This window comes from Thiospirochaeta perfilievii, assembly GCF_008329945.1.
In the GTDB taxonomy this organism is placed as follows: Bacteria; Spirochaetota; Spirochaetia; order DSM-2461; family DSM-2461; genus Thiospirochaeta; species Thiospirochaeta perfilievii.
Map to the genome: position 1 here is coordinate 2,133,841 of NZ_CP035807.1, position 57,671 is coordinate 2,191,511.

General features: G+C 33.9%; 55 protein-coding genes and 1 pseudogene (2 of these 56 only partly in view). 32 read left to right on the plus strand and 24 right to left on the minus strand.

Annotation, left to right across the window (positions count from 1 at the left end):
• Positions 1-156, plus strand: the 3' end of a protein-coding gene (locus tag EW093_RS09735) for a radical SAM protein (protein ID WP_149568217.1). The gene continues 534 nt to the left of window position 1, outside the view; only the last 156 of its 690 coding nucleotides appear in the window; its start codon lies beyond the left edge, outside the window; the stop codon is at positions 154-156.
• Positions 157-183: 27 nt separating this feature from the next.
• On the opposite strand, the gene EW093_RS09740 is transcribed toward EW093_RS09735, so the two are convergent.
• Complete coding sequence (locus EW093_RS09740; RefSeq protein ID WP_149568218.1) at positions 184-918, minus strand: TerB family tellurite resistance protein; 735 nt, start codon at positions 916-918, stop codon at positions 184-186.
• 138 nt (positions 919-1,056) lie between these two features.
• On the opposite strand from EW093_RS09740, the gene EW093_RS09745 reads away from it, so the two are divergent.
• Positions 1,057-6,945, plus strand: a complete 5,889-nt coding sequence (locus EW093_RS09745) for an alpha-2-macroglobulin family protein (protein ID WP_149568219.1) — start codon at positions 1,057-1,059, stop codon at positions 6,943-6,945.
• Positions 6,932-9,121 carry a penicillin-binding protein 1C gene (gene pbpC / locus EW093_RS09750; protein WP_187759664.1) on the plus strand — a complete coding sequence of 730 codons (2,190 nt, stop codon included), beginning with the start codon at positions 6,932-6,934 and terminating at the stop codon, positions 9,119-9,121. The genes EW093_RS09745 and pbpC overlap by 14 nt, the downstream gene beginning before the upstream one ends.
• Here the strand turns inward: pbpC and EW093_RS09755 are convergent.
• Positions 9,116-9,625, minus strand: coding sequence for a uridine kinase family protein (locus EW093_RS09755; RefSeq protein WP_149568221.1), 510 nt, complete (start codon positions 9,623-9,625; stop codon positions 9,116-9,118). The genes pbpC and EW093_RS09755 overlap by 6 nt on opposite strands.
• 344 nt (positions 9,626-9,969) lie before the next feature.
• On the opposite strand from EW093_RS09755, the gene EW093_RS09760 reads away from it, so the two are divergent.
• The 4 genes from EW093_RS09760 (at position 9,970) to EW093_RS09775 (ending at position 14,122) form a co-directional block, all read left to right on the plus strand.
• Positions 9,970-11,052 carry an amino acid ABC transporter substrate-binding protein gene (locus tag EW093_RS09760; RefSeq protein ID WP_149568222.1) on the plus strand — a complete coding sequence of 361 codons (1,083 nt, stop codon included), beginning with the start codon at positions 9,970-9,972 and terminating at the stop codon, positions 11,050-11,052.
• 67 nt (positions 11,053-11,119) lie between these two features.
• Positions 11,120-12,289 carry an amino acid ABC transporter permease gene (locus tag EW093_RS09765; protein WP_149568223.1) on the plus strand — a complete coding sequence of 390 codons (1,170 nt, stop codon included), beginning with the start codon at positions 11,120-11,122 and terminating at the stop codon, positions 12,287-12,289.
• On the plus strand, positions 12,282-13,334 hold the full coding sequence (locus EW093_RS09770) for an amino acid ABC transporter permease (protein ID WP_149568224.1): 1,053 nt from the start codon (positions 12,282-12,284) through the stop codon (positions 13,332-13,334). Before EW093_RS09765 ends, EW093_RS09770 begins: the two co-directional genes overlap by 8 nt.
• Positions 13,331-14,122 carry an amino acid ABC transporter ATP-binding protein gene (locus EW093_RS09775; RefSeq protein WP_149568225.1) on the plus strand — a complete coding sequence of 264 codons (792 nt, stop codon included), beginning with the start codon at positions 13,331-13,333 and terminating at the stop codon, positions 14,120-14,122. Before EW093_RS09770 ends, EW093_RS09775 begins: the two co-directional genes overlap by 4 nt.
• A gap of 28 nt (positions 14,123-14,150) precedes the next feature.
• On the opposite strand, the gene EW093_RS09780 is transcribed toward EW093_RS09775, so the two are convergent.
• Genes EW093_RS09780 through EW093_RS09795 form a run of 4 tightly spaced genes read right to left on the minus strand, consistent with a single transcriptional unit; the run spans position 14,151 to position 18,494 of the window.
• Complete coding sequence (locus EW093_RS09780; protein WP_187759665.1) at positions 14,151-15,389, minus strand: BaiN/RdsA family NAD(P)/FAD-dependent oxidoreductase; 1,239 nt, start codon at positions 15,387-15,389, stop codon at positions 14,151-14,153.
• A 1-nt stretch (position 15,390) separates the two neighbouring features.
• Positions 15,391-16,644, minus strand: a complete 1,254-nt coding sequence (argA, locus tag EW093_RS09785; protein ID WP_149568227.1) for an amino-acid N-acetyltransferase — start codon at positions 16,642-16,644, stop codon at positions 15,391-15,393.
• Between the two features lie 23 nt (positions 16,645-16,667).
• Entirely contained in the window at positions 16,668-17,918 is a 1,251-nt protein-coding gene (locus tag EW093_RS09790; protein ID WP_149568228.1) for a spore photoproduct lyase family protein, read from the minus strand.
• 54 nt (positions 17,919-17,972) lie between these two features.
• The gene (locus EW093_RS09795; RefSeq protein ID WP_149568229.1) at positions 17,973-18,494 is read right to left on the minus strand and encodes a hypothetical protein; all 522 of its coding nucleotides are present in this window, start codon (positions 18,492-18,494) and stop codon (positions 17,973-17,975) included.
• Positions 18,495-18,672: 178 nt separating this feature from the next.
• Between EW093_RS09795 and EW093_RS09800 the strand changes: the two genes are divergently transcribed.
• On the plus strand, positions 18,673-19,860 hold the full coding sequence (locus EW093_RS09800; RefSeq protein WP_149568230.1) for a cation:proton antiporter: 1,188 nt from the start codon (positions 18,673-18,675) through the stop codon (positions 19,858-19,860).
• Entirely contained in the window at positions 19,857-20,453 is a 597-nt protein-coding gene (locus EW093_RS09805) for a flavodoxin family protein (RefSeq protein ID WP_149568231.1), read from the plus strand. The genes EW093_RS09800 and EW093_RS09805 overlap by 4 nt, the downstream gene beginning before the upstream one ends.
• 5 nt (positions 20,454-20,458) lie before the next feature.
• Here EW093_RS09805 and EW093_RS09810 read toward each other — a convergent pair whose 3' ends face one another.
• From EW093_RS09810 to EW093_RS09830, 5 genes are read right to left on the minus strand one after another with little or no spacing between them, the layout of a single operon-like run.
• Positions 20,459-20,836, minus strand: coding sequence for a hypothetical protein (locus EW093_RS09810; RefSeq protein WP_149568232.1), 378 nt, complete (start codon positions 20,834-20,836; stop codon positions 20,459-20,461).
• Entirely contained in the window at positions 20,833-22,110 is a 1,278-nt protein-coding gene (locus EW093_RS09815; protein ID WP_149568233.1) for a DUF1576 domain-containing protein, read from the minus strand. Before EW093_RS09815 ends, EW093_RS09810 begins: the two co-directional genes overlap by 4 nt.
• A 20-nt stretch (positions 22,111-22,130) precedes the next feature.
• Complete coding sequence (locus EW093_RS09820) at positions 22,131-22,772, minus strand: hydroxyacylglutathione hydrolase family protein (protein ID WP_149568234.1); 642 nt, start codon at positions 22,770-22,772, stop codon at positions 22,131-22,133.
• Complete coding sequence (locus EW093_RS09825) at positions 22,773-23,702, minus strand: cytochrome c biogenesis CcdA family protein (RefSeq protein WP_149568235.1); 930 nt, start codon at positions 23,700-23,702, stop codon at positions 22,773-22,775. It abuts the gene before it with no gap.
• Positions 23,702-24,322 carry a TlpA disulfide reductase family protein gene (locus EW093_RS09830; protein ID WP_149568236.1) on the minus strand — a complete coding sequence of 207 codons (621 nt, stop codon included), beginning with the start codon at positions 24,320-24,322 and terminating at the stop codon, positions 23,702-23,704. Before EW093_RS09830 ends, EW093_RS09825 begins: the two co-directional genes overlap by 1 nt.
• A gap of 116 nt (positions 24,323-24,438) precedes the next feature.
• On the opposite strand from EW093_RS09830, the gene EW093_RS09835 reads away from it, so the two are divergent.
• Positions 24,439-24,666: a hypothetical protein gene (locus EW093_RS09835; RefSeq protein WP_149568237.1), complete on the plus strand. Its 228-nt coding sequence runs from the start codon at positions 24,439-24,441 to the stop codon at positions 24,664-24,666.
• On the opposite strand, the gene EW093_RS09840 is transcribed toward EW093_RS09835, so the two are convergent.
• Positions 24,663-25,241 carry a septal ring lytic transglycosylase RlpA family protein gene (locus EW093_RS09840; RefSeq protein WP_149568238.1) on the minus strand — a complete coding sequence of 193 codons (579 nt, stop codon included), beginning with the start codon at positions 25,239-25,241 and terminating at the stop codon, positions 24,663-24,665. The genes EW093_RS09835 and EW093_RS09840 overlap by 4 nt on opposite strands.
• Positions 25,242-25,302: 61 nt before the next feature.
• On the opposite strand from EW093_RS09840, the gene lysS reads away from it, so the two are divergent.
• The 3 genes from lysS (at position 25,303) to EW093_RS09855 (ending at position 30,420) form a co-directional block, all read left to right on the plus strand.
• Positions 25,303-26,886: a lysine--tRNA ligase gene (gene lysS, locus EW093_RS09845; RefSeq protein ID WP_149568239.1), complete on the plus strand. Its 1,584-nt coding sequence runs from the start codon at positions 25,303-25,305 to the stop codon at positions 26,884-26,886.
• A gap of 50 nt (positions 26,887-26,936) precedes the next feature.
• Entirely contained in the window at positions 26,937-27,692 is a 756-nt protein-coding gene (locus tag EW093_RS09850) for a hypothetical protein (RefSeq protein WP_149568240.1), read from the plus strand.
• Positions 27,693-27,885: 193 nt separating this feature from the next.
• The gene (locus tag EW093_RS09855) at positions 27,886-30,420 is read left to right on the plus strand and encodes an alpha-amylase family glycosyl hydrolase (protein WP_149568241.1); all 2,535 of its coding nucleotides are present in this window, start codon (positions 27,886-27,888) and stop codon (positions 30,418-30,420) included.
• A gap of 60 nt (positions 30,421-30,480) precedes the next feature.
• Here the strand turns inward: EW093_RS09855 and EW093_RS09860 are convergent, their stop codons facing one another.
• Positions 30,481-31,218 (minus strand): lysophospholipid acyltransferase family protein, encoded by a 738-nt coding sequence (locus tag EW093_RS09860; RefSeq protein ID WP_149568242.1) that lies wholly within the window; start codon positions 31,216-31,218, stop codon positions 30,481-30,483.
• A complete protein-coding gene (gene era, locus EW093_RS09865; RefSeq protein WP_149568243.1) occupies positions 31,215-32,093 on the minus strand; it encodes a GTPase Era in 879 nt (292 codons plus the stop codon). The genes EW093_RS09860 and era overlap by 4 nt, the downstream gene beginning before the upstream one ends.
• 114 nt (positions 32,094-32,207) lie before the next feature.
• On the opposite strand from era, the gene EW093_RS09870 reads away from it, so the two are divergent.
• From EW093_RS09870 to EW093_RS09880, 3 genes are read left to right on the plus strand one after another with little or no spacing between them, the layout of a single operon-like run.
• Positions 32,208-32,807 carry an ATP-dependent Clp protease proteolytic subunit gene (locus EW093_RS09870; protein WP_149568244.1) on the plus strand — a complete coding sequence of 200 codons (600 nt, stop codon included), beginning with the start codon at positions 32,208-32,210 and terminating at the stop codon, positions 32,805-32,807.
• A complete protein-coding gene (locus EW093_RS09875; protein ID WP_149568245.1) occupies positions 32,807-33,739 on the plus strand; it encodes a phosphoribosylaminoimidazolesuccinocarboxamide synthase in 933 nt (310 codons plus the stop codon). The genes EW093_RS09870 and EW093_RS09875 overlap by 1 nt, the downstream gene beginning before the upstream one ends.
• Before the next feature lie 59 nt (positions 33,740-33,798).
• On the plus strand, positions 33,799-34,773 hold the full coding sequence (locus EW093_RS09880; RefSeq protein ID WP_149568246.1) for an endonuclease/exonuclease/phosphatase family protein: 975 nt from the start codon (positions 33,799-33,801) through the stop codon (positions 34,771-34,773).
• Here the strand turns inward: EW093_RS09880 and rmuC are convergent.
• The gene (gene rmuC, locus EW093_RS09885; RefSeq protein ID WP_149568247.1) at positions 34,760-35,551 is read right to left on the minus strand and encodes a DNA recombination protein RmuC; all 792 of its coding nucleotides are present in this window, start codon (positions 35,549-35,551) and stop codon (positions 34,760-34,762) included. The two genes, EW093_RS09880 and rmuC, sit on opposite strands and share 14 nt — an antisense overlap.
• A 60-nt stretch (positions 35,552-35,611) precedes the next feature.
• Between rmuC and EW093_RS09890 the strand changes: the two genes are divergently transcribed.
• The 9 genes and pseudogenes from EW093_RS09890 (at position 35,612) to EW093_RS09930 (ending at position 44,608) form a co-directional block, all read left to right on the plus strand.
• Entirely contained in the window at positions 35,612-36,892 is a 1,281-nt protein-coding gene (locus EW093_RS09890; RefSeq protein WP_187759666.1) for a bifunctional ornithine acetyltransferase/N-acetylglutamate synthase, read from the plus strand.
• A gap of 19 nt (positions 36,893-36,911) precedes the next feature.
• Positions 36,912-37,888, plus strand: a pseudogene (locus tag EW093_RS09895) (AAA family ATPase).
• Entirely contained in the window at positions 37,888-38,760 is an 873-nt protein-coding gene (locus tag EW093_RS09900; RefSeq protein ID WP_149568249.1) for a DUF58 domain-containing protein, read from the plus strand. The pseudogene EW093_RS09895 and the gene EW093_RS09900 overlap by 1 nt, the downstream one beginning before the upstream one ends.
• Positions 38,757-39,629 (plus strand): hypothetical protein, encoded by an 873-nt coding sequence (locus EW093_RS09905; RefSeq protein ID WP_149568250.1) that lies wholly within the window; start codon positions 38,757-38,759, stop codon positions 39,627-39,629. The genes EW093_RS09900 and EW093_RS09905 overlap by 4 nt, the downstream gene beginning before the upstream one ends.
• Positions 39,616-40,620 (plus strand): VWA domain-containing protein, encoded by a 1,005-nt coding sequence (locus tag EW093_RS09910; protein ID WP_149568251.1) that lies wholly within the window; start codon positions 39,616-39,618, stop codon positions 40,618-40,620. The genes EW093_RS09905 and EW093_RS09910 overlap by 14 nt, the downstream gene beginning before the upstream one ends.
• On the plus strand, positions 40,617-41,603 hold the full coding sequence (locus EW093_RS09915; RefSeq protein ID WP_149568252.1) for a vWA domain-containing protein: 987 nt from the start codon (positions 40,617-40,619) through the stop codon (positions 41,601-41,603). Before EW093_RS09910 ends, EW093_RS09915 begins: the two co-directional genes overlap by 4 nt.
• Positions 41,585-42,169 carry a tetratricopeptide repeat protein gene (locus EW093_RS09920; protein ID WP_149568253.1) on the plus strand — a complete coding sequence of 195 codons (585 nt, stop codon included), beginning with the start codon at positions 41,585-41,587 and terminating at the stop codon, positions 42,167-42,169. The genes EW093_RS09915 and EW093_RS09920 overlap by 19 nt, the downstream gene beginning before the upstream one ends.
• Positions 42,124-44,142 (plus strand): BatD family protein, encoded by a 2,019-nt coding sequence (locus tag EW093_RS09925; protein WP_149568254.1) that lies wholly within the window; start codon positions 42,124-42,126, stop codon positions 44,140-44,142. The genes EW093_RS09920 and EW093_RS09925 overlap by 46 nt, the downstream gene beginning before the upstream one ends.
• A gap of 1 nt (position 44,143) precedes the next feature.
• Entirely contained in the window at positions 44,144-44,608 is a 465-nt protein-coding gene (locus EW093_RS09930) for a Smr/MutS family protein (protein WP_149568255.1), read from the plus strand.
• Here the strand turns inward: EW093_RS09930 and infA are convergent.
• The gene (infA, locus tag EW093_RS09935; protein ID WP_149568256.1) at positions 44,605-44,823 is read right to left on the minus strand and encodes a translation initiation factor IF-1; all 219 of its coding nucleotides are present in this window, start codon (positions 44,821-44,823) and stop codon (positions 44,605-44,607) included. The genes EW093_RS09930 and infA overlap by 4 nt on opposite strands.
• Positions 44,824-44,948: 125 nt before the next feature.
• Here infA and EW093_RS09940 point away from each other — a divergent pair, with 125 nt between their 5' ends.
• Complete coding sequence (locus EW093_RS09940) at positions 44,949-45,305, plus strand: TraR/DksA family transcriptional regulator (protein ID WP_187759667.1); 357 nt, start codon at positions 44,949-44,951, stop codon at positions 45,303-45,305.
• Positions 45,306-45,360: 55 nt separating this feature from the next.
• Positions 45,361-45,729, plus strand: a complete 369-nt coding sequence (locus tag EW093_RS09945) for a hypothetical protein (protein ID WP_149568258.1) — start codon at positions 45,361-45,363, stop codon at positions 45,727-45,729.
• Here the strand turns inward: EW093_RS09945 and EW093_RS09950 are convergent.
• Entirely contained in the window at positions 45,726-46,355 is a 630-nt protein-coding gene (locus EW093_RS09950; RefSeq protein WP_149568259.1) for an MBL fold metallo-hydrolase, read from the minus strand. The two genes, EW093_RS09945 and EW093_RS09950, sit on opposite strands and share 4 nt — an antisense overlap.
• Positions 46,356-46,398: 43 nt before the next feature.
• Between EW093_RS09950 and EW093_RS09955 the strand changes: the two genes are divergently transcribed.
• Positions 46,399-47,277: a hypothetical protein gene (locus EW093_RS09955; protein WP_149568260.1), complete on the plus strand. Its 879-nt coding sequence runs from the start codon at positions 46,399-46,401 to the stop codon at positions 47,275-47,277.
• Here EW093_RS09955 and EW093_RS09960 read toward each other — a convergent pair.
• Complete coding sequence (locus EW093_RS09960; RefSeq protein ID WP_149568261.1) at positions 47,274-47,738, minus strand: DbpA RNA binding domain-containing protein; 465 nt, start codon at positions 47,736-47,738, stop codon at positions 47,274-47,276. The two genes, EW093_RS09955 and EW093_RS09960, sit on opposite strands and share 4 nt — an antisense overlap.
• Before the next feature lie 157 nt (positions 47,739-47,895).
• Here EW093_RS09960 and EW093_RS09965 point away from each other — a divergent pair, with 157 nt between their 5' ends.
• Positions 47,896-49,011 (plus strand): coiled-coil domain-containing protein, encoded by a 1,116-nt coding sequence (locus tag EW093_RS09965; RefSeq protein WP_149568262.1) that lies wholly within the window; start codon positions 47,896-47,898, stop codon positions 49,009-49,011.
• Here EW093_RS09965 and EW093_RS09970 read toward each other — a convergent pair.
• Together EW093_RS09970 and EW093_RS09975 are read right to left on the minus strand one after the other, a co-directional pair.
• Complete coding sequence (locus EW093_RS09970) at positions 48,991-49,668, minus strand: DUF6320 domain-containing protein (protein WP_149568263.1); 678 nt, start codon at positions 49,666-49,668, stop codon at positions 48,991-48,993. The two genes, EW093_RS09965 and EW093_RS09970, sit on opposite strands and share 21 nt — an antisense overlap.
• Positions 49,669-49,670: 2 nt before the next feature.
• Positions 49,671-50,927, minus strand: coding sequence for a condensation domain-containing protein (locus EW093_RS09975; RefSeq protein ID WP_149568264.1), 1,257 nt, complete (start codon positions 50,925-50,927; stop codon positions 49,671-49,673).
• Between the two features lie 63 nt (positions 50,928-50,990).
• Between EW093_RS09975 and EW093_RS09980 the strand changes: the two genes are divergently transcribed.
• Positions 50,991-51,677 carry an IspD/TarI family cytidylyltransferase gene (locus EW093_RS09980; RefSeq protein ID WP_149568265.1) on the plus strand — a complete coding sequence of 229 codons (687 nt, stop codon included), beginning with the start codon at positions 50,991-50,993 and terminating at the stop codon, positions 51,675-51,677.
• Positions 51,677-52,468, plus strand: a complete 792-nt coding sequence (locus EW093_RS09985) for a hypothetical protein (RefSeq protein WP_149568266.1) — start codon at positions 51,677-51,679, stop codon at positions 52,466-52,468. The genes EW093_RS09980 and EW093_RS09985 overlap by 1 nt, the downstream gene beginning before the upstream one ends.
• Here EW093_RS09985 and EW093_RS09990 read toward each other — a convergent pair.
• Genes EW093_RS09990 through EW093_RS10005 form a run of 4 tightly spaced genes read right to left on the minus strand, consistent with a single transcriptional unit; the run spans position 52,465 to position 56,639 of the window.
• Entirely contained in the window at positions 52,465-53,271 is an 807-nt protein-coding gene (locus tag EW093_RS09990; RefSeq protein WP_149568267.1) for an ABC transporter permease, read from the minus strand. The two genes, EW093_RS09985 and EW093_RS09990, sit on opposite strands and share 4 nt — an antisense overlap.
• A complete protein-coding gene (locus EW093_RS09995; RefSeq protein WP_149568268.1) occupies positions 53,271-54,293 on the minus strand; it encodes an ABC transporter permease in 1,023 nt (340 codons plus the stop codon). Before EW093_RS09995 ends, EW093_RS09990 begins: the two co-directional genes overlap by 1 nt.
• Complete coding sequence (locus tag EW093_RS10000) at positions 54,286-55,656, minus strand: ATP-binding cassette domain-containing protein (RefSeq protein ID WP_149568269.1); 1,371 nt, start codon at positions 55,654-55,656, stop codon at positions 54,286-54,288. Before EW093_RS10000 ends, EW093_RS09995 begins: the two co-directional genes overlap by 8 nt.
• The gene (locus EW093_RS10005; RefSeq protein ID WP_149568270.1) at positions 55,656-56,639 is read right to left on the minus strand and encodes a BMP family ABC transporter substrate-binding protein; all 984 of its coding nucleotides are present in this window, start codon (positions 56,637-56,639) and stop codon (positions 55,656-55,658) included. The genes EW093_RS10000 and EW093_RS10005 overlap by 1 nt, the downstream gene beginning before the upstream one ends.
• A gap of 86 nt (positions 56,640-56,725) precedes the next feature.
• Here EW093_RS10005 and EW093_RS10010 point away from each other — a divergent pair, with 86 nt between their 5' ends.
• A protein-coding gene (locus EW093_RS10010; protein WP_149568271.1) for an FGGY family carbohydrate kinase crosses the window boundary here: on the plus strand, positions 56,726-57,671 show its 5' portion. 182 nt of this gene lie beyond the right edge of the window; only the first 946 of its 1,128 coding nucleotides appear in the window; it begins with the start codon at positions 56,726-56,728; its stop codon lies beyond the right edge, outside the window.

The window sequence follows — 57,671 nt, forward strand, 5'->3', positions numbered from 1 at the left end:
AATCATTTTACTATAAATATCTTTGTTGAAAACTCTACAAATATTAAACCCGATAATAAGCTTATAAGTTGGTTTCAGAGTGAGTATAAGTGGTTAGACAGTGAACAAAAATGTGATGTCCTCTGGGTCAATACTGATTTTGGAGTTGGAGATTAATCCTGTCAAAATATGGCAGGATAAACATTAAAAGTTTCGCTCCTTTCTAATATAGTCGTAGGCATCCTGAATCTCTTGGAATTTAACCTTGGCATACTGACTAAACTCCTCAGGCAGTCCCTTGTTTTGAATTTTATCTGGGTGAAAATCCTGTACTAACTTTCTGTAACTAGACTTTATTGTTTGATCACTATCTTTAGGTGTACAATTTAGTGTTGCATAATGTTTTTCCGACTCTAATCTTGGAAAGTGTTGGGTTTTTAAATTGTTGTAGTCATGATCTGATATTTTAAAAATACTCTTTGCTAATTTTAATAGTTCCTCTTCCTTTTCATGAAGTTGTCCATCTGCTTTTGCCACTTCAAAAAGAGTATTTAACATAAAAAATAGTAGATTAGGTTGATTAGAGTTAATTTTGTAGAAATTATTTGCAAAATTCTCAAATGAATAACTACTGTCTTTTGCCTCATTAAATACTTTTATAGCAAAACTTCTCTGTTCACTATTAAGTCGCAACCTATTGGATATTACATATTCTACCGCTCTTACCTCATCAGATGTTACTATTCCATCTGCCTTAGCCATTTTACCTAACATTGAGAATAGGGCAACAAAATAATTCGCCTGAACCTCTTCATGGTGGGATAAGTTATTATCATTATCTAATAACTTATGCCCTATAAAAGCACCTCCCGCAGCACCTAGGGGCCCTCCAATAATAAAACCTATTGTAGCCCCTGCTATTTTTCCATACCAACCCATAAAAACTCCTTAAGTTTAATTTAAAAATATTTTGTGGATTTGGCAAGTTTTCCTTATAACTATTTGATTATTAAGGTTTATTTAAATTTAGTTGACACTATATAGATCAATTACATATTCTAATATTACGGAGATATCATGAAAAAAATAATTAAGTTATCTATATTTCTACTAATTCTAATGTTTTCATGTAGTAAAGATAGTAGTGATACTGTTGTAAAACAGGAAGAAGTGGTTAAAAATGTTGTGGAAAGTAGCTCCAATTTAGTGGAGCCAGTAAAAGAGCAAGAGAGTGAAGTAGTTCCCCTTGTTCCTGTTGATATGGAAGTTTTTAATCAGAATATTATTAAAACAGAGGCTTCAGAAGGTGCTCTTTTAGAGGATAGTATTGATTATAGTTCTACAACTGTTAATTATTATAACCCTGGAGAACATGATAATTCATCCTTCCAGATTGCAGATGATGGGAAACCTTTGGAAATTGTAGATTTTGGTCCTACAGGTAAACTCCCTGAAGAGATGCAAAAACCATCTGTATATGTTCTCTTCTCCAAACCAATGGTCCCTCTTTCTAAACTAGGAGAGCCTATAACCTCCTTTGATAATTTTGTTATAGAGCCAGCACTAGAGGGTGTATATCGCTGGTATGGGACTAACCTTCTATCCTTTGAAGCTTCAAAACCAATATTAGCAGATTCTGATGGCTACTCTAAGGAGTATAGAGTTGTAGTAAAAAAGGATATAAAATCTTTAACAGGGCAGACTCTTGGAAAGGATTTTGAGTATAGTTTCTATCCTAAAGAAGTAGAAATGGTAAACCTAATAATACCGGTAAACGATACTGATGTTTTAGGTAGGTTGTCAAATGTTCCCTATGACCTAGCCCATAAAGCTATTGTTCGTTTTAACATGCCTGTTGATTTAGACTATATAAAAAATGGATTGGACGTTAAGGTAAAGGGAAACAGTGTTGATTTCTCGATTAGTAGAACACTTGATAAGGGAAATAGGGGAGATCGATCAATTGTTATAGAAATTCCTAATAGCGTTAAATTTACTAATAACAATCCTGTAATGATAACACTAAAAGAGGGGGCTGTTCCTAGGAAGGGAACTCCCCAAAAAACAGAGAGTCAAAGCAAGGTTTATGAGACTTTAGATAAATTTACTTTCTATGGCAGTTCGACATATAGTTATGCCACTCCATCTCTACCTAAGGGAAATAGATACCCACTATATATTTCATTTAATCAAATTATTGATAAAGAACAGGATATAAAGAGTCTTATTAAAACTTCGTTAGATGTGGACTTAGATGAGAAAGTATTTATATATGGTTCAACTATCCATATTACTAATTTACCCCTAGAGTCTGGTGATAGTTACAGTGTTACAATAAAAGAGGGTCTAAAGGATATATATGGGCAAGAGTTAACTGGAGGAGAGAGGGTTCTTAACGAGGTTGTTCCTGAAGCGACATCCTATATTAGATTTCCAGATAAATCCTATGGTTCATCTGACCCTGCAAGGGTTGGGTATTTAGAGTCACAGTTTGATCCAGGAATTATAATACAGCATCAAAACCTTGACAGTTTAAGTTATGGGGTGGAAGCTGTTGATTCAATTATTAATAGTAAGACAACTACAAACATGAGTGCTGTAGATCTATCTGTTTCTAAAAAGAACTACTCTAATTTTGAATATATCGACTTAAAGAGTTTTGTAAACGGAATGGGGAATGGATCAGTTCTCTTTAATGGAGAGGGAACTTATCACTGGTATAATGATAGGGAAATTACAAGGAAGGATCAGCTTTTAGTTCAAATGACTGATATAGGTATAACTGTTAGATTTGGTTATAATATGATTCTTGTATGGGCAAACTCATTATCCAACGGTGCTCCAATTATTGGAGCAGATGTTACACTTTATAATAGAAATAAGACTATTACAAAAACAGCTAAAAGTGATAAAAATGGATTAACAGTATTCAATCTAGGACCAAATGAGTACGCAAAGTCATACTATAACTACAGAGATGTTAGTTTTTGGGTTAATGTTGATAGTGGGGAGGACAAGGCCTCGTTAGAAGTTTTTGATAATTTAACCCCTTGGCGTCATGGTGTAAGTGGGCGAGACCCAGAGAATGCAGAAGAGTCTCTAGATAGAATGTTACTTTTTTCTGATAGGCAGTTATATAAACCAGGAGAAGAGTTAAGTTTTAGAGGGATCCATTGGAGACAGAGATTAGGGGAGTTTACGCCCTACGAAGGGGAGTACTCTATATACCTAACTTCCCGGGGATATAAGTCCCAGGTGATCTATAAAACAACTGGTAAAACAACTAAGAGTGGAGGTTCATTTGGTTCATTTAAACTTCCCGAGGATATAAAACCTGGAAAATACTCCCTTATCTATAGGGTCGGTAATAACCGGGGGTCAGCTGAGATTCAAATAGCCAATTTTAGAAGATTAAACTTCTTTGTAACTTCCCAAATACCAGATAGAACATTCTATTATGGTGATACTATAAGTATCCCTGTAAAAGCAGGATATCTTGCAGGGGGAGTTATGCCTGGAGCAAGTTATTCCTACTACTGGACTAGAAAGATGATAAACTTTACCCCTCCAGGGAAGAGATGGGATTCCTATATTTTTGGTATAAATAGTTATAGTGGGGAGAAAAACCTAGAACAGGGTGAAGGAAGACTTTCAGGTAGTGGTGAAGCCCAGATAAAGGAGGAAGCTTTAGGGCATGAGAGCCAGGTTGGAACTTATAGATATGTATTGGAGACTACTGTAACTGATATTGATAATCAACAGGTATCAAATACTGCCTCTGTTGTTGTTCATCCATCTTCCTTTTATATAGGAGCTAAGTTAGGGGATGATAGTAGCTCCTATTGGTCATCTTTTATTAAAGCTAAAGAGGATACCCCATTAAGAATTGTCCTTGTTACACCAGAGGGTGAAATATATAAAAAGAGCAGTGATATTGATATTGAACTTTATAAGATCTCGTGGAAGTCATCCTATCAGCAGGGTGTTTACGATAGAGTTAATGTTTCATATAGAAAGAGCGAAGAGCTTGTGGGAACATATAAAACAAAGTCAGACTCTAAAGGGTTAGCTAGTATAGATATTAATCCTGAAACATCTGGTAGTTATATAGCGAAAATAAAAAGCGCTGATGATAATGGTAGAGCTGTCCAGAGTGATCTTCGATTCTACTCCTACGGTGGAGGATGGTACTACTGGGGTGGAGATAGTGACACTATTAGTCTTGTTCCAGATAAGGATCTCTATTTTGTTAATGATAGTGCAAAAATAATGGTTCAGTCCCCATTAAAAGAGGGTAAATATCTTTTAACAGTAGAGAGAGAAGGTATAATTGAGAAATCTATAATTAACCTTGATGAAGATACTACTATGGTTGAAATTCCAATAGAAGAGAGCTATGTCCCAAGGGTTTATGTAGCCTTAACTAGTTTTACCAATAGGGAAGAGGCTCCGGAGAACTACTTTGCTCCAGATTTAGGAAAACCAAAAAATCTATTTGGAGTAACAAGTTTAGATGTATCCCCTATTACAAGGACATTAGATATAGATGTTGCTGCATCTAAGGCTAGTTATAGACCTGGAGAGGATGCAGAAGTATATATTAAAGTCTCTAAGGATGGGAAACCTGTTGCAAATACAGAACTTGTCTATTTAGCAGTAGATAGAGGGGTCGTAGATCTTGTTAACTATCATGTTCCAAACCCATTAAAATACTTTTATAATCCATACAACTTTCCTCTGTATACTTCAGGTGATGACTTAAGAAATTATTTAATGGACCCTGTTAGTTATGATATTTCCAACCTACAAGGTGGAGATGGATCAACTAAAATGGAGAAAAGGGAAGATTTTAATCCTTTAGCAGCCTTTGAGCCTTATATTAAGACAGATGCTAACGGTATTGCAAAAGTTAATTTTAAACTTCCAGATACTCTTACTACATATAGAACTACAGTTATTGCATTAGAAGGGAATAGGGTAGGGTATTCAGAAAACGAAATATTGGTAAAAAACCCAATAAATGTAAGATCCGCTTTCCCAAGACGACTGAGACTTAGGGACACAGGAGTTGGATATGTTATATTGCAAAATAATACAGATAGTGATCAAAGTGTTACAGTCTCTTTAGACTCAGAGAGTATTACATTTCCAGGGGAGAGTTTAAAGAGTGTTGTCGTCCCTGCATTTTCATTATATAAAGTTCCATTTTTAATGGTACCACAGGATGAAGGTAAGCATAAAATTAATACAACTATTAAGTCTGATGTTCTAAATGAGGTTATCATTGAGCCTATAAATGTTGAAAAGCCCCTTATAAAAGAGACTTTTGCAACTACAGGAAAAGTTGAAGATGGAGCCTCGGAAGAGGGTATTCTTATTCCGGAAGATATTGCTGATAACTATGGGGCCTATGATATCTCTATGTACGCTTCAAGGTTTGGTATGATTAAGGGGCCTATAAATAGTCTTAAAACTTTTAATAGAACTCTATTTGAAAGGTTGTACTACTATATGCCAGATGCAGTTTTAGGAAAAAAACTTAGTCAACTTGATATAACCTATGATCCTAGTAGTGTTGATAGTGTTTTATCTACATTAAAGAGAATCCAGACGCCATCAGGGTGGTTAAAATATTATACAAGGCAGACTGAGCAGGATATCTACTTAGATATAATCTCACTTATGTTTATAATAAATGCCCAAGATACAAAACGTTCAATTCCAAATGGCTTAAAAGATGGGTTAGCAAATGCTCTGCTTAATAGCTTAAATAAGGATAGGGTAAATAGTTCAACTGTCTCCTTTGCTTCTTATATATTAAATCAAGCAGGTGTAAATGTTACAACTTTAGTTGATAAGTTATTAAAAGAAGAGGAGAGTATAGGTTTAACAGCCCTAGGTTATCTATCTTCCACATTAAAAGATATGGGAAGGGATGAGGATTCTCTTACTACGTGGAAACTGGCTAAAAAGTTTGTTAGGCCTGGGACTAGAACCATCGATATAAATGAACCCTATGAAACAAGATGGTATTTTGATAGTGAAATTAGACAGATAAGTTCCCTTATTCTAGCTGGTCTAAAGTTAGATGAAAATTCAGATATGATGCAGAGATATGTTACAACTCTTAGGGATAGATTAAATGCAAGGATGTGGAAGAGTAATACAGACTACCTGTGGTCTTTAATTGCAATAAAGGCTATAGCAGAAAATGATCAAATTGATAGTTTAGATATGAACGTAGCCCTTACGTTAGATGGGAACATTGTAGAGCAGAAGGGAATCAACAACTTAGCTGACTCAACTTTAGATGTAACTCTACCACTATTTGAATCACCACTAAAAGAGATGGAGAGGGGAAAACTCTTCCCAATTAGGATTGAGAAGAGTGGAACTGGTAATATCTACTACTCTGCTCAAATTAATTACGCCCTACCTTCCGAGGTAACACTGCCTAGAGATGAGGGTATTGGTCTCTTTTTACACTATGAAAATTTAGATGGTGAAGTTGTAAAACCTAAGGATGTTATTGTTGGAACTACATATAGGGTAAGAACTGTAATATCTAGTAGTAAAAGACGGGAGTATCTAACTCTCGATATCCCTGTCCCTTCAGGTATTGAAATTATTGACCCAAGTTTTGCAACAACCTCGGCATATAAACCTGAGGGTGGTGTAGATTCTGAAGTCTGGACTAGAGAGACATCATATGGTGATGAAACCCAGTTTAAATCAGAGGGTTACTGGGGTTATTGGTGGTATTGGAAAAATGAACCAGATCAAGAGATCTATGATAACCACTTAACATATACATGGGACACATTTTATGAAGGGAAGAGGGAGATTACATTCCTAGTAAGGGCTACTAATCCTGGAATATTCCCAACACCATCAGCCCAGGCCTCTCTACTGTTTGAGCCTGAGGTCTTTGGTCGAACAGGAGGCTCCCTCTTTGTTATTAAGTAGGGTATGGAAAGGGTTTTTAATACTCCTTGGATCTTTAATACTCCTTGGACTTTTCCTATTTTTATTACCTTATAAAGGCCTAGAAGATGTACAAAAAGCCCACTACTCTCTATCTATTAAAGATGTTAAAGGTAGAGAGTTATACAGTACTCCCCTGGATAATGGTCTAATTCGGTATAGGGTTAGGGAATACTCTATACCGAAAGAAGTAAAGAGTATTGTACTACTTAACGAGGATAGGTATTTTTATTACCATCTAGGTGTAAACCCAATATCCATATTTAAAACTCTGTTCTTAAATAAAAAAGAGGGCAGAGTTGTCTCTGGAGCATCTACTATAAGTATGCAGTTAGCAAGAATTATAACTCCTAGGAGTAAATCCTTAAAATCAAAGGCTCTAGAGATGTTTGATGCTCTGCGGCTAGAGCTTAAACTCTCTAAAAGTGAGATTTTGTCCTTATACCTGTCTTATATACCATTTGGTAAGAATATTGAGGGATATGGGGCTGCCTCAAAATACTACTACGGAAAGGAATTTAGTGATTTAACTATTTACGAGGCTTCAATTCTTGCAGTTATCCCTAGAAGTCCAAGTTTTTACGATCCTATTAAAAATAGATCTAACTTAAAAGAAGCTTTAATTAGAAATAGTGATATCCCTATTGAAAAATTTGATAAAGCTCTAGATTTAATTGATTCTAGAAGTAGACTACCTAAAAACCCTATTAAAGCACCACACTTTGTTAACTTTGTAATGGACCGTATAACAGAAGATGCTTATATCGAAGGTGTAGATATAGTTACAACCCTTGATTTAGATATTCAGATGGACGCCCAGTATATATTAAATCAGCATATTGAGAACTCCCTAGAACATAGACTCTCTAATGGAGCAGTTTTGTTAATTTATAAGGGGGATATTGTCGCCTATATTGGTTCTAAAGATTTTTTTGATAATGAGACCCAAGGACAGATAGATGGAGTACAGATAAGGCGTCAGCCAGGTTCTACTCTTAAACCCTTTTTATATGAACTTGCATTTGAAAGTGGATTTACTCCAGCAACAATTATACCAGATATCCCCACAGTCTTTGGTCGAGAGGAGGTGTACCGTCCAGAAAATTTTAGTCAAACATATAACGGACCTGTTAGAGTTAGAACTGCATTAGCCTCTTCCTTAAATATTCCTGCTGTATATCTGTTGGAGAGATTAGGTGTAGATCCATTTATTAAAAGACTTAAAGAGTTAGGTTTTAACTCCCTTAATGGACAGGAGGATATATTAGGTCTAGGTCTTGCAGTAGGTAATGCAGAAGTAACACTATATGAATTAATAAGAGCATTTAGGAGCTTTAAAAACAGTGGTAATTATCAAGATTTAAACTGGATTAAGGGGGATGTTAAGGAGAATTATCCTGTTATGGATCCAATATATGCATCTTTAACTCGTGATATTCTTTCTGATAAAAGAGCACGAGTTTTAGGCTTTGGACGTAATACTCTGTTGAATACAGCCTATCCATCATATTTTAAAACCGGTACATCAAACCAATTTACCAATATATGGGCCCTAGGAGGCACTCCCGACTTAGCATGTGGAGTATGGATGGGTAATTTTTCTGGTAATAGTGTTATTGGTACTCCTGGAAGTTCTATACCAGCAAGGATCATAATAGATCTTTTTGATGAGTTAAGTTCAAAAGAGGAGTTTCAGCCATTGTATGGTTTGGAAAAGGCTAAAATTTGTTCTCTTTCCGGAGGACTAGCAACAGTTAATTGTCCTGATACTACCTATGAGTATTTTAAAGATATATCTAACTTAAAAAAATGTGACTATCACAAAGATGGAGGTGGTGTTGTCCTTCCAGGAGAGTACTTACAGTGGTCATCAATCTATAATTACGACAATGTTTCAACGATATCAGATATAGAGGTTTCAATTCTTTCCCCCCAGGATGGTGCTGAATTTTATTACTCTCCAGAGATTCCAGAGGGGTCTCAAGGTGTTGAGTTTCAGATTAATGGTAAGGGTAAATTTAATATAATTGGAAAGGGAGAGGAAATTATTAGTGGGACTCTTCCCTATCAGGGAATAATATATTTAGATAAGGGGGAATGGGAGTTAGAGTTTAGGTTTGAAAATAAAATAGTATTAAGGTATATTAAAGTATCATAACTGTATAATTTCATCTGCTATATCCAGGGGTTTATATTTCTTAAAACACTCTAAGTCATTTTGTTTCCAGATATTATTCCACTCTGGGTTTGGTTCTAAACCGTACTCTTCTTCATCCCTCTTTTGTCCCCGTTTTATAGACTCCTCTAAATTTGTATCTATCCATATTTTTTTTGTAAAATATTTTAATAACTCTGGCCTAAATAGCCCAACCCCTTCTACAATTATAGAGTCCTTAAAAGAGACTGTTGTTTTATTTATTATTCTATTTTCGTTCCAGCTAAAAACTCCATAGGTTAGAATTTTAAAGCCGTTGGAATAAGGCTTCAAAATCTCTTTCTCAAGTCTTTTGTAATCCATTATATTCCATAAATTATAATTAGTTAATTTTGTATCCTTACAAAAGCTATCCACACCAATTATTGGTGCCCCTAACTCTATTGATAGCTTTTGGGCATAAGTTGATTTCCCTGATCCACCAAAGCCTGAAATTGCTATAAGCATTTTAAATCCCTCTATCTCATTTATTAAATTAGTTTAAAAATAACTTTTGTTTATAATGTTAAGCAGAATATTTTGAATAGAAAGAGTTTATCATATTTAGAAGTCAGTCTCTATAAAACAATTATTACTTTTTTATTATTATCAGTCAAAATAGTGAAAATTACTATCAATATTTTTTGTTTTTTACAATTAAAGGTACAAATTTGTAGGACAACTAACTCCTTCATACATTTTTGTTATGTAATATTATTCAAATCTAGATCTAATGCTAATAATCCCTAGGAAGAGATGTTGGTATAGTTTTTGCAATAGTTTATGTATAAAACAATTTGATGGAGTAAAATATGATTAAAAAAAAATTATTAGGGAGACTTTTAGCTATTTCTGCTATAAGTCTATTGTTATTAATGTCCTGTGGTTCTAATGAAGAGCAAAAAAGTGCTGGGGAAACACAAACTCCAACAACTACTAAAAAAACAACCCTTGAATTAGTGAAAGAGAGGGGAAAGGTTGTTGTCGGTGTAACTGCAGGAGTTCCTGGTTATTCTGCACCTGATAGTGATGGAAAGTGGCAAGGGTTCGATGTAGACCTTGGTAAGGCTATTGCTGCAGCAGTTTTAGGAGATGCTGAAGCTATTGAGTGCAGACCTCTAAGTGCTAAAGAGAGATTTACAGCCCTTCAATCGGGTGAGATAGATGTTCTAAGTCGGGTAACTACATGGACAGCATCTAGGGATACAGGTTTAGGTTTAAACTTTGCCGGTGTAAACTACTATGATGGCCAGGGATTTATGGTAGCTAAGGATTCTGGTATTACTTCTTTAGCAGATCTGGATGGAGCAACAATAGCTGTCCAAGCTGGAACAACAACAGAACTAAACCTCTCTGACTATTTTAGAAAAAATGGTATGGACTTTGAACTTATTACATTTGAAAAAAATGATCAGGCTACAGCTGCATTGGAAGCTGGAAGGGCTGATGCTGTTACTAGTGACCAGTCCCAATTATACGCTTTAAGAACTAAATTTAAAAATCCAGAGAACTTTATTATGTTATCTGATGTTATTTCTAAGGAACCTTTAGGTCCTGTTGTAAGACAGGGAGATGACGAGTGGTTTAATATTGTAAAGTGGACTCTTCTAGCCATGGTTAATGCCGAGGAGTATGGAATAACATCTGAAAATGTAGATGAGATGAAAGCTTCAAGTAGTAATCCTAGTGTTAAGAGGATTCTAAGTGTTGAAGGTGAAATATATAAAGGATTAAACCTAGAAGCAGACTGGGCATATAATATTATCAAGCAAGTAGGTAACTATGGAGAGAGTTTTGATAGAACACTAGGTAGTGGATCTCCATTAAAAATTGATAGAGGATTAAATGCTCTATGGAATGATGGTGGGTTACAGTACGGTATCCCTATTAGATAACTCTACCACAGGTTAACACCTCTAGTAGATAGAGGTGTTTTTTTATTTTTATACAGGAGTTTCACTTATGAAGAAAATTAATTTAAGGAATCTTACACTTCAAAGCAGTATTATTGCAGTTCTTTTGGGGCTCTTTATTTTCTTTGGATTTACATATGTAAAAAATATTAATGAGAGAAATATCGGTATTGGATTTGGATTCCTAGATGATACTGCAGGTTTTTCTATTAGCCAGACTTTAATAGATTATGAGGAGTCTGATAGTTTTGCAAGGACCTTTGTTGTTGGTCTTTTAAATACTTTGTTGGCATCATTTATAGGGATTATATTGGCTACAATTTTAGGTTTTTTTGTTGGTCTTCTAAGAATGTCAAAAAATAAACTTTTAAGTGGTGTTGCTAAGACCTATGTAGAGTTTTTAAGAAATATACCACCTCTTCTACATGTTCTTTTTTGGTACCAAGTTGTTTTTTTAAATATTCTTCCACCATTTAAAGAGTCATTAATTATAAAAAATTGGATATATATAAATGTTAGGGGAATAACTGTGCCTGCATTTATCCCTGGAGATAATGCCCCTACTTTTAACATACTATTTTTTCTTGGACTATTCGGGATATTTTTTATTAGTAAAATTAAAAAGGATATGGTCTTAAGAGGTGTTCATAGAAGGTTGTGGCCGTGGACTTTGTTGGCTATTTTTACTCCTATTATCTATGCTTTAATAACATCTCCTTATAATATTGTTTTACCTGTTATTACAAAGTTCAAATTTTCATCTGGAATGACATTAAGACCTGAACTCTTCTCTGTAGTAGTAGCCCTTGGAACATATACTTCTACTTATATTTCGGAAATTGTTAGAAGTTCAATTGTGGCTGTTCCAAAGGGACAAATGGAGGCAGCTCAAAGTTTAGGATTTTCAGCTTGGGACAGACTAAGGCTTATTATTGTTCCTCAAGCAATGAGAACTATGATTCCGCCTGTAACAAATCAGTATCTTAATATTATTAAAAATACATCCCTGGGAATGGCTGTAGCATATCCTGATCTTACATCAGTTTTTGCTGGTACTACACTTAATCAGACAGGACGTGCATTAGAAGTTATGTCTTTAGTAATGGTTACTTATCTTGGAATCAGTTTAATTACATCTCTGTTAATGAACTGGTATAACAAATCAATTATTAATAAAAAGGGTGTAATGATTAGCAAGGAGGAGATTCCCTATGATTAAAAAAATAAAGGATGATTATTTTAACTCTCCGCTGAACTCTATTTTAACTTTATTAGCTCTATATGTGGTAGTACGGTTTGGAATATGGTTTCTAAACTGGGCAGTATTAGATGCGGTTTGGGTTGGAGATAGTAGGGATGTTGCCACTGGTGAGGGTGCTACCTGGGCTTTTATTGTAAATAAAATACGTTTTTTTATGTTTGGATTTTTTCCTAAAAAGGAGATCTGGAGAATTTTAGTTGCAGTGGTACTAATTATTTTTACAATGATCCCATATTTTATTAAAAGTATAAAACATAAGGTCTTTATATTAGTTGGACAGATGATTCTATGGCCAGTTATTATTGGATTCTTTCTCTCAGGAGGCTTATTACTAGAGAAGGTTTCAACCAATGATTGGGGAGGACTTACACTGACTCTGATATTATCCCTGTTAGGTCTTTTATACTCCTTCCCTATAGGTGTTATTTTAGCACTCTCTAGAAGAAGTGAACTCCCTGTAATTCGTGGATTATCTATAGCATACATTGAGTTCTTTAGGGGAATACCCCTAATAACTATACTTTTTATGTCATCTGTGGTTGTTCCGTTTTTTTTACCTTCAGGTGTTACTATTGATAAAATTGTAAGGGTTGTAATAGGGATGACATTTTTTCAATCCGCATATTTAGCAGAGGTAATTAGGGGAGGTTTACAAGCTATTCCTAAGGGCCAGTATGAGGCAGCTGAGTCATTAGGGTTTAGGTTTAATTTGCAATCCTACTTAATTATATTACCCCAAGTTTTTAAAATTACTATATCAAATATTGGTGGAATCTCGATTTCATTTATTAAAGATACAACCCTTGTTCTTATAATTGGGATGTTTGATCTTTTAGGAATTGTTAACCCTTTAGCTAGTGATAGTAATTGGCTTGGAATGGAACCAGAGGGGTTAATCTTTGCTGGGATTGTATACTGGGTTATCTGCTACTGGGTATCGCGAATAACAGACAAAGCAGAAGAAAAGTTAAATAGACTACCTATTTCAGGAGAAAAAAAATGATAGAAACTAAAGATAAGCCAGAACTTACTGGTTCTGAAATAAATGGAGAAGAGTGTATTATTACCATTGATAAGGTCAATAAGTGGTATGGAGACTTTCATGTCCTAAAGGATGTGGATCTTGAAGTTTTTGCAGGTGAGAAGATTGTTGTTTGTGGACCATCTGGATCTGGTAAATCCACACTTATACGATGTATAAATCACTTAGAGAAGCATCAAAAAGGTAGTATTAATGTTATGGGTCATGAGTTAACAAATGATATTAAGGATATATCAGTTATTAGACAGGAAGTTGGGATGTGTTTTCAAAGCTTTAATCTGTTTCCCCATCTCTCTATCTTAGATAATCTTACCCTTGCTCCTATTTGGGTTAGAAAGATGTCTAAAAAGGATGCGGAAAAAATTGCATGGAAATACCTTAAAAGGGTTAATATTGCTGAGCATGCTCATAAATTTCCAGCACAACTATCTGGTGGACAGCAACAACGTGCAGCTATTGCTAGAAGTCTATGTATGCAGCCTAAGATTATGTTATTTGATGAACCTACTTCTGCTCTAGACCCAGAGATGGTTAATGAAGTTTTAGATGTTATGGTATCCCTTGCAGAGGAGGGAATGACAATGATTGTTGTAACCCATGAAATGGGTTTTGCTAGAAGGGTTGCTGATCATGTAATTTTTATGGATGAAGGGCGAATAGTGGAAAGACAGGTTCCAGAGAAGTTTTTTAAAAACCCTGAGAACGAGAGAACCATAGAGTTTTTAAAACAGATCCATGCAATATCATAGGATTTATTATGGCTATAGGTTAGTAATACTAACCTATAGCTTCAACCTCTTTATTTAGTTTATCAGAAATTAACTTTGCAGTAGAAAATGCTGCTTGGATATTATATCCCCCAGTATCTCCATCAATATCTATAATCTCTCCAGCAAAATAAAGACCGGGTATTAGTTTAGATTCCATGGTTGTTCTATTAATCTCTTGAGTATCAACACCTCCAGAAGTTACCATTGCTGCATTAAAATCCATTTTAGTTTTAACTTTGAATAAGAAACTAAGTAGGGTATCTATTATTCTATTTTTCACTTTTTTATTTAGTGATTTTATTGTATGGTTCCCATCTAGGCTAAGGAACTCTATTAAAAGATCACCCATAGAAGATGTTATACCTAAGGATTTTAAAAACTTTTTAATAGTTACAGGGTTTGATTCATTTATAAGGTTTAAAATCTCACTTCTTTTTTCTTCTCTATTTTCACATGGGATAAGAGTTAACTTTAATAAATCACCATCCCTAATAACCCTTGAATTATTTAAAATCCCTGGTCCTGATAGACCCTTATGGGTAAATAGAACATCTCCATTGGCTGTATGGTATCTTTTATTCTCTCCATCTCTGTAGAATTCAATAAATGAGTTTTTAATTGAAGTACCACTTATAGTTTTGAATTTATAATTCTCAATATATAAGCCTGTAAGAGCTGGTTCTGGCTTAATAATCCTATGACCTAATAATTTAATTATGTTATATGATGAACCATCAGATCCTGTTTTAGGGAATGATTTACCCCCAGTAGTAAAAACCAATTTTTTGCAGTAGATTGGTTCGTTATCTGTATATATTTTAAAACCACTATCCAACTTCTCAACACTATTTACTTTTAAATTGTATCGGATTTTACATCCATTTTCTGTGAGTTTTTTATATAGGATATCTATTACAGATTGGGCTCTTAAGCTTTTAGGAAAGACCTTTCCATCTTCCCTGATGACTATATCTAATCCTGCCTTTTCTAACCACTGCCTTGTATTCTCTGTAGATAAGTTTAATATTGCAGGTTTTAGGAAGTTACACTTCTTTTTATCTCCAAACCTTTTAATAAACTCCTGTGTATCATCCATATTAGTAATGTTACACATTCCTCCACCGGTTATTAGGATTTTTTGTCCTAATTTTTTTGTTCCTTCAATTAGGAGGTTATTATCTCCTTTAAGGTTTGCCGCTAAAAAAAGTCCTGCAGCACCACCACCTATTATTACTGTATTGTTCAAATTAAACCTTTTTAATATATATTCTAGAATTTCTTTCTAGGTTATATTTCTCTTTTTTCCAAATAGGGAGATCATCGATATTTCCTTTCTTAAAACCTATAGATTCAAACCAATCTGATGTTTTTGTAGTTAATACAAATATCATTTTTGCGTTCCTCTCTTCTCCTCTACTAAGAAGGTAGTCCACTATAGCCTTACCTGAACCATTTGTTTTAGAGGATAAATCTGTCGCAAGAGCTGCGATCTCTCCAAATCCATCCTCTTTAAGATGTAGTGCTCCACAGGCATGTATCTTATTATCTATTTCATATACTACAAAGTCATGTAAACACTCTTCCATCTGTTCTTTGGTTCTACTTAATAAAATACCATCTTCAATATATGGCTTCATTATTTTTAAAACATCAGGGATATCATCATTAATCATTGGTCTTATCTGTTCGTATGCATTAGAGTGGATCATTGTTCCCTCTCCAGTATTGGAGAAGATCTCTTTTAATATAATACCTTCAACCCTTCCATCTATTATATGTACTCTTGTAACTCCGTTCTCACAGGCATTTACACCCAGTTCAACTAATCCCTGGGCATATCCTCTATATTGTTTGGCCTCTTTTAGGGACATTTGGCTAACACCACCTAATTTATCATGTTCTCCAATAAAGAAAAGTTTACTTGAACCAAGGGTTATACTTATTGAGGATGCTAGATCTCTGCTACTTATATTGTATGGCTTTCCTAAACTATTCCATCCTATACATGGAAATATTGGAACTAAATCATCATTAATAACTTTGAAGAGGGGATCTCTGTATATTTTATCTACAACACCAGTCTCCTGGTAGTCTATACCCTTAATTACTCCCTTTCCTCTTGCGTGGACCCAATTCCCTATTACTGCAGGGATTTTTGACCGACTAAGGGATGTCATTATACTATTTGCTACATCAAAGGCTGCCATTTTTATAAATGGGATAGTCTCAGAAGTTGAGATCCTAATTCCGTCTATAGAGTTTGTTTGTACATTGTACTGCTTTAGAATTCTATCAATATGGTCATGGGCTCCAGGTACAATTACAATATTAATCCCTGACTCTTTAAGCATTGCAAGATCTTTAATAAGACTGTGGAAATTTTCTCCTTCTATAATACTATTTTCAATCTGAAATACAAATGTTTGGTTTTTAAACCTTCTTGTATAGAAAAAAACTTCCCGTATTAGGTCTACGCTCTCTCTTAATTTATCTCTTTTCATATTTTCCTCAAAGAAATTATCTTTTAATACTGGATTTTAGTAAAGTAACTATTTATCATATCATCTTCAAACTCTTTGTTGTCTTTATACTCTCTATTAAAAACATCCATCCATAGGTTTTTATCCTCCATGCACATGTAGAAAAATACTTCTTTATGCCAGGGTTTAAAAGATTTATACAGGGTGGAAAACATTTTCTTTTTTATATCATAGGTATAAGATTGTTTCCCTTCTGCATCCTCTAAAGGGATCTGTAGTATTTTTGTCCTAAAGTCCCTCTCTCTTATCTGTTTTATCACGGGTTTTATAAAAGTTAATGTCCCAATTGATATAAGTGCTGTTCTTTTAGGATCAAACATCTCTATTATATTGTTTGCCAACTCTTTATATTCATCTTCCCATCCTTTGTAGTAGACCATGGGGTGGAAGTGGAAACCAATTAATACACCTTTTTCTTGTACTTCTTTTGCAGAAATTAACCTCTCCTCTAACGTTGCGGTTAAATGTTCTTCATTTTGAATAATAGTTGTTGTATTTAGGGACCAGGTACATATTATATTGGGAGGTACATCATTTTCTAATATATAATCAATATTTGAAGATTTAGTTTTTAACTCAAGTATTACATTTTTATTTTTTTTAGCAAAATCAAAGAGTAGTTTTAAGTTGTTTTCCCTGTTTCCCCACATTAATGAGTCGGATGATTGACCTGTTCCTATATGATATCTTTTTTTAGGGTCTAACTCTATTTTTTCTAGCTTCTCTTCTAATTTTTTCTCAAAAAGAACTTTACCTCCCTTATAAAATGATTGGATAGTACAGTAACTACAATCAAAACCACAATTAATTACAGAGTCTAGTGTTTTTAAGTTACAACAACGGGTTTTCTCTGATGCTACAGGACAATCTCCAAGGATTGTTCTATCCTCATTTATATCCTCAAACTTTATATCATCTTTTTTAAAGTCTGATTTTGGTTTAAAACCTTTATAATCTGTTGGTTCTAGTTTTAGTCTGTTCCAAGACTTTTTAATCTGCCCCATAATGTAGGTTTTAAGTTCCTTATTTTTTAGTTTAGAATCTGATACATCTGGCCATATAGTTTTTAGATTTCCCTCATCCCATGCCTCTAAGTCCAGTGTAATATCAATTAACTGTTTAATATCTTGATAAGAGAGTAGGTAGTCTGTAGAAACTCTCTCTATAAATTTTTTCTCTTCTGGTAAAACTCTCTGCCAGCTTTTGTTACTCTCAAATTGCCCAATCTTGCTCATAAGTAAATTATAGATTTATTTAGTATTCTTTTCTATCAGTTCAACACTTAGCAATCAATTATATAATGTTAACAACTTTTTAAGCTTGGGTTTTATTATTAAGATTCCTAGTATTGAAGTACCCCATAAAAGATAAAATGGTGTAAGGGTCTGTGTTGTAAGAGCTAATACTAGGCCAAAGAGTGCGGGGATATGAACCAAACCAATAGATACTGTATATATTGAGAAAATTGTAGAGAGATTAATACTTATATTTGTCTCACTATTTGTTATTATTATATCTTCTCTCTTATTTAGGCTATTAAATAGTTTAGAAATTTTAGTATTTGAGAAGTGAACATCATTAAAAATTTTATTATGTAGAATACAGCCAAAAACCAAGGATATTCCGCTTATAGTTGCGTAGATAATAAATATTTCACTACTTAATATCTCTCTATCTATTTCTAGGGATAGTCCTATAGATTGATTTACCATATGTAGATATATAATGTAAGGAATAATTGTTCCTCCCCAAATAATAAAAAATAATAGTTCGAACTTTTTAATCTCTCTTTTATCTTTATCGTTAAACATTATACTCTACTCCTCTTGAATATATTTTGAAAGATGCTACCCGTTTACCTCATTTATAGATATAATTTAGTCATCTTTCAAACTTTTTTTTATTTATTTACAGAAGTCCTTGGTAAAGGGGGGATGTTTCTAAATAATATACCTGTAAAGAATTTTTAAATTTTGATATGATATTAATATGACTTTTAATATAACTATATTATTGATACTAGGAGGGGGGTGGTTATCTGGAAGACTCTTTACCAGAATAAAATTACCGTCTGTTTTAGGTATGACACTTTTAGGTGTTTTTATCTCTATCTTCTTAAAGGAGCAGATTCCTCCAGTCTTATGGGATATTGCACCTTTCTTAAAATCGTTAGCATTAATCGTAATTTTGTTAAGAGCAGGACTTGGAATTAAAAAATCAGTTTTAAAAAAAGTAGGTAGAGCTGCCCTTTTTATGGCTTTTGTTCCCTGTCTATTTGAGGGATTATCTCTAACATTTCTTTTTTACTATTTATCACCCTTTGATTTTTTAACATCAGCCCTAACAGCATCACTGTTATCCGCCGTTTCACCAGCGGTAGTTGTACCTTCTATGCTTAATTTAAAAGATGCTGGATTTGGAAAAAAAAGAGAAGTGCCAACACTTGTTCTAGCAGGTGCATCCCTAGACGATGTTTTTGCTATAACACTATTTACCCTATTCCTTGGTCTATTAACAGGTGAGGGTTCTGGACTTGGTTCTACACTTCTTTCAATCCCAATTTCTATAATTGGAGGAATTATAAGTGGTTTAGTAATTGGTCTACTTCTAAGTTTCTATTTTAAAAAATATCATGATAGGTTAAAGGGTACAGAAAAAGCCCTAGTCCTATTAACTATTTCACTCTTTCTATTCCAAGTAGGAGAGTGGTTACATATTGCGGCACTTTTAGGTGTTATGACAGCAGGGTTTGTTGTCCTAGAGAAGGCAGAACATGCAGCCCATGAAACAGCACGACAGTTAAATGGCGCATGGGTTTTTGCAGAGATAATTTTATTTGTAATAATTGGAAGCTCTGTTGATGTAGAGGTGGCAATGGAAGCTGGCTTTATGGGGGTTTTTATTATTCTAGGTGGGCTTGTTTTTAGATCTTTAGGTGTTTATGTTGCAACTATTGGTTCTGGTTTATCATTTAAAGAGAGACTATTTTGCATAATCTCTTATCTTCCTAAGGCTACTGTACAGGCCGCTCTTGGTGCTGTAGCCCTTGAGAGGGGATTACCATATGGGAAGGAGATCCTGGCCTATGCAGTAATGGCTATTATCTTAACTGCGCCTTTAGGTCTAATAGGGATAAATATTTTGGGTCCAAAATTACTTAAAAAGGAGTTTTTATGAAGATAATTGGAATAAATGGAAGTCCTAAAAAAATTGGGAGTACAACACTAATAGGTCTTACTAAAGCTATGGAACAAGTTAAAACCCATGGTTTTGATACAGATATTATAGAGCTAAGTAGTTATTCTTTTACTGGGTGTGATGCCTGTGGTGATTGCAAAAAAACAGGATACTGTTCAATTAATGATGAATTTTCAAGCAAACTTTTTAATATTTTTAATGACCCGGAAGTTAAAGGTTTTATATTTGCCTCTCCAGTTTATTTTGGTGGTGTTACATCCTTAATGAAGAGCTTTATTGATAGGTGTGTTGTCTTTAGGAGAAGAGGTTTTGACTGGGAAAACAAGGTTTCAGGTGTATTAACAGTGGGAAATTCAAGAAATGGAGGGCAGGAGTTAGCTGCGATGGATTTAGTTGCATTTTGTATGATTCATGGGATGATAGTAGTTCCTGATGCTTCTCCTACTAGTCACTTTGGAGGAATACTACACTCAGGACATGATGGTGGTATCCAGTGTGATGACCTAGGATTACAAACAGCTGCAAACCTAGGCTTTAAAGTTGGAGAAGTTACTAAAAAACTTCACACTTAATATTTTTACTCTTTTGGTATAGAAAATCTGTGGCTTTCAAACTCTTCACCACCAAGCCATAGATCTATTTTAATTCCAGAATCCGTTCTTGATACATCGGCATGTTTTACCTGCCAACCTAAAAGATCTAAACGGGATGACCCTAAAAGATCATGACCAGTCATCGCCCCATAATAGCCGGCTAACTCTGGTCTTTTTTGGCTATTTAATGCCTTTTCCATCTTTTCAATCTCTTCATCGCTATGGTGGTTGCTATCTAAGACACATAGATGTAGACCCGACTCCTCCTGATGGAGGGAGATAACCATTCTTTGGGGATCTTCTTCTAGTATGTAACTAGAGATTTCACTTAATAAATTTAGTATAATATCCTTTCTTCTCACTTCATTTTACTCCTAAATGTATCTTTAAACTCGGTTTTATTAGTTTTATACCACTGTATTACTGCAACAAAAATTGTAGCAGTTAAGCCTCCAGCAAAACCATTATTGTACAGATTTATAGCACCATGCCAACCACCTGTCTCCATAACCATAACTAGGTGTGTAAAACCAGCTAAGATTCCAACCTTCCATCCAAACTCTCCTGCAAGAGGGCCTAGTGTTGTTACAAAAATAGCTGCAAGAATAGGCCCAGGGGAGTTTAAATCCAGCTTAAAGAGTAGAGCACATAAAATTACCCCAAATACTACTGGCCAGCTATTTTTTAAGTTAGTACCAAATGCAGAGAACCCTATAATTGTAAGTAACCCACCAATAACAGGACCGTTAAAGTCTCCACCTATAATTATGGTATATAGAGTTCCTACTATACCAATTACTCCGCTATTAATAAGGGTTCCGGCTAAGGATTCTATATCCATAAAGTCTGATGGCAGTCTTCCTGGGATTTTTTGTATTTTGAAAAATGATTTAATTGAGTCTTTTTTATCAATAATTATTCCTAGAATTATTAAGAAGAGTGATAAAACAGGAATTAATAGTGTTAATAATGTGGACTTTTCTGAATACCATGCCATCTGTCCTACAAACTTGTGTCCAGAAATTTTAACAAAGGATGCTGCAAAAAGTCCTAAAAACCCACAAGTTAAACCCATATTATACAGGTTGTATCCTTGGTGTAAATGTAGCATTGCAACAGCTAGAGATGGTAGGAAAAAACCTGTTATTATCCCTAGAGAGATACCTGTTATTACCCCTAAAACTCCAGTTAAACCTATCTCAAATGCTATAAGACTAACAATAGGACCTAATGCTGTCCCAAAAAGTGCAATGATTATATACTCTTTAAACTCTTTCCCTACAAACTTACCAGACAGATATACACCTAAAATTATAGGTATTATATTTAATACAGTTTTTCCAAAAAGTCCAAATCCCATTAGGGTAAAGACCGCCGCAAATGTTGGACCAGATAGTTTTACATCTAATTTTAAGATTATAACCAAACCTACTAGTCCTACTAGTGCTGAGTTTATTAGAGCTCCACCTATTCCTGCAATAGAGATGAAGTCACTTATAAGTCTTGCTGGGGATAGTTGTATAGATACAAATTGAGTTATAGCTTGAGAAAAGCCATCATGAATTATACCAATAATAATAAAAAGGAGTATTATTGAGCTTAAAAGATTTCTAAGTATTAAGTGTTGTTTTGTCATTTTTTAATACTACAAGCTTTTTACCCTTTTAGTCTTCTATAATATGCAAATTTATCAAAATTACTTGTCATAAAAAGGTTATTATCTATTTCTAGTCCAATTGTCGAGTTGGTAGAAGGCATATTCATTAGAGAGAGTTTTTTATAATAACCTGGGTCTAGGGATAGTTTTTCCATAAAATCAATAGAATGTTGAATATATTCATGACCAGGATATAGTTTTGTTTCTCTAGGAAGAGCCTTTAATCTATTTAATGATTTAAACATCTCTTTATAACTTTTCCCATCCATAATTCTTCCGCATATACCTGTGAAAAGAGTGTCTCCAGTAAATATTCCACCCTCTTCTTTAAAATAGTAACAGCAAGAGTCTTCTGTATGCCCAGGGGTTAATAACATCTCTATTTTGAGTGTTTTTAAAATCTCTTTATTTGTATGGCTATCAATTATTACACAGTTTTTGTACTTTTCTAAAATATCTTCTAACCCACCTACATGGTCAATATGATGGTGAGTTAAAAGTATGTAGTTGGGGATTAAATTTTTACTCTTTAAGTAGGATATAATCTTATCTGATTCACCTGGGTCAATAATAAAAACACCACTTCTATTTTCTATAATATAGGAGTAATTATTTTCTAAAAGAGTAAATATCTTAATCATTTATATCCCTTGAAAGGCTAGGTAAGAAGATAGAATCCCTCCCCAATTTATTAGCCCCGCATATGTTGTAATAGATAGTATTAAGAATAGAGTTGAGAAAATTATATGTAAAACTATTTTTCTCTTCTCCCTTGCTCTTTTAATCCCTATTTTTGTTAAAAATAAAAAAAGTAAAGCAGATATAGAACCTAGAACAATATTAAAAATAGTTCCATTTATAGAATACCATATACTAAAGGAGTTTGATATTTGGTTTAAAACAATGTTTATATTGGATAATTTATTAAGAAGAATAAAAATACCAATCAATGTTATAAAGATTCCACTAAACACCTTAATTTTCCCTAGATGTTTTTTAATTACAACACTCTTTTCTCTAAACTTTGAAATAAATATACCGGCAATTAGAAAGGGAATACCAAGTCCAAGGGAGAAGAATAGCAATAATACTAAACCACTTAAAAGTGTTGTTGAGTTTCCAGCTAAAAATAGAATAGAGGCTAAAATAGGTCCTATACAAGGGGACCAGCCCGCTCCAAAAGCCATTCCTAAAAGAATGCTGCTTAGAATTCCTTTTTTATCACTTCTAAAATCTACCTTTTTTTCATAATCTAAAAACTTGAAAAAATTGAATATTGTATTTAATCCAAGAATAATAACAATAATTCCAGAAATCCTTGTTATTAATAATGAGTAGTTTTTAAATGCAAAACCTAGAGTACTAAAAGCAACACCCATTAAAGAGAATACAATTGTAAAGCCAATAATGAATGAGATTATTAAGGGTAGTGCCCCCTTATTTCTTTTAAAACCATCATCATATGTAGCAGCTCCAATATATGCTATATATGAAGGAATTATAGGGAAGATGCAGGGTGATAAAAATGATATAAGCCCAGCGAATAGGGCCAATAGAATGTTTATTTCCATTATTTGCCTAACTCTTCCAATATTGCAACAATTTTTGGGTCATCCCATTCATGGGTTCCAATCTTACCACCTACAATGTTTCCATCTTTATCTACTAGGTATGTAGTAGGAATACTTCTAGCTCCATACATTAATCCAATCTGATTATCAGAGTCTAGCAGAACATCAAAAGTGTAGTTGTTGTTATCTATAAACGCTTCTACTGTTTCTTTAGGTTCAGCCAGGTTTACGGCTAAAACTCTAAAATTTTTATCTTTTCCTATCTGTTCAAGACGTTCCATTGATGGCATTTCCATTTTACAAGGTCCACACCATGATGCCCAAAAGTTAAGAAGAAGTGCCTGGCCTTTATAGTCTGATAGGGTAACATCCTCACCATTTAAGTTTTTAATGGTAAAATCAGGGGAAGGTACTGGCTTATCCATTGCACTTATTTTAGCATCAATTAATTTGTCGATTAAGGATGGCTCCTCTTTTAGGGTTTGTGTTACAACTTCTTTAGTTTTTTCCACAGAGGATTCTTCAACTACAGGCTCTTCATTTGCTGGTTTAGCTATAATTGTTCCTGTACAAGCTAGCATTGTTAATAGTAATATGACTGTATTGTTTATCTTTTTCATAGGTAAATATTAGCACCAAAAAAAAAATCTGTATATGAATTGGTACTAATATTTAGTAATTATTACTAAATTGTAATAATTGTATATAGTAAAATAGCAAAATAATGGAGAGTACAGTGAATAGTAATATAGTTAAAATAGGCCTAGCTATAATTGTTAATTTAATACCCCTTGTTTATTCAGGGTATTTATACATTAAATTGCAAAGATTGATTAAAACATCAACTGTAGAAGAGATGGAAGAGAATGATCAATATATAGGACGACTTAGAAAGAGTATGACAATGTTTTTTCTAATAGGTGTATTTTTAACCTATCAGAACTACAAGATAAACTTCTCTTAACCCCTATGTTTTATTAGTATTTTGTCTATTCCTAGACCTTCTAATTTTTTTACAATCTCATAACTTTTGCTTATAGGTACGTTAGGTATCATAACCCTCATGATCCCTGTATTGCTCATGGACGTTTTAGGCTCAAAGCCTGCACTTTTTAACTTTTTTTTCATTGCCGTTGCGTAGGTGAAATTAGAGTAAGCTGCAACTTGAATATCCATAACCTGGGCAGTTTTTGGCATTTTTATAACTTTTAATACTATTTTTGCTGTACCAGTTTTTACCATGTCTATATCTTCTGCCGCTTTTTGTGACAGGTCAATAATTCTTCCCTTAATGAATGGGCCTCTATCATTTATTCGTACAGTAGTCTTTTTTCCGTTATCTAGGTTTGTAACTTCAACAATAGTATTAAAAGGTAGGGTCTTATGGGCAGCTGTATACAGCATAGTATCAAATATTTCTCCATTAGCAGTCTGTCTACCTATAAACTTACCTCCATACCAAGAGGCTTCTCCTTTTAATTCATGGCTATATATTAAAACAGGTAAAATTATTAAAAATGCAAATAAAAATCTTTTCATGTAAGAAATATCGACTAAAAAGGGTTAATCCTTAATGAAAACTAATATATAATGTTCCACTATGAATAACAGACCTAAATCAACACACTGGGCGGATTTAACCGCTGATAAGATTATCAGAGAAAAAGGGGATAAAGAGGTATATACATGTGCCTCTGGTATTACCCCTTCAGGGACAGTTCATGTAGGTAACTTTAGAGAGATAATCTCGGTAGACCTAACTGTTAGAGCATTAAGGGATATGGGTAAAAATGTAAGGTTTATCTACTCTTGGGATGATTATGATGTATTTAGAAAGGTTCCTAAGGATATGCCTAAACAGGAAGAGATGGCCACTTTTTTAAGAAAGCCAATAGTTCTTGCCCCGGATTTTATAGATGGGGAAGAGAGTTATGCCCGAGCTAACGAAAAGCGATTAGAGAAGTTATTGCCAGAAGTTGGAATATTTCCTGAATATATATATCAAGCTACAAAATACCGAAATAGTGAATACGCTGATCAGATGAAGATTGCCTTAGAGCATAGAGATGTTATACGACGGGAGTTAAATGATAGTAGAACTTCAGACTTACCAGATGACTGGTGGCCTGTATCCGTTTTTTGTTCTAAGTGTGATAAAGACACTACTAAAGTCCTTGACTGGGATGGTGAATATGGTGTCCACTACTCTTGTGATTGTGGAAATGATGAAACTGTTGATATGAAAACAACACCTTGGGTTAAGCTTCCTTGGAGAATTGACTGGCCAATGCGTTGGGCATATGAAGGTGTTGATTTTGAGCCAGCTGGTAAAGATCATCACTCCGATGGAGGAAGTTTCGATACTGCAAAGTTAACAGGTAAAGAGGTCTATAATCATGAGCCTCCTGTAACTTTTCAATATGATTTTATTGCAGTAAAAGGTCGTGGAGGTAAAATGTCCTCATCCGCCGGAGGTGTTATATCTTTAGCTGAGGTCTTAGAGGTATATCAACCTGAGGTTATTAGATACCTATTTGCTGGAACAAGACCAAATTCAGAGTTCTCCATATCCTTTGACTTAGACGTTCTAAAGATATACGAAGATTACGATAAGTGTGAAAGAACATATTTTAGTAAACCAGAAACTGATAAGCAGATGAAAAAATGGGCTAAAGAGGCAAGAATATATGAACTCTCCCAGGTAGGAGAAGTTCCTATACAAATGCCTTATCAGATTCAAATTAGACAGTTAACAACACTATTAAGTATTCATGAAAATAATATTGACAGTGTTATTGAAGCTTTAGGTGATGTAGAACCACACCAGATAGAGAGACTTAAAAGAAGGTGTGAGTGTGCTATTAACTGGTCAAGAGACTTTGCTCCTGAGGATTTTAAATTTAGCATCAATAAGGGTGAAGAAGAGTTACTTGATGTTAATGATCAGGAGAGAAAGATCTTGCAACTTCTATCAGTAGCAGTAGAAAACTATCTTGGTAAAGTTACTGAAAAAGAGTTTGGTGTTAAGGTTTATGATGTTGCAAGGGAAGTAGAAATTGAGACATCTGAAATGTTTCCACTTGTATATCGAGCAATAATTGGGAAAGAAAAGGGACCACGTCTAGTATCCTTCCTTTCTACTATTGGTAGAGATAAACTATTAAAAATATTAAGTAGATATTAAACAATACAGGGGTCTGTAAGGCCCCTAGATTTAAAAAAAAGGATTATAAAGTGAAAAGAAATGTTTTGTTAGTTGTTATGCTATTATTAGCATCCATGATTTTTTCCCAGGATTATGTTGATGTTGTTGAGAAGAAAGATGGTTCTATTCTAAAGGGTATTGTTATTGAAAACAAAATAAATGATTATGTTAAAATTGAGTTAACTGGTGGTTCTGTTTTTAAAATTGAGTATAGAGATATTGATTTAATGAGAAAAGAGAAGGTAGCCTCCAGTGGTACAAATAGTTCAATAGTCATTAATAACTCAAATAATAACTCTAATGGAGCAAATAAAAGTTTAATTGGTTATGACCATTTTCAGTTAGTTTCAATTTTAGAGGATCTTCCATTAAGTAAATTAAAGAAGGTAAAAATAGATTCTGATCTAATTAGAACTACTGATATTGGAACTAGAATGATAGTATATAACTCCTTGGAGAAGGAGAGTGCCCTTGGCTATACGGTTTTAAATATATTTTTACCTGGTATTGGTTCTGTTATGCAGGGGGATAAAAAAGGATGGCTCTACTTTATTTCCTCTTCTCTTTGTTATCTAATTGGTTATTCACTAATTTCAGATTATGCTGTAGAACCTATGTATGATGATTCCTATTATTATGGAGAAAGTTCTTCTAATGAGAGCCAGTTCTTTTTAGGTGCCGGATTAATGGTTGTCTCAGGATTGATAAATATCTCATCATGGTTTGCACCAACAACCTATAAGAATGAGTATAATAAGCAGTTGAGAACGACTCTAATGTATTAACTAAAGGATTCGCTGCTTTATTCCTAATAATATTTAGTCCTAAATATAAATCCCGATTAATATTCAAAATTATTCCTTGACATATCATGGAAGCGCTTGCATAATTTTAATAGCACTTCTTTGGAAGCGTTTGCATTGTTGTCTTTGTTTCCACGATTAATACCAATATATGGTTTATATATAAGGAGAAAATATGAAAAAATTATTGAAAAACATTTTTTCAACCATGTTGTTACTTTTCTTAGTAACCTCATGTGGAAATGTTTTAACGGGTTCTGATACAGAAAAGTTTGTATCTTCAGATGAATTAGCTGTCTCAAGGTCTTTAAACAGTGAAGATGACTCATGGATTCAATCATCAAGTATTTATCAGGTTTATGTGAAGGCTTTTAATGATACTGATGGAAATGGGATTGGGGATTTAAAGGGTGTTAAAAATAAAATTCCATACCTCAAATCCCTTGGAGTAAAAACTATTTGGTTAATGCCCGTTTTTGAAGCTGATAGTTATCATGGTTATAATACAAATAACTATTATCAGGTTAGAGGTGATTATGGAAATAATCAGGACCTAAAAGATTTAGTGGATGAAGCACATAATAATGGGATGAAGTTAATATTAGATTTAGTTGTAAACCATACAGGTTACAATGTTTCATATTTCAATGACTATTCAAAAACCGACTGGTATTGTTGGCAAAACCCCGATTTAAATTATGGGAACGATTCAACTTGGAGTAGTATTCAGAACTGGGAAACACCTTGGGGTGGAGGATCAGTTATGCAATGGGATACTAAATTAAATAGAGGAAATTTTTATTCAGTTTTTGGTTATGATATGCCAGACCTTAACTATAGAAATCCTGAGGTTGTATCAGAAGTAAAAAATATTATGAAATTTTGGGTAGAAACAGCTGATGTTGATGGTTTTAGATGTGATGCCGCAAGATATTTAGTAGAAGAGGGACAAGGTGTTCAAAAGGATTTAGATGCGACTCACTCATTATGGAAAGAGTTTCGAGCGTCTCTACAAAGTGTAAAACCTTCCGCTATTTTATTGGCAGAAGCTCCAACAGAGACTTCTGAGCAATTAGTTGGTTATTATGGTGACGGTGATGAGTTTAATACTGCATTTCATTTTGGGCTTCAGTATAAATTAGTTAGTGCCTTTAAGGATGGATACAGGCAGGGAGCAATGTTAACGGATCTTTATGACGTTCAAGGCAATCTACCTACTGGAAGCATTGATACAATTTTTTTAAGTAATCATGATGCATTTGCAGGACAAAGAATCGGTTATCAGATGGATATGAATATTGGAAAGATGAAGGGTGCAGCTTCACTTTATATTCTTCTATCTGGTATTCCTGCTGTCTATTATGCTGAAGAGCTGGGATATAATAACTTAAATGGTGAAGTGGGAGGTGATGATCCATTAAGGGGTGATATTAATTGGGCTGACGTTGAGACTCAAGAAAATGATCCATCATCGATGTTAAACCATTATAAAGGACTATTTAATATAAGAAATAGTTACGATGCCCTACGATCTGGTATCTCAATGTTTGCTTCATCCTACGATGGAAGTTGGGATTCTGTAGATCAGAATTCAGATACTATGGCCATATTCAGAGAGTATTATGGAGAAAAAATATTAGTAGTTCATAATTTTAGTAGTAATGATAGGGAGATCAGTGTAGACCTAGAGTCTAGTAGTTTAACTTTTTCACCTGGAGAAGAGGCGTATATTCTAATGGGGAATGGTGTTGGTTCTCAAGGGAATACAGTTACAGATTTAAACAAAAACTTCTACTCTTTAGGTTCTGTTCCTGGATTAACAACAGTAGTTATATTCTTTGGGGATATCGATAGTTATAGGGATGTAAATGGTAAATTCCCCACTTATGGTACTTCTACTGTAGACCCCGGTTGGGACAGTTTGTATCTTAGGGGAACATTTAATAGTTGGGGAACAACTGCAATGTCTAAGGTTGGGGATGTATGGAGCGTCCAAGCTACATTTGCTCAAGGTGGCCGATTTAAGTTTGATAGAGACGGAGACTGGCAAAGAAACTACGGTGCAGGAAATATAGAGAACGTGGCTGTTTTTACTGGAGATGATATATATATTCCTTCAGCTGGAACTTGGACAGTTTCTTTAAACGAGTCAACTTTGGAGTACTCAATGTCAACTGAACCAATAGAAACATACTCTGTTTCAGGTCAGATATTAGAAGATGATAAAGGATTAAGCGGTGTAACTGTTTCCCTTGGTTCTAAATCTACTCTTACAGATTCTAACGGTTATTATAGCTTTAGTAATATTTCTACAGGGTCATATGTTTTAAGTCCAGTAAAATCTGGATATATATTCTCTCCAGTTAGTCAGAACGTTAATGTTGTAGATGAAGGTATAATAGTTTCTAATATTATTGGTACATTTTCTACAACAACAGATTTAACTGTTCATTTTGGAGAGTGGGAATCTGCTACAACATATTCTATACACCCTTGGGATGGTTTATCAGGAGATATTGTAATGGAGTATGAGAAGTTAGAGAATGGTATTCACTGGTGGGTTGCTACTATTCCAAATGCTCCAACTCATTTTATGTTCTGTTTTAATAATTCAAATAATAACTGGGATGGTGGAAATCGTAGTTATGACTCACAAGCTAGTGAAATTTTCATAAAAGCTTGGGATAATACAGTATATACCAGCAGGTAATTAGTTACATATGCCCTTCTTTATAAAAATAAAGGAGGGCTTAAGTCTATTTCGAAGATTTTACTTTAAAGAGTTAAGTTCATCTGTTTTTTTCTGTATAGAATCTTTTATTAAATTTGATAGTTCCTTTGTTTTATATTCGCTAGGGAAAATAGGGGGTAAGAAATACATATTCATTTCCACCTTTTTATTCCATATAAAGCCTTTTTTAGGCATTGCATGGTTATTACCATAGTTACAAACAGGAAGGACCTTTCTATTTGTTTTTTTTGCTAATAAAGCTGCCCCATCCCGGAATTTACCTAGTTCCCCTGAAACACTTCGAGTGCCCTCAGGGAAAATAGCAATAGAAACACCCTCGTTTAGGTAGTATTCACTCTTCCTCATCATAGAGAATTGGCTTTTAGGATCTTTTCTATCCAGTAGTATATCTTTACCCATTAACATCATCCAACCAAGGGTCGGAATATAAGATATCTCTTTTTTTGAAATCCACTTAAGGTCTAGCCCGGTGGATGCTAGTATACATATATCTGTTAATGATAGATGGTTTGGAGTAATTACATATGTCTCGTTTCTATCAACATTTTCTAAACCGTGTATCTTCGTTCTCCAGAAAGGATTTAAAAACATCATTAAAAAACCAACCAATGAGTTCATTTTATGATTAATTCGTCTAAGCTTGTCAAAGGGTGTTGTTACTATCCAAACCAGAAAACAGACAGGAGTATAAAGAATCATAAACATTCCAAAAGTAAAATAGTAAAATAGTGTTCCTAATAAGTTTAAAATTATCATTTAAGTATTCCTTTAAGTAAGTAGTCCTTTCTTCTCCATCTCTTATTAACTTTAACCCTAAGGTCTAGTTTTATTTTATATGGAAAAATTTTATTCAACTCTCTCTGAGCCCCTATTCTTATTTTTTTAATAGTTTCACCCTTGTGGCCTATAACAAAACCCTTTTGGCTCTCCTGTTCTACAGTTAAAAAGGCTCTTACCCACATAGTATTTTCGGCTTCGTTGTACTCTGTGTCTGCCATTTCTACATAAATTGAGTGGGGAACTTCATCTTTTACTCTACGAATAGCTTTCTCTCTTATAATTTCAGCCATTCTAAATTCTGGTTCCTGATCAGTATAATACTCCGCAGGGTACATTAGTGGACCCTCCGGGCAGTTCTCAATCAGAGCATCTTTTAACTCTGTTATTCCCTGTTCTTTAAGAGCAGAGATTTCTAATATAGCTTTAGGTTTTATATTTACAGCTAGTAGTCCTCTCATCTCTTCGAGGGCTTTGTTTTTAATATCCATCTTATTTAAAACTAGTATAAGAGGTTTATTACTGCTGTTTACAATGTTTATTATCTCTTGTTCTTCCTTTCCTAGTACCTTTGTAGAGTCAACAACATACATTACAACGTCTGCTTCACTTATAGATGAGTGTACAGCCTCCATCATGTAGTTGTTAAATTTCTTATCGGAAATGTGATACCCAGGGGTGTCTAAAAAGACTATTTGTCCTTTATCAGTATCAGTATAAATACCCCTAATCTTGTTTCTTGTTGTCTGTGGGCTCTGGGCGGTTATAGATATTTTATAACCACAAATTGTATTTAGTAGTGTGGACTTCCCTGCTGAGGGTCTTCCTATTATTGCAATAAATCCTGATTTCATACCTAAATAATAGACTATTTTTATTAAAATAAATACCGCTTTAATAAAAAATAAAATTTGAATATGATAGTACTATATAATATTATTGTAATAACCTTATAGAAGGATGTTCTCATGTACAGAAGATTAGAAGAAGAAGGCGACAAAAAGCCAAAAGTAGCACCACCCCAGGATGAATTAGCACAAAAGATGTTAAAAACAAGAACTATTTTGTTATCTGGTGAAATTAATAAAGAGTTAGGTGAAAAAATTATTAAGCAACTACTATTGTTAGAAGCTGATAGTGATGAACCTATTAAGGTCTTTATAGACTCTCCTGGTGGAGATGCAGATGCAGGATATGCAATTTATGATATGATTAGGTTTATTAAGCCAGATGTTTATACTATAGGTATGGGTCTTGTAGCTAGTGCTGGTGCATTGGTTTTATTAGCAGCACCTAAAGAGAGACGTATTGGTCTACCTAACTCCCACTATTTAATCCATCAACCGCTAAGTGGAATGAAGGGTGTAGCATCTGATTTACAGATCCATGCAGAAGAGATCGAAAAATTAAGACATAAAATTAATGTATTAATATCCAATGAAACAGGTCAAACTGTTGAGAAAGTTAGTGGAGACACTGATAGAGACTTTTGGATGAGTGCAACAGAGGCTAAAGATTATGGTTTAATCTCTAGAATTGTAACTAAGAGAGAGGAAATCGATAACTAATGATTGATAGAATCCATGGGGCATTAAATAGTACCTTTGATAAATTAGATGATGTTGATAATAGATGGGGCGATAAACTAATAAATGGAAAAGTTAGAGAGATTGTTGATCTTGGAGATAGTTTGGTATTAACAACATCAGATAGGATATCTGCCTTTGACCGAATACTTTCTACAATTCCTTTTAAAGGAGAAGTGTTAAATAGACTATCTCTTTACTGGTTTAAAAATACCCAGGATATTATTAATAATCATATAATTTCCCAAGTTTCTCCAAGAAGTATTCATGTGAAAAAGTGTCAGGTTCTTCCTGTAGAGGTAATTGTTCGTGGATATTTAACTGGTTCCTCTTGGAGAGATTACCAAAATGGTCGTGATATCTCGGGAATAACCCTTCCTAAGGGGATGAAGATGGATCAGAAGTTTGAATCACCTTTAATAACTCCATCTACAAAGGCTGAGCAAGGTGACCATGATGAGCCAATCTCATGTGAGGATATTGTATCTAAGGGTTTAGTAGATAGTAAGTTGTGGGCTGAAGTTGAAGATAAAGCCTTAAAGCTATTTGCAAGGGGTAGTAAGTTAGCTTCAGAACGTGGACTTATTCTAGTTGATACAAAGTACGAATTTGGTATTTTAGATGGTGAATTAATTATTGTAGATGAGATTCATACTCCTGACTCAAGTCGGTTTTGGTATAAAGACTCCTATCAAGAGGCTTTTGAGAAGGGTGAAAACCAAAGAAAAGTTGATAAAGAGTTTTTACGACAGTGGCTTATGGATCAAGGTTTTATGGGGGATGGAGTTCCTCCAAAGATCACATCCCAAATGAGAATTAATATAGCCCTTAAGTATATTGAAGCTTTTGAGTTAATAACCGGGGAGAAATTTACCCCAAGTGACCTTACTCCTGAAGCGGAGAGAAAAAAATAGTTAAGTATATAGATAGTATATAAAAAGAGCCTTTGAGGCTCTTTTTTTTGGAGCTATATATGAAATCAATTATAATAATTTTATTAGTACTCTCAACTTCCTGCTGTATTCAAGTTAAAAATAGACCTAATGAGGTAACTATTATGAGTTGGAATGTTCAGAACCTATTTGATGGAGTTGATAATGGACAAGAGTATCCCGAGTTTAGCGTCTCTTCTGGGAAATGGAGCCGACAGTTATATGAGTTGCGTCTTAAAAATCTGGTTAAAATTATTGAGTTTAATGATCCCGATATAATTGGTCTACAAGAGATTGAGGGTTTATCTGTATTAGAAGATTTTTCAAGTAGACTTAAAGGGTATAGTTATATGGTCTCTACATCTAGTCCTGGAGCCATACAGTTAGGTCTTTTATCTAAATATCCTATTAAACGAACTGGTATTTTAAAAACCTATAATGGGGATAGACTACTAAGGCCCATTTTAGAAGTATCCTTAGATATAGATGGAAATGAGTTGATAATAATGAATAACCATTGGAAGTCAAAGGTTGGTTCTTTTAGTGAGCACCTGCGTTTAAAGAGTAGTAGTGTTCTTAAAAAAAGATTAGAAGAGTTAAAGGATAAAGAAGTTCTGATTTTAGGAGATTTTAACGAGAACTATAATGAGTATCAACGGGTATATAAGTCCTTTGATACAGGTTTGATGTACAATAATATGGGTAAGGGAATAACTGTTACAGATGGTATTCTAGGTAAAAATGAACTTTATACTCCTTGGCCAAAATCAACATTTAAGGGGTCATATAAGTATAAAGGTCAGTGGGAAACAATTGATAACTTCTTCTTAAATAGTAAACTACTAGATAAGGAGAGTTTCTATTTTAATAGCTTTATAGTTGATAATAGAGATTTTTTATTTGATAAAAGTGGCAATATTAAAAAGTGGTATACAGATTTTAAAATAGGTTTTTCAGACCATCTACCTATTATTTTAACACTTAGAAGTGAAGGAATTAAAACTAATCTGGAATAATTTCCTCCCCCTCTTCAATTAGTTTTTCGCACAGGTTAAGGGATGCCTTTAGGTTTTTAAGATGGCTATTTGTAATATTAAACTGCTTGTTTAGTTTTGTATAATTGGTTCTTAGTGTCTCAATCTTCTCCATTATCTCATTTTGGCGTTGATTAAAGGTAAAACCTTTTAGTCCATATACTACGGTTTGAATTAGACTAAAAAGACTAGATGGACTTGCTGGAAGAATTCCTATTTTTAGTAATTTTGATATTAACTCCCCTTCACTATGAATAAATGCCCTATAATAGAGTTTTTCAGAAGGAATATACATAACAGCAAAGTTTAATGTTCCCTCCTTTAGGCTGATGTACTTATTTGCAATATCCTCTCCATGCTTCATAAAAGTTCTAATTATCTGGTTTGATAAGGGTTTATCAGTAAGAAGGATTTCATTAACGCTCTGAATTGGAAATTTAGAATCGATTGGAATTATATATTGACCTGTTCTAATTATAGCATCTACTCGAGAGCCATTTTTAAAACCATATTGTAGTTGAAATGTTCCCTTAGGCAGATAATTGTTTAATAACTCTTTTAATAGAGTCTCTCCTGCTTCTCCCCGTAGATATGGAAGGGTAAATATAGAGTTTAACTCCCTAACTTCCCTCTCTATGTTGTCTAGCTGGGAAAGTCTACTTTTAACACTCTGATCTAGATTCTTTCCACTACTTTTAAATAGAGTTATAATTACTAATAAAAATAGTATTATATTAAAACTTATTGATAGGTATAACATAGCTAACTATAACTCATAAATCTTCTTGATAAAACTAATATATGTAAATAAAATGTTATGGTGGAAAAATATAAAAACAGAGAAGAGTATGAAGAGGAAGTTATTAGTAGATCTAAGCTTCCTAAGGGGTTTAAGGTTGGTGTTGTTCCATTAACTTTTTTCCCCATAGAGAAAAAGGTTGATAAAGCACTACCTATGAAGCTGTCTTTAATCCTTCTTGATAATGATAGTGAGTCCTTTGGGAGTGTTTTTACAAAAAATAGCTTCCCTGGCCACCCTGTTGTTCATGGGAAAAAGATGTTAGATTCAGAAACTACTCGAGGGGTTCTTATTAATAATAAGATCTCTAATGTTAGGTGTAGTGGTGGTGCAGAGTCTATTGATAATATACTAAGCTCCCTATCGGAAAATTTAAATATTAAAGGCCAGAAGTTTTTTTCATCTTCAACAGGTATAATTGGCTGGAAACTTCCACAAGAAGATATAATAAGTTCTATCCCTAAGTTAATAGAGAGTCTTAATTCCAACTCAATATTTCCTGTTGCCAAGGGTATTATGACAACAGATAACTACCCTAAGGTAAGAAGTATAGAGATTCAAGGGGGACGGATTACTGCAGTGGCTAAGGGTGCAGGTATGATAGAACCAAATATGGCAACAATGCTAGTTTTTATCTTAACTGATATAGCTGTAGAGCGTAAGGAACTAAGATCTATTCTAAAGAGAGTTGTAGATAAAACTTTTAATAGAATATCAATAGATAGTGACCAAAGTACAAGTGATACTGCAATGATTTTTAGTTCAAATATAATCCAAGGCGTAAAAACTTCTCTATTTGAAGACTCTCTTTACTCTATCTGTTTAGATCTCTGTCAAGATGTAGTAAGAAACGGTGAGGGGACGGCCCACGTTATTCAGGTAACTGTTAAAGGTGTCCAGTGTGAAGATGATGCTTTAAAAATAGGTAAAGCTATAATAAATGCCCCACTTCTAAAAGCTGCAATCTATGGAAATGATCCGAATCTAGGGCGATTATTACAAGCTATAGGGGATGTTGCAGGAAATGAGAATATTCCATTAGATCCAGAATGTATAACACTTTATATGGGGGATTATATAATATATGATAATGGTGCTTTTACTCTTAACGAAGAGTTGGAGCTAAAATTAAATAGATATCTAAAAGATAGGTCGTTTAATGAAACAGCCATAGGATTTCCAGAGCATAGGAATAATGTTGAAATTGTGGTAGATTTGCAGAATGGATTAGAAAGTGCTACTGTATATGGCTCAGATCTGTCCTATGAATACGTTAGAGAAAATGCAGATTATAGATCTTGATAAGTTAAAGGAATAGTGTGTGAGTGATATAAAAATAGATGATAAAATAACAGAGGCTGGAAAGATAATTGAGACAGCTCGTGCTGAAATAGCCACTAGGATTGTAGGGCAAACAAAGTTTATTGATGGGTTAATAATGGGTATTATCGCAGGTGGGCATATCCTTGTAGAGGGTGTTCCTGGTTTGGCAAAAACTCTTGCTGTAAATACTCTTTCCGATGTTTTTGATACTGATTTTAAAAGGATTCAGTTTACACCAGACCTTCTACCAGCCGACTTAATAGGAACTATGATCTTTAAACAAGAGAGTGGGGAGTTTGTTCCAAGAAAAGGACCAATCTTTTCAAATATTATATTAGCAGATGAGATAAATCGAGCGCCTGCTAAAGTTCAAGCCGCTCTTTTAGAATCTATGGCTGAGAAGCAGGTTACAATTGGTGGAAATACTTACGCCCTCCCAAATCCTTTTTTGTCTTAGCAACACAAAACCCTATAGAACAGGAGGGTACATATCAGTTACCTGAAGCCCAGTTAGATAGATTTATGATGAAACTCTTAGTAGATTATCCATCCCCAGAAGAGGAGCTTCAAATATTAAAGCTAATGGGTAAGGATTCTAAAATATCAGTAAAGAAGATTCTTACAACACAGATGATAAGTTCATTACGAGAAGCAGCGGAAAGTATATCTATAGATGAGATGATAGAGAAATATATAGTATCTATTGTAACAGCTTCTAGAGTTAAAGATAGAAAGTATCCATTTGTACGTTTAATCGAATTTGGAGCTTCCCCTAGGGCAACAATCTATATTTATAGATGTTGTAAGGTTAGAGCCCTATTTGAAGGAAGGGATTATGTACTTCCTGAGGATGTTAAAAGCGTAGTATATGATGTATTAAGGCATCGAATTGTTCTCTCCTACGAGGCGGAAGCAGAAGCATTAACAGCAGATGATGTTATTAAAGAAATTTTAGCCTCTGTTCCGGTACCTTAATGGAGGATATAGACTTCTCTGGTAGAGTAAAAAGATTACAAATAATCTCTACCCAACTAATTGAAGGAATGTTTTCTGGAAATTATAGGTCAACATTTAAAGGTCCAGGGCTTGAATTTAATGAAGTTCGTGAGTATCAAGATGGGGATGATGTTAGATTTATAGACTGGAACGTTACATCTCGAATGCAGGCGCCTTATACTAAAACATTTAAGGAAGAGAGAGAATTAATATTAAATATTGTTATGGATGTTTCCGCTTCCCTATCGGAAGTTGGTGGTGGGAAAAGTAAAAGATCTGTGGCCGAGACTATTTTTGGGATAATTGCATTTGCAGCTGTAGCTAATAACGATAGAGTAGGTGTTCTTATGTTTTCCGATATTATAGAGCACTCTGTTTCTCCTATGAAGGGGAAAAAGCATGTATTAAGATTAATCCATGATGTTTTAACATTAAAACCAAAGAAAAAAGGATCAGACTTAGCTTTAGCACTTAGAACTGCCCAGGAATCAATGAAAAAGAGAGGGATATGTTTTATCTTGTCGGATTTTAGGTCGGCTAATTATTATAAAGAGTTATCTATTCTTTCTCGAAAGCAGGATGTTATAGCTGTTAGAATTATTGATAAGTTAGAAAGAGACTATCCTTCTACAGGTTTGATTCCCCTTGAAGACCCAGAGACTGGTGAAATCATTAGCGGGTTTGGACGAAGTAGACGTTTTAGAAAAAAATATAGGGATTTCTGGGAGCTGGAAAGGCTTCAATGGCTCAATAATTGTAAAAAACTAGGTATTGGTGTTTTAGAGGTTGATACTGAAGAGGATCCAGGGCAAGCTCTTTTAAGCTTTTTTAATAAAAGGAAAAAGAGATGAAAAATTTTTTATTGGTAACTCTGTTTTTTATATCTTTTCAAGTATTTAGTGAAGAGTTAGAAGTTATAAAGGCTGTTTATACACCAAAGGACTTCTATGTAGGAGACCTTGTTACCCTTCATCTACATGTTGAGACCCCCTTTAATGGGGATATTGTAAGTCCTTTGGAGATACCTACAGGGGAGTGGGTAGAGATAAAAAGTATAAACTTAGTATCAAGTGGCCCTGAAGAGTCAATTATTAGAATATCCTTTACATCTTTTGCTCCAGGACTAAGAGTAATCCCAAATATTGTTTTTGGAGAGCATATTCTAAAAGAGTTTAAAATACAAACACTCTCTATTTTGGATGATCAGTTTTCTAGTTTACAACCCCTATCCCCGCAAATGTTACCTCCTGGCACAAGCTTATTAGTCGTATTTGTACTAGTTGGACTTGTTTTTGGACCATATATACTATTTTTAATAATAAAAACACTTTATCTCTCAATAAAAATAGCCATCAAGAAATATAAAAGAGAGAAACCTTTTAGAGCTTATTATAAAATATTAAAACAGCTAAAGGGTAGTATTAAAGAGAGTTCAGTTAGATCTTTTTATGTAGTAATAACTGAACAGTTAAGGGTTTATCTCTCTGTTAGATTTCATAAAGACTTCTATTCTGCAACTACTAAGGAGATGAGTTATTTGTTAAGAACAATTATGGAGGAAGACTCTACAGAGGAGCTACTATCTATATGTCGTTTTGCCGACCTAGTTAAGTTTAGCCATACTAATGCTTCAACTCTACACCGTGAAAAAGATCTTAAAACAATAATTGAAATTGTCCATCAATTAGAAGGAAAGGAGAAGAGTCATGCTCGTTTTTAGTACACCACAATACTTTTTCCTTCTACTAATACTTCCCCTATTATTTGTATATCAAAATTTTAGAAAACGGAATAGAGGTGCGCTACTCTTTTCCCATAGTGTATGGAGTGGAAATATTTTTAAAACAACGCAACACAATGTTAACTTTTTTAAGCTTCTATCCACAATACTTCTGTATATAGGAATCCTTTCTATTATTATCTCATTAGCTGGGCCTTCAGTTGTGGGAGGAGAGACAAATTACCTCTCTAAGGGGATAGATATTATTATAGTTTTAGACGAGTCTCCTAGTATGTCAGCTAAAGACTTTCCACCTATAAATAGATTTGAATCAGCTAAAGATATAATACAAAAGTTTATTGACGGAAGGGAAAATGACTCTGTAGGTATCGTCTCCTTTGCAGATGATGCAGTTCTACGAGTACCATTAACCCTTGATTATGAGACTGTAAAAAGTAGTGTTAAAAACTTAAAGATAATGAGTATGGGCCAGGGAACTGCAATTGGAATGGGACTTGCGGTAAGTGTGCTTCATCTTAAAAATAGTACTTCTACATCAAAGGTTATTATCCTGTTGACAGACGGTGTTAATAACGCTGGGGAAGTTCTTCCTGAATCCGCTGCTAAAGCAGCTAAGGAGTTAGGTATAAAGGTTTATACTATCGGTATTGGAGGGGTAGATCCTGTTGAGATAGAGTTTGTAAATCCAGAGACTGGGATAGTTACAAAGGCTGATCTTCCCGCTGGTGGTTTTGACCAAACTCTTTTAGAAGAGATTGCAGCAATAACCGGTGGGAACTTTTATAAAGCTTCAAGTCCCGGTATGCTGGAGACTGTTTTACAGGGAATTGATTATTTGGAGACTAGTAAAAAAATTATTGAGACCAGAATTAAAAGCAGGCCTATTTATGACCTATTTATTATAATTAGTTTTTTCTCATTAATTGGTTACTTCATCCTTCGAAAGGGTGTCCTGGGGGAAATTTTATGAGGATAACAAATCCAGAACTGCTTTGGTACTATATTATACTTATCCCTATATTTATTGTAATAATACTATTTTATATGAGTGGTATTTCAGATTTAAAAAAATTGACAGGAACCTGGAGATTTGTTGCAGTAAAAAGAATATACCGAGTAAGGTATGTTGTTATTAGTTTAATGTTCCTTTTATCCCTTTTATCACTTTTAATAGGATTAAGTGGGATATCATGGCAAAAAAAACCTAAAAAAGATGATTCTGTCGGGTTAGAGGTAATCTTCTTACTAGATGTTTCTAGAAGTATGCTCGCCCAGGATATTATACCTAGTAGGTTATCAAAATCGATATCATTAATGACTACAGTTATAGATAGTATAGATGACTGTAAATTTGGAGTAGTTGTTTTTAAGGGTGAAGCATTTGTCTCAGTACCTATGACTGAGGACAAACTTGCATTAGAGTCCTACTTATCATCTGTAAGCCCAAACATAATAACATCTCCTGGTTCAAACCAGGAAAAAGCTCTACGTTTAGCAATGTCTAGCTTCTCAGGTAATAGTAGTAATAAACGGGTTATTCTAATGATAAGTGATGGAGAAGCCCTAGAGGGAGATGTTTTCAAGGTTGTTGGTGATTCAATTAATGAGGGTATTCCTATCTATACGATTGCTGCTGGAACTGAAAAAGGTTCAAATATACCAATTGGCGAGGGCTACGTATTAAATAAACAGGGGCGGGAGGTAATTACTAAAACTGACTACTCCCTATTAGAAAATCTGGCTGATCTTACCTATGGAAAGTTTTATAAGTTAGAAGATACCCAGGTTATAGCCCAAGTGAGCCAGGAGATAAAATCCATGGAGTACGATAGTGTGGGTGGAAGAATTAAATATATTAATGTTGTTCAATATAGACCTTTTCTTCTTTTAGCTCTAGTTTTTTTACTACTATATATTTTTATTAAGGAGTGGAGATGGTCAGAAATTTTTTAAAAATAATAATTATTACATCCCTACTTCTATTAACCTCCTGTGAGAGACTTATAGAGAGTAGTACAATTCTTGCAGGAAATCAAAAGTTTAAAAGTGGTGATTATCAAGGCTCAATAATAGACTACTTAACAGGATTAGATTCCCAAACAAATAGAGATTATTTTTATTACAATCTAGGTAATGTTTATAGCTCCCTAGGAGAGTCCCCATCAGCTTTTGCGGTGTGGAATATGGCCAATGGAGATTCAAATTCAAGCTTAAAGTTCAGTCTCTTATATAATAAAGGATATCTTGAGTTTCAAGAGGGTAATTATGAACTGGCATATAACCATTTTAAACAGGCTCTACTTTTAATGCCTTCAAGTATAAAGGCAAAAATAAATTTGGAGTTGAGCTTAAATAAAATGAGTGCTGCAACCTATAATCAAGCTCCCGATAGTGTTAAAAATAGTGGAGACATAGGTGCAACTGATGAGACCAAACGAATATTAGAGTATGTAAGACAGAAGGAGGCCATGACATGGGGATTAAATTACCAGGAAGAAGAGTTAGAAAACGACTGGTAGCACTTTTATTGCTTTTGTTATCTTCTTCTCTATTTGGCCAGGAGATGTCAGTTCTACCTGATATACTAATTACTGGTAGAGTTATAACATTAAAAATACAGACTGATTTTTTGTATTCTGAAAATATTGAAGTAGGAGAACTTGAGCTTCCTGATGAACTATCCCTAATCTCTGGGCCAATTGTAAGGCCGTACCGTAAAAGAGTGGATGGTAAAAACCAGATGTTTAACCAGATTACATGGGCTCTTAGGAGTAAAGAGTCTGGGGTTTATACAATACCAAATGCAGAAATTTATGTTAAAGAAAAACTCTACTCTGTAGAGGTTCCTCTTATAAAAATTTTTAATAATGATGAAAGATTTAATAATTATCCTTTAATTGTAGAATGGAATAAAAATATTAAGAAGACCATTTTTGTTGGGGAATCACTTCCCCTTGTTGTAGAGGCGTATAATTTAGAAGAGATAAACTTTCCAGATCGGGTAGTTACTAATAATCCTAGAAAGGGTGAGATTGTAGAAGTCTCTGGCCTTGGTGATATTAATCCTGAAAGAGTTGGGGAGGCGGACCTGTATAGAGTCCCTGTTGCATCTTGGATATATACTCCCTTTGAGGCTGGTATGGTTACAATCCCATCAGTAAGAGTTGAGATAAATGGTTTAACCCGTTATACAGGCTCTCTTGAAGTTGAAGTTCTACCTGTAAAAGATCTAAATGAAACAGGGGGAGTTGGTGAGTTCCTAATTAGTACAGAGATAAGTGAATCACAGGTTACACCTGAGGATATGTTTCATTATAAGGTTCGGGTTTCTGGACAAGGGAATCTCCCATATTTTAAATTTCCAGAGATTAAATATGATAACTTAATCTTAATTGATAAGTCTGAAAATGAGTCTATCAGTTATACTGATAATGGTTATCTAGGTTGGAGAGAGATAGACTTAACACTGCAAGCATTAGATTCTGGAGTTAAAGAGATCGCTCTTTCAGAAGTGAGCTGGATTGATAAAAACGGATCTGAAATCTTCTATAATGGTAGTATCTCCCATTTGAATGTTGTTAGTGTTAAGATCGTATCCGAGGATATTATGCCCTTCCTCTCATTTATGAAAACCCCTGAAATTATCTCATCTTATAGAATGTTTTTATATAAAAATCCATTAATGTGGTTATTTTTAGGTTTTAGTGGACTCTTTTATATAATAATCTCTCTATTTAAATCTATTAAGAAAAATAGAGGGAAGAAGGGCCTTCTTATGACTATCGCAATAATGCCCCTCTTTTTAACATCTGCAATTTTTGCAAAGGGTTTTGAATACCAGGGAGAGTTAGTTGCAGCAGATAAATATATAGATTCAGGTGACTTTGAAAGTGCACTTGTAATATACAATGATCTAAGTGAGAAGCTTCCATATAATTGGGGTATTTTTGTAAATAAATCTATCCTATGGGATAAATTAGATAATGTAGCAAACTCAATATACAATATTCGTTTAGCTGAGAGAATAGCTCCAACTAACAGTAAGATAAAGCAGATTAAACTCTATCTCTCTGACTCCGAGGAGTCTAGCCAGAAGCAGGCAAAAACCTCCAATGGAGTTAATCCTGACTATATTTTTATTATACTTCTAATATTTTTTAATCTATTGGTTTTAGTATTAATAAGGTTATTAAGAGTTAAAAGTGTAACTACCTACTCTATGTTGTTTTTAACTCTACTCTTCTCACTACTCTCTGTTATTATGCTTATTTTTATACACTCTAAAAATAGAGTAGATGCTGGAATAATATCCCAGGGTGGGGCTCCTTTAACTAAAGTTCCTAACGAGATGGCCCTAGATTGGATGACACTAGGAGAGGGTAATTGTGTATATATTAAGGGTGAATGGAAGGATGACTACCTAATTGAAACCGAGTATGGCCTTCAGGGTTGGGTATCTAAAGATACCATTTTAGTTTTAGAAGAGAGATAAAATGGGTTTTGATGATATTTTAAATCAGTGGGAAAGTACAAAGGGATTAAAGAAAGAACCTACTAATACTCCTAAAAAGGTAAAAAAAGTAGTTTCGATGTCCTCATTTTTAGATATGTATCCACCTGATGAGGATAGTGGAGAGGGCATTCCTGAAAAAATGACTCCAAGGCAAAAGAGAAGAAATTATCGTAGGATGAAACCCCAAGAGACTTTGGACCTACATGGCTTTTCCCTAGCCGCTGGGATTATTGAGCTAAAAGATTTTCTTTATAGGTGTAAAAAGAGAAAAATAGAGAAAATATTAATTATTCACGGAAAAGGACTTCACTCACCAAACGGTGATTCAGTTTTAAGAGATGGTGTTATTGGTGAGTTAAAGGCTTTATCATTTATTGGAGAAATAGGCCACCCCTCGGAAAAAGAGGGTGGAGCGGGTGCTACCTGGGCCGTTATTAAGTATTAACGTTCTCTGAAAATAATCCTACCTCGGGTTAAATCATATGGTGATAATGCTACTGTAACTTTATCTCCTGGTACAATTCGAATAAAATGTTTTCTCATTTTTCCTGATAAATGTGCAAGTATAATATGCTCATTCTGTAATTCTACTCTAAATTGAGTGTTAGGCAGAGCTTCTTTAACTACGCCCTGTACTTCTATTGCTTCTTCTTTAGCCAAAAAAGACTCCTGAAATGTAATTTATAAAAGTCTATTCAGAATAATCTTCAATGTCAACCACTTGACAAAAATGCATATAATAGTATATTTAACCGTAATTTATAAAAAATATGAAAGGAAGAGATATGACTGAAAGTTTTTTAGAAGAGATGAGGGTGCAATTAGACTCAAGAAAAAAGGATGTAGTTGAATTGCTTGCTTCTGAATTCAACGCATTTCAGGCTACAAATAGTAATAAGGGTAGAGATCTAGTAGACTTGGCTTCTAACGATTTTGATAAGCAGATTTTAGATGTTTCCAGTGCGCTAGAAGTTAAAACACTTAATAAGATAAATGCAGCTATAACACGGATGAAAAATGGTCATTATGGTATATGTGCACAATGTGGTCATACAATTGCTCAAGATAGACTAAAAGCAATGCCATATGCAGTGTTATGCGTAAAATGTAAAACTCAAAGAGAAAGATTTATAAAAGATTAAAAAAAGCTAATAGAGTTATTTAATCCTCCGATAATTTAAATATCAGGAGGGTTAAGTGATAAGTTCTGTATCATCACAAATAGGTTCATTTAGTAATTATATTGGGAGAATTGAAAATAGCTCAAAAATTGAAGTTCCAGTACCTTCTAGTATCTCGGTATATGCTCAATTTAAATATGTACGTGGCGTTCCAGCTGCAGCTAATCAGCAGCCAGTATCCCTCTCCCGAGCTCAAATAATAGATAACATGGTTTCATATTTAAATAACTCAGCAGAGGACTTAAGTTTGGATAAAAGTAGCAGCTTTGAAGTTGAAGAGTTGGAGAGTGAGGTTCATAGAGTAATAAACGAAGATCCTCCCAATTTTAACTCACTACCAGGATCAAATCTTGACTCTGGAGTTATCTTTAGTTTAACGGCTTAAGACTCTCTCCCTATAGTAGAGCTGTCTCCATGCCCTGGGAAAACCTTGGTATCTATTGGAAGCTTCTTAAGTTTTTCTAAGCTATTTAGAAGTTGGTTGTAATTTCCTCCTATAAAATCGGTACGACCCATTCCTCCCTTAAACATTGTATCCCCTGTAAATAGAACCTGTTTATCTTTACTGTAGAAACAGACACTACCTGGAGAGTGTCCAGGGGTGTGAATAACCTCTAATGAAAAATCTGTAAGTATATCACCGTCTTTTATTATAAAATCTGCAGGGTCATTCTCTACATAGTAGGAGTTGAAAAAATAATCACTGTTTTGACCCATAGATTTAAACATCTCTAAATGGGTCTGACTACCTTTATCTCCTAAAAAAACGGAATCTCCACTATGGATATAAACGGGTATATTATATTTTGATTTAATAGTTTTAACAGCACCTATATGGTCAAAGTGCCCGTGGGTTAATAGTATAGCCTCTGGTTTTAAATCTAAAACCTCAATTTTTTTTATAATCTTATCCTCATCTGAACCTGGATCTACTATTACAATTTTATTATCACTAAAATTAAAGAGATAGGTATTAACTCCTAAATCTCCTGTTATTATTGTTTCTATCATAGTAATATGATACTAAAAATATATCAAACATCAAGGGTTATATATGATTTTAGTTATTTTAGGTTTAGTTGTTTATCTTCTTTTTTTTATTTTAATACCAGGTTTTGGGGCTATCTCACTTAGAAGGAGGTGGAGTACTTTCAGGAATTTACTCTTTAAGTATAGTATGGTTCCTGCCCTTGAATATAATAACTTAGTAGAGGGCTCCTCCTTCTCCTTTTGTGGTCTTCTAGAATCCTTTAAAAGTGATGATATTGTTTGGTTAAAAGGGGAGTCTCTATCTATCTGTATAAACTTGAAAAAGTTGAATATTTACACTCTATCAAAAAATAATGATGAGGTTTATAAGAGTCAATGGAGGGATATCTCATCCCTGGTAGAAGGTACTGAGTTTTTTGTTTTTGGTAACCTTAAGTATGATGGAGGAGTACCCTATTTAGTTGGGTCAGAATTAGAAGACCTGTTAGTTGTTGTACGAGAGGGGCAAGGGAAAATTTTTGATCAACTCTTGGCAAAAGGGCGGGATAAAAACGAAATGTGGAATAGTTATACTCCCTACGCTTATATTACAGGTGTATTAATTCTTATTATATTAAGTTACTTTTCATATAAGACCAGTTTTAATAAAATTAACTCATTTTATCTATTACTTATGGCTGGGACCCCATTCTATTTTATTCTACCACCAGGGTTGTTTTTTTATATTAAATATAGGAAGAGTTGGGATATCGCTTTACGATACTCGGTATTATCAGACTTAGATAGATTAAAGGGAAGGGTTGAAAGATCTTCTCTTTTTAAAAAGAAATCTAAGGTTGTGGAAAAACTCTCTCTACTATTATATGTTCTTGGATATTTATGTAACTTGATTATTGCTGGAATAATTTTATTTAAACTATTCCAGCTTATTATTTTTAATTAGATATCTTTTTTTGCAAAGTTTACTGTAAGTTTTCTACCTCGATACTCTGTGCTATCAAGGGCTGATACTACTTTATCCGCTTTCTCTCCCGCAACATTTACAAAGGAGTAGTTATCTAAAATTTTAATGTTACCAATACTCTCTTTTTCTATCTCAGCTGTTTTGGATACAAGCTGTATTAAGTCAGAAGGGTATACTCTTCTATTTTTACCTATGTTAATGAAAATTGACTTCTCACCAGCTTTTTTTGTATTTTTTCTTCTTGGTTTTCCTAGGTACTCTTTTAAAAGAAATGCAGATACATAAGATCTTAAATTCAATGGAACATTCTTTTTAAATAATTTTTTGTATAAAAGCAGTGTTTCTAAATCTGAACTTGACTTAATTGATTCTAAAATGCTTTTGATAGATGGTTCTAGGCTCTCGTTTAATTCTGAGAACTCCTGGTTCTTGTTACTCACCTTATCTCCTTGATAAAATTAAAAATGATTGTTTATGACTATTATGATAATCTATAATGCAAATAGTGGAAAGTGGTATGTGTTAATTAGTAGAAAGGGTCTTAAAAACCTTGTAAAATGTTAATAATATATTATCTTTAAGATAGGATGTAATAAAATGAAAGATAGTGAACAGATAAATTTAGTAAAAAAGGATATTAAATCCATAGAGATAGAAAAAAATGAGAGGATAGGTCAATTAGGTGAAATCTTCTTTGATTCAAATATAGAGTTAGAAGATAGTTCTATAATAGAAGATATCCAGAGGATTGAGAGTGAAATCCCAATAATTAAAAATAGGATGGAAGAGTTAAAGAGTTACAACCTTTCAATTACCGAGGCAGAAGAAGATGTAAAGTTATGCCATGAAAAAATTAAGGATATAAAATCCGGTATGGGATCTATATACGAGAAAGTAGGTGTTGAACTTTTCTGTTTTGTAGGGGAAAAGGAGTTAGCTTACCCCGAAATAGCAACACTGTATAAGGAGTTAAAGGAGGGAGAGGCTCGATCTGAATCCCTGGAAAATAAACTCTACTCCTATGAGAACAGTGCTTCAAAAAAAAGTTTTTTAAATATATTTTCCACACCCTTCCATGTTAGAGGGATAAAAAAAGAGATTCGTCTTAATAATAAACAGAGCTTAACAAATTTTAGAAAGCTAGGAGAGGTTTATACTAATACTCCCCAGTTAGTAAAGGATGAGAGTAATGAGTCGCTACTCGATGTTTTAGAGGAGTATAATAAGTTACAAAATAGCTTAAAAAGTCAAAATGAGAAGTTAATATCATTAAATAAAAGAATTAGTGATAATGAGCAGAAAATAAAAGAAGAGAGTGACGGGTTAAAATTAAAAAGTGTATACGATAAGTGTGAAAAACAGATTGTTGATGCTCAAAATAGGGTTTCTAAACTTTTAGTAGATCTTGGAGAGCATGTTGTTTCCATTAATAAAGAGACCTGGGAAAACCCTGAGGTAGATGAGAAGCTAGGTGTCTATAAAGAGTTAAATAAAAAATTAGAAGAGAAACAGAAAGAACTAGTCTACCTTGAGAAACAGAAAAAGTATAACAAACTCTTAAAAGAGATCAAAGAGAGGGAAGAGAGTCTAAAGGTTGAAAGGGAGCATATTGAGAAGCTAACTGAGACTTTAGAGAAAAATAAAGCTAATTTAACAGAGGTTGTTGGAGAGAGTGAACTACTTTTAAAATGGTTAAATGACAACCCTCTTTGACCTTGATTTGAAATAAAAAAATATTAAATAGAGTGAAGTGGGAACAATTATTGATGTAGTTATACGTGACCACGTAAAACCCCTTGCTGTTATTAAATTGATTAAAATTAGAAATATATCTGTGACTACTAATAAGGTTACACTTCTTAGTAGTTTTGATTTAATAAAATAGAATAAAATTTTTGTTATTAATGATATTACCTGTATAGATATAAAGCAGGGTAGTGCGTAAAAAATAAACCAGTCTAAACCAATTATTAGAACATCTAATAAGTATAGATATAGGCCCAGAATTACATTTAAATAGATATATAGAAGTAGCGGGTTTCTTTTTAGATGTAGTGTTGCTGTTACAATCATATATATAAAAATTAGAGAAATAGTAGAAATTAAGGACCAGCTTAGAACTCCCTTTAAGTAGTAGTTTATTCCTGTTGTTAGTAGTATTGTTAAAATTGTAATAAATCTTAAAAAGTGAATAGTATTTATGTCTCGGCTATTCGCCTGTCCTTTAATTATAGAAATTTTGTTAATATCTTTAGGGTATAGAGGATTTGTCTCCTTTCTTTTTTCTGGAAACTCCACTGGAATTTGGCATAGTGGGCAGTTTGAATATCTATGGTTTAGTTTAACACCACAGTGTATACAGTAGGGCATCTTTAACTCCTATTACTCTCTATTTCTACGGGTATACCATCTTTAATAAGGTGACTAAAAAACAGCTGTTCTAACTGTGTCTCTTTAACAATGCTTCCAAAACAGATTGACATTTTATTATTATAAGTGGCAACACCAGCTTTAATTTTACATAGTGCAGATGGTGGTGGAATAAACTCTATATTTTTAATTCTCTCTTTTATTGATTCATCAAACTCTACAATACCCATATTTGATATACTAGTTGAGTATTTACTCTCCCCCATTTTTATATATAGGGATCTAAGTATTATGTTTTTAATAAACAGCGGTATAAGTTTACTCTCCATCTGTCCTCTAATATTCCTGGATATCTGTCTGGATATATACTTATCATTCACCTCCACTTGCATAAAATGGTGGATGATTTTTAGAATCTCTTGAAAGGTAAACTCTCCTAACTCTGGGTCAAAACTTGGTTCTATACTTAAGAAAAAGTTTCTTAGTGTTTTTGATGGGAAAATCTTTCTTAGATTAATTGGAACCATTAATCTAAACGGTTTGGAGTGTTTTCTTCTCTTCTTAGGTGGGAATGATAATAGAATTTCCTGTAATGAGTAACCTAAAACAGTTAAGAGGTACTCTGTTATTGTTACACCAAAACTCTTTGCTACTTCTTTTACTCTATCTGCAGGGAGATACCCTGTTATTATATTGTAAACCTCTTTAGACTCAGCCTTCCATGGTACATGGAAGGCTTTATCACTCTTTCTAGGAGGTGGAATTTGTGGTTTAAAATATTTCTTAAAAGAGTCTTCTAGTTGCTCTTTCTTTAGTTCTTCAGTTATCTCTTGATGGCTTATAGTGTAGCCTAACCTTATAAAATACTGATGTATTAGGTGTTGTAAAAAAATAAAAGCTCCAGTTCCGTCAGTTGATGCATGGCTTACTTCTACAGCAACCCTATTGTGAAAAACTTTTACCTGTATAGGGTGAATACCTCTTCTTCTAATTGGAATCTTTCTACATGGATATAGACTATCTTGGGTTAATAATAACCTCTTTTTATTCTCTTCAAAGTAGAACCAGAAAAATCCTCTTCTACACTGTACATTAAACTGGGGGTAATCCTCCATTGTTTTATCCAGCGCTTCTTGTAACTCTTTTACCTTTATTGGATGATCTAAAGTTGCAGATACTCTAAATACTGTTGTTACTCTATCTGAGACAATTGATGGATAGAATATCCCTGCATTATCCAAGGGAAACCATTTAATCATATTTTAAGTATAGTTAATATTCTTGGTCTTGAATACAATTATTAACTATTGTAATATCCCAACATGATTTCTACAATATTATTATCAGGTGGAGTCGGGTCTAGATCGGGCAAAAACATACCAAAACAGTACTGTGAACTAGATGGAAAAGTAATCTTTCTTTACTGTATTGATGAGCTAATTAAGGCTAATTTAGTTGAAGAGTTAGTAGTTGTTTATGGTGATGGTTTTAAGGATCTAATAGTTAAATTATTAAATAACTATAAGAACTGTTTTAGTTGTATTAAGTTTGTAAAAGGTGGTAGTACTAGACAGGAGTCTGTTTTAAATGGTCTAAAAGAGTGTAGTGGTAGCCGAGTATTACTCCACGAATCTGCTAGACCACTAATAACAGATGAAGAGCTATTAAAAGTTGCAAATCATCCTTCACAAAATGTCACAATGGGCATAGATATTCCATTTACAGTATTAAAACATAGGGACGGTAAAATAGACTCTATACTAAATAGGGAGGAGCTTTTTAATGTGCAGCTTCCTCAAAAATTTAATAGGGAAGATCTTTTAAAAGCCCATATTTGTAGTATAAAAGATGGTAGAAGTTTTACAGATGACTCGTCGTTAATGTTTTATTATAAGTATGATGTAGCAGTTATTTCTGGATCAGAAGAGAATATAAAAATAACTTCAGCAAATGACTTTTCAGTTGCTGAAGGAATATTAAATAGCCGAAAAAACAGGTCGAGGGTTTAATGGGATTAAAATTATTAGAATCAGTAGAAGAGATATTAGATAGGGTAAAGAGAGAGACAGGTAAGGAGATCCTCCTTTTTGAAAATGATAAGATGTCCTCTATGGTAGAGGTTAAGAGTGCTAGGGAGGCTGATGAGAATCATCTAATGGCTTACTCATCAAACTATACTCCAGAGATAAACCATTTAGTAGCTTCTAAGGCTTTACAGATTATAAGAATGTTTAAAGAGACTCCAGAAAACCGAAAGATAGCTGTTGCTTATCAGGACCATTTAAACAATGCAAGGATGGGAATAGCCCTTGAGGTGGAGAGAAAACCACACTTGGAAGTTGTTTTAAATGATCATAACTTAACTTCTACATGGGTTTTAAGCCTTATCAACCAGTTAATTAGTCAACCTGCAAACTTAAATGTAGAGAAAGAGATCTATAATAACTATCCAGATCTTAGGCAGTTTCAAAAAAGTATAATTAATTCTCAGTTTACAGATTTTAACTTAACCCTATCAAAAGAAGTTGAGAGTTTAAGCCCTAGTATAATTTATAATACATCAGCAATTATGAACTATGTATATTTAAAAATCATAGATGATATAACTGGAAGTGATTTTATAGATAACTTAAACTATATTGTTAAAAGAAGTAAATCAGAGACTCTATACGAATATAGTAAAAAGAACCTTGAGAATTCTATTACTGGGGATATTAAAATGACCGATTATTGGGCTAAGTATCTTAACATTGAGAATTGGTATACATGGATTGATTTTGAAGATGGTGCTTCAAACTAATCCCTCTGTTTCTGGCTCTTTGATGTTAAAATTAGGGCTATAAGGGTAAAGATATATGGGGATGCTAGAATTAGATCCGAAGGTATATCTTGACTCTGTCCAAAATTTGATAACATCTGAGTAACTGAAAAGAGTATACAACCTAAAAGAATTCCTATGGGATTTTTTCTTCCTAAATAAATAATAACAAGGGATATCCAACCTCTGCCGGCACTTATATTAGGGATAAAACTTCGTAACTCCATTCCTAAAAAAATACCTGCAATCCCTGAAAATAGACCTGAAACAATAACAGCTGTAGTCCTGTAGAAATCTGGATTAATATTTGAATAGATAAGTGTCTTTTTACTTAAACCTCGAACCTTTAATCTTAATCCAAACCTAGTATGTTTCATTATGAATATTGTTAAAAATGGAATTAATAGGGATAGAAGTATTATTGAGTTCGTATCAAATTCTCTACTATTTTCTAGAAGTATAACACCCTTTGTTCTAAATATCTTATATGCTAGAGCTGATATTATTCCAAAAAAACCCATATTAACTGCTAATCCTGTAATTATAGGATTAGCCTTAAGTTTAATTGTTAAGAACCCATGTAAAAATCCTAATACAGTAATTATAGATAGGGCTAGAAATACTCCTAAATAGAAGGAGCCAGTTACCTTTGTTATAGTAATAAAGAGGAAGGCTCCCATAGTCATATAACCCTCAATAGCTACGTTTGTAGTGCCTGAGTACTCTGTATATAGTCCTCCTATAGACGCTAGGAGAAATGGGGCCATTGTTTGTAGGAAGTCCACTATTCAATACCTCTTTTTATAAATTTATCTTTTATTAATCTTGAAGATATAACAAAAAATAGAACACTTTTAATAATTTGTGATAGCTCTATTGTTACGTCTGAGGTTATTGTAGCATAACTTGAACCAGCATCTAAGAATGAGTAGAATAGAGAGGAGATTATAACCATTATTGGACGGCTTCCCGCCAGTAGGGCAGATGATAAACCATTCCAGCCTAGGTTGTTATTAATTCCTACAATTACAGAGTGGTGATTACCTAAAACTAGTATAACCCCTGCTGCTCCATGGAGTACTCCACTTATAGTTAATCCCGCAACCCTATAGTTTAAGCTTTTTATACCCATTGATTCCGCAAAAACTCTATTTTTACCAGAAATGGTAAATTCGTAACCCCAAAGGGTGTTTTTTAAGTATAGAGATATAATTATAACTAATATTAGTGCTATTAAGAAACCTGCTGATAGAGCTGATGGCTCTAGTATTTTAGGAAGATAATAGGATTTATTAATTTTTGAGGTTGTAAGAATATTACTCCCCTCCATTAAAAAAGGTCCAGTTACAAAGTAGTTGCATATATGAATTATAGTCATTGAGAGTAGGTATGTTGATATAAGACTATTAACCCTGTATTTTATCTCTAACCAAGCTGATATCCAGGTTAATATCCCTGATGTAAAAAGGGCTACAATAATTATAAATGGAAGAGTAAAAACTCCTATAGTATTATTTAGGTATATCGATAGAATACCTGTAATTGTAGCTCCTAGATAGACCTGACCCTCTCCTCCTAAGTTAAAACTGTTGGATTTTAATGCAATAAATGCTCCTAGGGAGGTTAGCATAAGTGGAGCCGCATTATTTAACATATTTCCAAAACTGTAGACATTAGAGAATGGCCCGGTTACAAATGCATAAAATGATAATATTGGGTTGCTGCTTAATATAAGAATCAGAAGTGCAGATGGAACAATAGTTAATATTATAATTATTATTACAGGGTGTTTAAATATTTTATTCATGGGTAATTCCTGAGGATAGTCTCCCTATTAATTCAGGTGTACAGTTTTTATCATTTTTAAGCTCTTTTATTACTTCACCTTTATACATAACAAATACTCTATTGGACAGTTTTAGAATTTCATCTACATCGGAGGAGAGTAGTAAAATCCCTCTGTCCCTCTGTTTTAAACTCTTTATATCCCGATATATATTGTTTGAACTCTCTAAATCTATTCCCCATGTTGGACTACACAGTATTAGTATTTTAGGGTCCTGTTCTAATACACGGGCTAAAACACTCTTTTGTAGATTGCCCCCGCTTAGAGTTCCTGTTTGAGCATTGATAGAACCCTTTATATTATACTTATCTATTAGTTTTCTAGAGAATGAATCAATTTTCTTAGAGTTTAGAACTCCGTGTTTTGAAAAAGATTTTCTATCCTTTGCAATTAGGGTTTCCTTAAGTTTGGAGTTTAGTTCAACCCCCTTTGTTAATCTGTCAGAAGGTACATAACCTATATTGTTTAAACCTAGGCTCATTTTTTCTAGACCCTCTTCCAATCTATGAAGGCCACAATCTCCGTAACCAGTTATTCCAATAATCTCCCTTTCGTGCACCGTCACGTCAACATTGTCTACTATAAATTCAAATAGAGGTTCACCCTGGGGGTTTGTTGTATCGATAATTGTTTTTATTATATCAGTACCACTCATATGTCTAGATATATCATTAAGGTTAACACTTTTTGTATTTACAGTCTCTATAAACTTACCCTTTCTCATTATTGTAAATCTATCTGAAATAGACGAGATGTCTTTTATTTTGTGGGAGATTATAATTATAGTTTTCCCATTTCTTTTTAGGGAAAGTATAGTTTTTCTAAGTTTTTGTGCTTCTATCTCGCTTAGGGCTGAGGTTGGTTCATCAAAAATAAGTATATCTGAGTTATTAAATATAACTTTTATTATTTCTACTAACTGCTTCTGACCAATTGATAGGTCTCGGACCTTTTGGTCCACATCTAGATAAAAACCGTATATAGTTAGAATCTCTTCTAATCTTTTTTTCCCCTTCTCTCTATCTAATAAAAAACCAAAATGTGTTGGTTCAACCCCAATTATAATGTTGTCTAAAATTGTGAGTTCTTCTATAAGTCTAAAATGTTGGGAGACCATTCCTGTTTTTCCAGAAATAGTTATCTCCCCTGAATCACACTTCTCTATGTTGTGAAGAATTTTCATAAGGGTTGATTTCCCTGCACCATTCTCCCCAACTATAGCGTGTATCTCTCCTTCTTCAACCTCTATATGCATCTTATCTAGAGCAAGGGTATTATTTACAGAGAAGTACTTAGAAATGTTATTCATTGTTATTATATTCATTATTTTTTTATGTTTTCTACTACTTTGCTCATTTTATCTTTAATATCCTGTGGTACGTATTTCTGATACAGTGGGTCATCTTGGATAAAATCTATGTAACCATCCCGTGCAGAAAATTGATCCGCATTACCAAAAATAAGATCTCCATTTATAAAGTCGGTTACTAATTTATATGTGAGCTGTTTTTGCTTGATCACAGTACTACCAAGAATTGTGCCAGGTGCCTTGTTATATCCATTGCTGTCAAAATGAATAATATATTTACCCATATCTTGTGCTTTGCTTATAACCCCTTGAGTTGCCCCTCCTGATATTGATAAAAAGACATCTACACCCTCATTTATCATAATTGAAGTAAGTTCTGAAGCCTTAGTAGCATCCCACCAGTTTCCAACCACTCTTAGATCCACTGTAATATCTTTATCAACATCAGCTAGACCTTTTTTAAAACCTGGGATTAGAACGTTGTCTAATACTGGGTAGTGGTAGGCTACTATTAATCCTACTTTTTTATCTGGATTTGCACCTTCTAGCTTACTTAGTGTTATTAACCCTGCTAAATATCCAGCCATATAGGCTTGATCAAACTGTTTATACTCTGCGGTATAGATATTTTTAGAACCTTCTATATTTCCATCTAGGCATAGAAACTTCTGGGTAGGAAAACTTTCAGAAACCTCTAACATGATTTGGGGCATTGAGGGGTTAGAGCTAACAATAAGATCATACATCCCTGTCGCTGAAATCTCTTTGATTTTTTCAGGCCAACTCGCAGCATCAAATCCACCCTCAATAGTTTTTACACCTAGTCCATGCTCCTCTGCTGCCTGCCTAACACCTGCATCTAAATCTTCATAAATTGGACTTCCTGCCATAACTCCTGGAATAAAAACTGCTATCTGTTTTATTCCACCCTCACTATCTGTTTTTGAAAAGATAGGAGTAACTAATAAAATCATTAAAATAATTGCTATTTTTTTCATAAAACCTCTTAAAATAATATATTGCTTTTACATTAGAAAGTCTATGATGTGGTTGAAATCCTTACCAACAAGTGGGATAATTGCGTATGATTTTAGCCGTAGATATTGGAACCACATTTTTAAAGGTTGGGATAATTGATTTTAATGGAAAAATCTCTTACTCAGAGAAGAGGGCAATTGACCTCTCTGTAGACAAAGATCTGCGGGAAGTTGACCCAACTAAATGGGTGAAGGGATTATCTAATCTTTTTCTTTCGATACCTGCAAATTTATTAGATAGTCTAACTGGTATAGTTATTAGTGGAAATGGGCCCACTTTTGTTCCTGTAGACAAAACAGGAAATTCTGCAGGTAAAGCACTTCTTTGGATCGATGATAGATCATTAACTGTTGCAGATGAGATTACAAGGCGTTTAGGCTCTCCAATCCCCCCAAACTTCTTTTTAAGTAAGGCTTTTTGGTTTAAAAAAGAGAGACCAACAGAGTATAAAAATACAATCTCATTTCTATCCTGTCCTGAGTATATCTCCTATCTGCTAACTGGCGAGAAATATACACTTCTACCCCAAGATGGCTTTATAGATCTATATTGGACAGATGATAAGATAGATAAGTTAGATCTTGACCAAAAAATGTTTCCAAAGTTTATTTCACCCTTTGAGGTTTATGGAACCCTTAGGGATAATCCTATAACCTCCGGGTTAAGAAAGGGCCTTCCTGTAATTTGTGGTGGACCAGATTTTATAATGTCGATTCTTGGAACTGGTTCAGTCTATGAGGGAGTCCTCTGTGATAGAACAGGCACTAGTGAGGGGCTTAACTTCTGTTGTTCGGATCCAACTAGGATAGAAGGGTTAAGAACTCTTCCCCATGTAATTCCAGGGCTTTATACAATTGCTGGTTTAATTCCTAACTCAGGTGAGTATCTACTAAATGATAGACTTGATTTATTAATTGATGAGTATAAAAATAGTATTAATCTAATGGTAAAGTCCGGTCTTAAAATAAAAGAGATTAGGGTTGTTGGTGGTC

Excerpts from the sequence above, each read along its gene's own strand:
- EW093_RS09740 (WP_149568218.1), bottom strand. The coding sequence starts at position 918 with ATGGGTTGGTATGGAAAAATAGCAGGGGCTACAATAGGTTTTATTATT.
- EW093_RS09745 (WP_149568219.1), top strand. The coding sequence starts at position 1,057 with ATGAAAAAAATAATTAAGTTATCTATATTTCTACTAATTCTAATGTTT.
- EW093_RS09755 (WP_149568221.1), bottom strand. The coding sequence starts at position 9,625 with ATGCTTATAGCAATTTCAGGCTTTGGTGGATCAGGGAAATCAACTTAT.
- EW093_RS09760 (WP_149568222.1), top strand. The coding sequence starts at position 9,970 with ATGATTAAAAAAAAATTATTAGGGAGACTTTTAGCTATTTCTGCTATA.
- EW093_RS09765 (WP_149568223.1), top strand. The coding sequence starts at position 11,120 with ATGAAGAAAATTAATTTAAGGAATCTTACACTTCAAAGCAGTATTATT.
- EW093_RS09770 (WP_149568224.1), top strand. The coding sequence starts at position 12,282 with ATGATTAAAAAAATAAAGGATGATTATTTTAACTCTCCGCTGAACTCT.
- EW093_RS09775 (WP_149568225.1), top strand. The coding sequence starts at position 13,331 with ATGATAGAAACTAAAGATAAGCCAGAACTTACTGGTTCTGAAATAAAT.
- argA (WP_149568227.1), bottom strand. The coding sequence starts at position 16,644 with ATGAAAAGAGATAAATTAAGAGAGAGCGTAGACCTAATACGGGAAGTT.
- EW093_RS09790 (WP_149568228.1), bottom strand. The coding sequence starts at position 17,918 with ATGAGCAAGATTGGGCAATTTGAGAGTAACAAAAGCTGGCAGAGAGTT.
- EW093_RS09795 (WP_149568229.1), bottom strand. The coding sequence starts at position 18,494 with ATGTTTAACGATAAAGATAAAAGAGAGATTAAAAAGTTCGAACTATTA.
- EW093_RS09800 (WP_149568230.1), top strand. The coding sequence starts at position 18,673 with ATGACTTTTAATATAACTATATTATTGATACTAGGAGGGGGGTGGTTA.
- EW093_RS09805 (WP_149568231.1), top strand. The coding sequence starts at position 19,857 with ATGAAGATAATTGGAATAAATGGAAGTCCTAAAAAAATTGGGAGTACA.
- EW093_RS09815 (WP_149568233.1), bottom strand. The coding sequence starts at position 22,110 with ATGACAAAACAACACTTAATACTTAGAAATCTTTTAAGCTCAATAATA.
- EW093_RS09820 (WP_149568234.1), bottom strand. The coding sequence starts at position 22,772 with ATGATTAAGATATTTACTCTTTTAGAAAATAATTACTCCTATATTATA.
- EW093_RS09825 (WP_149568235.1), bottom strand. The coding sequence starts at position 23,702 with ATGGAAATAAACATTCTATTGGCCCTATTCGCTGGGCTTATATCATTT.
- EW093_RS09830 (WP_149568236.1), bottom strand. The coding sequence starts at position 24,322 with ATGAAAAAGATAAACAATACAGTCATATTACTATTAACAATGCTAGCT.
- EW093_RS09840 (WP_149568238.1), bottom strand. The coding sequence starts at position 25,241 with ATGAAAAGATTTTTATTTGCATTTTTAATAATTTTACCTGTTTTAATA.
- lysS (WP_149568239.1), top strand. The coding sequence starts at position 25,303 with ATGAATAACAGACCTAAATCAACACACTGGGCGGATTTAACCGCTGAT.
- EW093_RS09855 (WP_149568241.1), top strand. The coding sequence starts at position 27,886 with ATGAAAAAATTATTGAAAAACATTTTTTCAACCATGTTGTTACTTTTC.
- EW093_RS09860 (WP_149568242.1), bottom strand. The coding sequence starts at position 31,218 with ATGATAATTTTAAACTTATTAGGAACACTATTTTACTATTTTACTTTT.
- era (WP_149568243.1), bottom strand. The coding sequence starts at position 32,093 with ATGAAATCAGGATTTATTGCAATAATAGGAAGACCCTCAGCAGGGAAG.
- EW093_RS09870 (WP_149568244.1), top strand. The coding sequence starts at position 32,208 with ATGTACAGAAGATTAGAAGAAGAAGGCGACAAAAAGCCAAAAGTAGCA.
- EW093_RS09875 (WP_149568245.1), top strand. The coding sequence starts at position 32,807 with ATGATTGATAGAATCCATGGGGCATTAAATAGTACCTTTGATAAATTA.
- EW093_RS09880 (WP_149568246.1), top strand. The coding sequence starts at position 33,799 with ATGAAATCAATTATAATAATTTTATTAGTACTCTCAACTTCCTGCTGT.
- rmuC (WP_149568247.1), bottom strand. The coding sequence starts at position 35,551 with ATGTTATACCTATCAATAAGTTTTAATATAATACTATTTTTATTAGTA.
- EW093_RS09900 (WP_149568249.1), top strand. The coding sequence starts at position 37,888 with ATGGAGGATATAGACTTCTCTGGTAGAGTAAAAAGATTACAAATAATC.
- EW093_RS09905 (WP_149568250.1), top strand. The coding sequence starts at position 38,757 with ATGAAAAATTTTTTATTGGTAACTCTGTTTTTTATATCTTTTCAAGTA.
- EW093_RS09910 (WP_149568251.1), top strand. The coding sequence starts at position 39,616 with ATGCTCGTTTTTAGTACACCACAATACTTTTTCCTTCTACTAATACTT.
- EW093_RS09915 (WP_149568252.1), top strand. The coding sequence starts at position 40,617 with ATGAGGATAACAAATCCAGAACTGCTTTGGTACTATATTATACTTATC.
- EW093_RS09920 (WP_149568253.1), top strand. The coding sequence starts at position 41,585 with ATGGTCAGAAATTTTTTAAAAATAATAATTATTACATCCCTACTTCTA.
- EW093_RS09925 (WP_149568254.1), top strand. The coding sequence starts at position 42,124 with ATGGGGATTAAATTACCAGGAAGAAGAGTTAGAAAACGACTGGTAGCA.
- EW093_RS09930 (WP_149568255.1), top strand. The coding sequence starts at position 44,144 with ATGGGTTTTGATGATATTTTAAATCAGTGGGAAAGTACAAAGGGATTA.
- EW093_RS09940 (WP_187759667.1), top strand. The coding sequence starts at position 44,949 with ATGACTGAAAGTTTTTTAGAAGAGATGAGGGTGCAATTAGACTCAAGA.
- EW093_RS09950 (WP_149568259.1), bottom strand. The coding sequence starts at position 46,355 with ATGATAGAAACAATAATAACAGGAGATTTAGGAGTTAATACCTATCTC.
- EW093_RS09955 (WP_149568260.1), top strand. The coding sequence starts at position 46,399 with ATGATTTTAGTTATTTTAGGTTTAGTTGTTTATCTTCTTTTTTTTATT.
- EW093_RS09965 (WP_149568262.1), top strand. The coding sequence starts at position 47,896 with ATGAAAGATAGTGAACAGATAAATTTAGTAAAAAAGGATATTAAATCC.
- EW093_RS09970 (WP_149568263.1), bottom strand. The coding sequence starts at position 49,668 with ATGCCCTACTGTATACACTGTGGTGTTAAACTAAACCATAGATATTCA.
- EW093_RS09975 (WP_149568264.1), bottom strand. The coding sequence starts at position 50,927 with ATGATTAAATGGTTTCCCTTGGATAATGCAGGGATATTCTATCCATCA.
- EW093_RS09980 (WP_149568265.1), top strand. The coding sequence starts at position 50,991 with ATGATTTCTACAATATTATTATCAGGTGGAGTCGGGTCTAGATCGGGC.
- EW093_RS09985 (WP_149568266.1), top strand. The coding sequence starts at position 51,677 with ATGGGATTAAAATTATTAGAATCAGTAGAAGAGATATTAGATAGGGTA.
- EW093_RS09995 (WP_149568268.1), bottom strand. The coding sequence starts at position 54,293 with ATGAATAAAATATTTAAACACCCTGTAATAATAATTATAATATTAACT.
- EW093_RS10000 (WP_149568269.1), bottom strand. The coding sequence starts at position 55,656 with ATGAATATAATAACAATGAATAACATTTCTAAGTACTTCTCTGTAAAT.
- EW093_RS10005 (WP_149568270.1), bottom strand. The coding sequence starts at position 56,639 with ATGAAAAAAATAGCAATTATTTTAATGATTTTATTAGTTACTCCTATC.